The organism is Arthrobacter sp. 05T45, from assembly GCF_056395875.1.
On record NZ_JBFTKI010000002.1, the window covers coordinates 335064 to 391712 of the forward strand.

Sequence of the window (56649 nt, forward strand, 5' to 3'; positions counted from 1 at the left end):
CCAGATCTATCTCAACGCCACGCCGCAGCAAGGCGACGAGTCGCTGGCTAATTGGCCCGAATTCCGGCTGGCCCATCTCACGGGCGAGAACGCCGCATCCGCGAGCCGGCTGCAGTACCGCGCCGGAATGGGGTTCCGGGGAGGCAACGGTTCCTGCGTGGAAGACACCTATGTAACGCGGATCGGTGCCCACAAATACCGTGAAATAGCCTGCCTCGTTGCAGGAACCCGGGGAAGCAGCGTCCTGGTTGTGGCCACGCCGGCCGATTCCTGGGACCGCTTCAGCCCCGTGCTGCAGCAAGCGGTGGACGCGTATGCCCCCGAATAGGGGCACGGCCCCATCCCCATCGAGCAGGGTGGCCTGGACCGTCGAAGGAAGCCGGCTGGTCCTGGCCGGTTGGTTTAGTCACAACGAAGGCGGGAGACTGGATCAACTCGATCACGAAAGTGGGAACCACATGATCAATCTCAAGCAAGACGCCGAGGGGTTCATCCGCATGAACCGGCACTTCCCGGAAAAATCGCTCATCAGCATCACGTTCACCGATGGCTCAGAACACGTCTATTCCGGGCACCGGCTCAACGGCATCTACGACGAGGCCCTGGCAGAGTACCGGGCGCAGAACCACCTGGATGCCAAGGGGTTCTCGCGGGCGCCCAGGAAAACGGTCCAGCCCGCGAACAAGATCGAATTCGTTCCGGTGCACGCCGGAATGGACCCGTAGCGGCGCCCCTGGCCACCCAACGTCCGCCTTGGCCGTTTGCCGCGGCCGGGTCGCCGTGGGCCCGGCCGGATCAGCCGACGCCTACCGCGCCCGGCCCGTGCGCCGGGCGGCGGAGGGCGCGGGCGCGGATCCGGAGGTCGTTGTCGTGCACCCGCCGGTCGACGCCGGGCACCCGCGTCGGAGTGCTTCTCGGCCGCGGTGCCGCCGGACTTACCGGCGGCTCCGGGCACAGATCACTGATCAGCCCCATGCCGGCGTACTCGCGCACCGCGGTGATGCCGGCAACCGCTGCAGGCTTGTCCGCGAAGCCCTTTGACACGGCCAGTACTGCCCCGTCCGGTGCCCTGAGCCGAAACCTGAAGCAGGCATCGGCGTCAACGAAGAGTTCAAATGTGCCGGCCATGACGATCCTCCCGATGCGCGGGCTCCCCGTCCGGGCATCATTGCCACGGGGTGAAGAGGAAAGCGTCGCTGCTGCCCGCTGGTTTGGTTTGTCCCTGAGGGCTGAACGGATGATGTCAGCCCGTCATTAAAGTCTCGCTGCGTCCGTGGAACGCCCACAAGGCAAGTCACGTAAATCCCAGGTAAATAAAAGCCAACAGCCGTGCGCGGGCAGCCGCCGTCTGGGTCCGCCGCGGGCAGGAACACTGGCGCCTCCGCGGTACCCCTACAGGGGCGGCCAATGGTCGCGGCAGTAGTCACCGCGGCTGGCGCCGGGAGACCCTTGCGGGATGACGCGGTCCCAGGAGGGGGCGACGGCCTCGCTCCGCTCTGAAGGCTCGGCTGCCGCCGTGCGGCCTGCGTCGCCGGGAAACCAGGTCATGACTGAATCGTTGGACAACGTACCCCCCATTGTTCTTGGCTGGAGGCGCACCGGCTCGCATTACGGACCGCCATGCGCCTCACGCAAGACTAACCGGGAGCACTGACACCAAAACAGGGACTTTGGACCGTATCGGCGAAAGGCGGCGGGCGCCTACCCGTGACCGCCCGCAGGCCGCCGCCAACGGCTTCCCGGCGCCCAACAGCCCGGAGCGACGGGCAGAAGTGTTTCATCCATTGGAAATGGAAGTCGCAGCGGCGGAGAATCAGGGGCAGTCTTGGGGGCAGCCCGCGCTCCACAGACAGGAAAGAAGGATGCGATGTCCCTCAGCGTTGAGGAAATGAACAAAGAGCTCCCGTTGGCGAATGTGCTGCCGGGCGACGCCGTCCCGTACTACATGGCGTCGGGCGAAGGCGCCCGCTATGAGATCAACGGCCAGCTGGTCACGGTGATCGCCCGTGCGGCGGACACCGGCGGCATTTTCAGCGCCGCCTACATCTCCGGCGGCATGGGGGCCGAATCGCCGTTTGTGAGCCACGCGGTGGAACACAAAACGCTGTATGTCTTCGACGGCATCCTGCACGTCTGGCTGCCGGGCGAAAGCCGCATCCTGACTCCCGGGGATTCCGTGGTGATCCCGCCGGGAACCCCGCACGCGTACCGGATGGCAAGCCACTACACCCGGTTCCTGAACTGGATGACCCCGGGCGGCGCCGAGGCCTACTACGAACGCGTCGGCACACCCATCGATTCGCACGTCCCGCCTGTCACCCCGGGCCGGAAGCCCAGCCTGCAGGAGTGCGCGGCGGTGGGCGCCGAATTCGGCATGACGTTCCCCGACGTCGAACGCGTGGCACCGTCTTTCCGGCAGGACGCCGGGCTGCCGGCGGCCCAGAGCCCGTACTTCCTCAGTGCCGGCGAGGGCGAGCGGATGGTCAGCTACCAGACCATGTTCACTTACCTGTCCCGGCCGGCGAACACGGGATCGAACTACTTCGCCGTCCACACCAAGGGCGCCAAGTCCCCCTACATTCCGCTGCACTTCCACGAACAGCACACGGAAAACTTCCTCTGCACCGAGGGCCGGATGTGGATCTACGCCAACGGCCGCGAAGTGCTGCTCACCAAGGGCGACTTCCTCCACGCCCCGGCCGGGACCATCCACTCCTTCGCCTTCGATTCCCACAACACCCAGATGGTCGGGTTCCTGACGCCGTCGGTCTTCAACGGCTTCTTCGAGTACTTCAACAAGCCCACGGAGGACTACATGTACACCGAGGGCGGCGAGCCCTACATGGACATGGAGGGCTTCGGCCGGGCCCAGGCCGAGATGGACCTGACCGTGGTGGGTCCCCCGCCGCAGCGCAGGGCTGCGCTGGACATCTAGCCGGACCGGGGCATCTGACCCGGTTTTCCGGTCCGGCTGCAGGTCCCACGCGAATGGCCCGGAACCCCCCGCGGAGGGTTCCGGGCCATTCGCGTCTGTGGATGGCTTGTCAGCGGTTCATGATGCGTGCAGAGCCTGGCGCACCAGCTCGCGCCCGTAGTCGTTGCCGTTCGGGGTGCGCAGCACCGTGTGCATGTGGAACGGGGCCGGGGTGTCGTTGCTGAGGAAGACGCCTGTGTGGTGGTCCAGTTCCATGACCAGCACGGGGCTTTGCAGTCGGAAGTAGAAGGCGTCCTGCGCCTCCCATCCGCCGATCCAGCAGAACCAGGTTTCGTCCCAGTGGGCCGCGATCTCCCGCCGGCGGGCGGTCCGCGGCCCGTCGGGGAGGAACGCGATGAAGTCTGCCACGAGCTCGTCCAGGATCGCGCGTGCCGCGGCGGGCATCGCGTTGACCGGGATGCCCTCGTAGGGAATCACGCGGTTGTCCTGGAAGCAGCCGGCCAGGTGCCGTTCGTCCCCGGGGTGCAGCCTGCCCTCCGGCATGGCCGGGTCCTGCATGTCCGCGAAAAGCGTGGCCTCGTCCCGCAGCGGCCCGGGCAGGGATTGCATCAGGCGCCGCGCCAGGGCGATCCGCTCCTTGAAAACGGCCACGCCCTGGTGCGGGCCGGCGTCGATGACGTCCGGTTCGGCGCCGAGGAACACCGGCGAGACCACCAGCTGGGTCCCGGCCACCAGGACGTTGAGCGCCACGTGGTGGCCGAAGAGCTGCCAGCCCCACGGGGCCGTCTCCGACGGGTCACCGTAGAGGGCGAAGTTGTAGCTGAACTCGTTCATCAGCTCCGGCAGCTCCACCAGGCCGCCCAGGAATCCATTGATCCGCATCAGGTTCCGGACCAGCCCGTAGCCGGCCGGACTCAGGCTCTCTGCCAGGACGGCCAGGATCTGTTCGCGCACACCCTGGTCCAGCTCGTCCAGGCGCAGGCCCGTATCATGCTGCAGGAATTCCGGGTTGGCCCAGCTCTGCCATTCGTGCGCGTCCACCCCGTAGCGGAGCTGTTCGGCCTGGGCCGGCGTGAGTCGTGCCAGCAGGTCCCGGGCGGCGGCTGTCATGGCGGCCGCCGGCGCCTCCTCCCCCGCCGGCGCCGGCGCGAGGGGGTACAGCCCGGCTTGGTGGACACCGTCGCTGGTCACCCCGGTGAAAGGCTCGGGGTATTGGGCGGCCCAGCCCTGGATCATGGGACCCGCGAAGGGATCGGTCTTTGCCGCCTCGGCATAGCCGCGGGCATCCAGGCCACGGATCTGCGCCACCCGCGGGTGGTCGGGCGGGTAGAGATAGTCACGGAAGGACGGCACGGACACGTGTTCTCCTGTCGGGGTCTTCGGATGGTGTTGCCAGCGGCCAGCCGGCGGCCACGCCAATGGCCGCGGCGGCCCCCGCGGGGTCGGTCCCCCGCCAGGCGACGTGCTGGTCCGGGCGGACCAGCACCGCGGCGGCCTGCCAGTGCGTGGTCATCGGGGTTCCGTGCTGGTCGGGTCCGACGTCGACGACGGACAGCGGGATTTTGTGGATCGCGGCGGCGGCCAGGACCGCCGCGTAGGCCTGTCCGGCGGCCGCGCCGCCCAGGCTGTCGCGGTCCACCAGGAGGGTGAAGCCGGTGTCCAGCAGGTCATAGAGCGACGTTGTCGCGTCGAGCCAGGCGTGCGGCAGCAGCGATCCGGGGCTGGCGGAGGGGACGTAGCTGACGGGGTCCTCGGCGGGGACGGGCAGGCCGTCCGGGACCACCAGAGGCGAGGAGCCGTACGTGTAGCCCAGCACCAGTCCCAGCGAGTCGAACTCGCTTTGTTTGACGGCCAGCGCCTCCTTGGCGACCCGCCGGGCTGCCTCGCCGTCCGCATCCGCCCGGCCCAGGGCCGGGTCCGCGAAGTGGTAGGCCAGCGACTTCCCGTTGGCGGCGGCGTCGCGGATGGTCCGGGCCGCGACGGGCCGGCGCTCCAGCTCGTAGCTGCCGGGCAGGGCCGGGCCCGCCCAGCCCGCCAGGGCGGCGGCGATCTTCCAGGCCAGGTTGGCGGCGTCGCCGATGCACGTGTTGAACCCGTGCCCGCCCCAGGGCGGATTCAGGTGCGCCGCGTCCCCGACCAGGAACACGCCGTCGTGCCCGTATCCCGGGGCGAGCAGCATGCGGGCCGTCCAGGGGTCGGTGGCGATGACCTCGACGTCGACGTCGGCCCCGACGAGCGAACGGACCAGGCGTCCGGCGTCGGGTGATGCGCTGCCGTCCACGCCCTGGATGATGGCCCACCAGGTGCTGCCGAGGTCCAGCCGCCCCACCATGCCCGAAACCTCGGGTCCCAGGACCCAGTACTGGACGGCCGGGTCCAGGGTGATCGCGGCGGCGAGGGTGTCGGAACGTAACAGGACACTGATGTTGGAGAGCTCGGCGGAGCCCCCGGCGAGGCGGATGTTCAGCCGGCGGCGCACGGTGGAGGAACCGCCGTCGGCCGCGGCGACGAAGCTGCAGTCCACGGCCTTGCGCCGCCCGGTTGCGTCGGACACCGCCACGCGCGAGCCGAAGCGCGGCCGGCCCGGGCCCGGCGTGCCGCCGCCCTGGTTGATGTCCAGGTCTTCCACGCTCAGGCCGGTCAGCAGCGTGATGAGTGGGGATTCGGCGGCGGCCTCCCGCAGCACGGCCTCCATGACGGGCTGCGGGACCTGCTGCCCGCATTCCGGCTGGGGACCATACCGGCCAGGGACGAGCTGGAAGGCCTGGCGGAACCGGGTGACTTCGTGGCCGGTGAGGGCGGAGCAGAAGATGACGTCCTGGGCGTAGGAGACCGGCAGCGGCGCGGCGTCGCGGAGTTTGTCGGCAAGCCCGAGGCGGCGCAGGTGCGTCATGGTGCGGGCGTTCGTGGTCTTGGCGCGCGGCCGGTCCTGGTCAATGGTGGTCCTCGGCTCGATGACGAGGCTGTGGATGCCGCGGTGCGCCAGGTCCAGGGCCAGGAACAGCCCGCTGGGTCCTCCGCCGGCGATCAGCACCGGCACCCGCTCCGGCAGGTCGCCGAGGGCCGCGTTGTTGACGGCCGTCATCAGGCCCGTGCCCGCAGTGACGGGCCGCCCACGGGCGTGGTGAGCGTTCCCAGGGTGTCGATTTCCACTTCGACCGTGTCGCCGGGCTGCAGGAGCCACGGCGGGGTCCGGACGTAGCCGACCCCCTCCGGGGTTCCCGTGGCAATGACGTCACCGGGATGCAGGGTCATCGTCTGGCTGATCAGGGCGATGATGGCCGGGACGGAGAAGATCATGTCCCGGGTGTTGCCGTTCTGGACCTCGGTGCCGTTGACACGGGTCCGGACCTGCAATCCCTCGCGTAGGTCCCCGGCCTCGTCGCGGCTGACCAGCGGGCCGAGGGGGCCGCTGAAGTCGCCGTTCTTTCCCAGGGTCCATTGGGCGGTGAGCTTTTGGGCCCGCCGCGCGGTGAGGTCGTTGAAGGCGGAGTAGCCGAAGACGGCTTCCGCGGCGGTGGCCTCGTCCGCGGATTCGACCCGCCGGCCCACGTAGGCGGCGACTTCGCCTTCCCAGTCCAGCCCGGCCTCGCCCGCGGGCACCGGCGCGGGGACATTGCCGACCGAAAGGGACGCGGTCCACCGGCCGAACAGCGTGGGGTATTCGGGCACGGAGAAGGAACCCTCAGCGGCGTGGGCGCGGTAGTTCAATCCCACGCAGATCACGCGGGCGGTGGGCGGGACCAGCGGGACTTCGGTGGCGTCCGCCCGGTTCAGCGACGCGCCGCCGGCCGTCAGGGACAGGGACTTTTCCTGCCAGCCGGCGGCATCCGCCCAGAAATCCTGGACCGGAGCCAGCGGGTAGACCCGGCTGTCGGCCAGGGCCGCAACCCAGGCCGCGCCGTCGTGGGTGATGCCGATGTACTGCATGTGAAGGGCCTTTCAGGTTCCGCCCGGACGGGCGCGGTGAGGGAAGTGGTGATCGTGGAAAATTGGCACGGCAAAGCTGCCCTGGTCAGGCCGAGGCCTGCACTGGCTTCGCGGGGACGGGTCTGTCAGGGGAGGTGGGCCTGGCGGAGGAAGAAGTCGACGGTGGCATCCATGGCCTTCTCCGCGGCCGCCTGGCTGTGATCGGGCAGTACCCACATGTGGTCCGCGTCCTCGATCAGGAGCAGTTCGACGTCGGTACCGGCGGCTTCCAGCGCCGCCGCGAGGGACGTCGACTGGGCCGGCGGGACGAAGCGGTCGGCGGTCCCGTGGACCAGGAGGAAGGGCGGCGCCGCCGGGGTCACATGGCCCATGGGGCTGGCGGCAGCGGCCTTGCCGGGGGCCTCGGCCAGCACCGCTCCGATGAGCAGTTCTTCGCGTGAGGCGGGGTCGTCGGCACGGGCGACGGCGTTGGGCAGGCTTTGTTCGGCCATCGTGGCCAGGTCCGCGGGCGCGTACCAGGCTGCCACGGCAGCGACCGCGGCGTCGCCGGTGTCGCCAGGGGTGCCAGGGGTGAGCCCCACGAGGCTGGCGAGATGCCCGCCCGCGGAGTCGCCCCACGCGAAGATCCGGTCAGGATCCACGCGGAACTCCGCCGCATGGTTCCGAAGCCAATCCACGGCGGCCTTCGCGTCCTCCAGCTGCGCCGGGAACCGGGCGGCCGTACTGAGCCGGTAGTCCGCGGAGACCACTACGAAGCCTGCGTCCGTGAGCCGCCGGAACGGGCTGAAGCCGAAGCCGTCCAGGACCGGGCCGAGGGAGGATCGCTCCCCCGTCCGCCAGCCGCCGCCGTGGAAGTGCACGATGGCGGGGAACAGTTTCGGGGACGGCCCTTCGGCGGGGTGTTCTTCGGCGGCGGGGAGGTAGACGTCCAGCAGCAGGGGTTCGGCGCCCCCGGGGCAGGCGAACTCGATCCCTTCCAGGATCTGTTCTGCTGTCATCGTCGGCTCCATCTGCTGCTGGCCGGCCTCTCGAGGTGTTCCGGCGTCTGAATCAAGGGTGTCGGATACCGGGCCGTGCCGGCACCGGGCATTTCAATCATTGGAACGGCTTTGCCTCCACCAGGGCCCGGGCCAGGAAGGCGAGGCCGTCCTGCACGATCCTAAGCCCCGCGGAATGGTTGAGATAGCCGTGGACGGCACCGGCTTCGAGGCGGAAGTCGACGTCGGTTCCGGCACGCCGGAGTCCTGCCGCGAAAGCCTCTGCCGAGTGCCGCAGGTCGTCGTATTCGCATGCGATGATCGCCGCGGGGGGCAGGCCGGAGGGGTCCGCGTTGCCGGGCATGGCATAGGAGGACGCCATGGCGACAGGACCGCCGATGTAGTTCTCCACGAGGGCGCGGCAGTCATCGGCAGTGAAGCGCAGCAGCCGCGGAAGCCCCTCGAGCACGCCGGGTAAGGATCCCGGGACGGAACCGGGCCCGGAACCGGCGCCGGATCCGGATTCGGAACTGGAACCGGAACCGGCGCCGGATCCCGGACTGGAAGCGGTGCTGGAACCGGGGTTGGATCCGGTGCTGGGCGCTGGCAGGTCGGCGTGCAGGAACGGGTACGCGAGCAGCAGTTTGGCCGGCAGTGGCAGGCCGGCGTCCTTGAGGAAGAGCGCGGCCCCAACGGCGAGATTGCCGCCCGCGCTGGCGCCGCCCAGGCACACGCGGTCGGGGTCGGCGCCCAGCTCCGCGGCGTGCTCTACGGTCCAGAGCCAGGCGGCCAGGACGTCCTCGTGCGGGACGGGGAAGTGCACGCCGTCGCGGGCCAGCCGGTAGTCCACGGACACCACCACGCCGCCGCTGCGGGCGGCGACTTCCCGGGCCAGTTGGTCCGCTTCGCGCATCTCCGGCCCGCCGCCGGCAAATCCCCCGCCGTGCATCCACACGAGCGCGGGACCGTCATGGCCCGGGGCGCCGCCGTAGACCCTGACAGGGACGGTCCCGTTCGGACCGCGCGCCCCGGTTTCCCGGAAACGGACGGCTGGAGCCTGGTAGGGCACGGCACCGCCGCTGAAGGCCTCGAGCCGGTCCAGGCCGCCGGGCTGGCCCAGGAGGTCAGTGATCGAGCCCGCTCCGACCAGGTGGTGCAGGGCGCCGGCCAGGTCCGGGTCCAGGCTCATGGCCGGGACCCGGTCGCGGTCCGGGCCCAGGGCAGCGGCGCCCCCAAGTCGACACTGTCAACCGTGCCGGTAGCGGCCCCCGCAGCGGCCCCGGACGCGCCGGCGCGTCCGGACCGGGGCAGGGACAGTCCATGGCCAAAGCGGAAGACGGGGTCCTCGGTGTCGAACGGCATGTCTTCCCGGGAGGCTTCGACGGCGGCCATGGACCGCGGGAGGTCGAACGGCAGACGGCCCTCCGGCACGGCACGCCCGGTGAGGATGTCCGCCAGGGCATCGGAGTCGGATCCGTAGTTGGCCAGCAGGGCCGCGGCGTGGTCGGCGATTTCGGGCAGGACGGCGGGCCGTTCCAGGTTGATGTCGATCACCGTGGGGACGGCCCGGCAGATGGCGGTGACGCGTTCGATCTCCTCCGGCGCGAAGGCCAGGTTGCCGCAGTGGAAGAAGGATTCGAAGCCCTCGCCGCGGACTTCGAACGGGGTCCCCAGCCGGAGGATGGCGAGGTCCGCGGCCTCCGGCGTCGGAACCGGGATGAAGCCCGGCCCCAGGTCCGCGGCCGTAATGCCTTCGAGGTAGACCCTGGCGCCGGCGGCGAGCGGCAGGACGGGGCCGCCGTCGACGTCCTTGTTGGCCAGGAGCGTGTAGGAGCGGCGCTGCATGGCCCGGCCCGCGGCGCGGAACTGCGGGGTCCCCACTGCGGAGTCGGAGGCGGCGGCGTCCACGAGGGGGTTCTCGAAGAGCCCGAGGAGGAACTTCTCCTCCAGCAGTTTGCGGACGGAGACGTCGAGCCGGTCTTCGCTGAGCTTGCCCGCCCGGACGGCGCCGGTCAGGAGGTCGACGCAGCTTTCGCCGCCGATCTGGTCCACGCCGGCGTCCAGCGCCTTGAGCAGCCGTTCCTGCGGTGTCAGGTGTTCCACGCCCCAGGCCCTGGCCGGGAACACCCTGCCAAAGATGTCGCCGTCGGTGAGGATGCCCCAGTCCGAGCAGACGATCCCGCCGAAGCCGAGTTCTTCGCGCAGGAGTTCCGTGAGGATGCGCTTGTTGAAGGCGAAGCCCACTTCCTCGTATTCCGTGCCGACCGGCATGCCGTAGTACGGCATGATCTGCCGTGTGCCGGCGGCGACGGCGGACCGGAAGGGCAGCAGGTGATAGTCGAAGTTGCCGCCGGGATAGACCTGTTCGCGGCCGTAGCTGAAGTGCGGGTCCTCGCCGTCGAGCTGGGGGCCGCCGCCGGGGAAATGCTTGGTCATGGTGGACACGGACGCTGTCCCGAACGCGTCGCCCTGGAAGCCGCGGACGTAGGCGCCCACCAGCTCCGCCGCGAGCTCGGCGCTCTCACCGAACGTGGCCGCGCCGCGGGACCAGCGCGGTTCGGTGAAGACGTCCACCTGCGGGTGCAGGGCGGCCCGGATGCCGACGGCGAGGTACTCCTGCCGGGCGATATCGGCGAACTCTTCCACGGCGTCGGGGTCTCCGACGGCGGCGAAGCCGAGCGCCTCGGGCCACTGCGAGAACGGCCCGGCCAGGGCCCCGGTGCCGGGGTTGTCGGTGTAGGCGTGGCGCGGGTCCGTGGAGAGCGTGACCGGGATGCCCCAGCCGGTGTCCAGGGCGAGACGTTGGATGCTGTTGTGCCATTCGGCGAGTTCCCTGGCCTGGGTTGCGGCGCCGATGATGTTGAAGTGGTTCATCCGGCGCCCGCCGATCAGCTCCACGGCCGGGCCGGTGCCGAGCGCGAACGGCAGCGCGCCGTGGAACATCAGGCCCGCCTTGTCCTCGAGCGAGAGCCGGGAGAGCAGGTCCTGGACGCGTTGCCCGACCGGCAAAGTGGCGTCCTGGTAAGGGTACCGGGCGGTGGCGGGGGTCATGGCTGGCTCAATTCGTTGGAGAGGAAGGTGATGGCGGTATCCAGGATGCTGTCGATCCGGTCTTCTGCGCCGAAGAAGCAGTGGTCGGCGCCCTCGATGACGACGACGTCGTTGCGGACGCCGGCGGCGCTGAGGGCCTGCGCGAGGAGCTCGCTCTGGGACAGGGGCACGAGGGCGTCGCTGTCGCCGTGGATCAGCAGGAACGGCGGCGCCCCGGCGCTGACGTGGCCGAGCGGACTCGCGGCCGCCAGCCGGTCCGGGTCGCTGGAGCCGCCAACGAGCATGGGTCCCGGTTCCATGCTCATGCCTGCCGGAACGGCGGCCACCATGGGTCCGGTGAGGAGGCCGGCCGGGAGCTGCATCGGGGGCATGAGGGGCAGCGAGGACACGCCGTAGAAGTCCACGACGGCGCTGACGGCGCTGGAGTGTCCCTGCGCCCCGAGTCCGCCCTCGAGGTCTTCGCGGCTGCCGGTCAGACCCAGCAGCGCGGCCAGGTGGCCGCCGGCCGATTCGCCCCAGGCGCCAAAGCGTTCCGGATCGATCCGCAGCTCCTGTGCGTGCGCGCGGAGGTAGCGGACCGCCGCTTTCAGGTCATGCAGCTGGGCCGGGAAGGCGGCTTCGAGGGCCAGCCGGTAGTCGACGGTGGCGCAGGCGATCCCCGCCGCGTTGAGCCGGGAAAAGACGGAGTCCGCGGGGAACGTGGGCGGCAGCTCACGGCGGTCCCCCAGCTGGAAGGCGCCGCCGTGGACCCACAGCACCAGCGGAACCGGCCGCGGCACCGGACCCCCGGCCGTCCGCGGAAGCCAGATGTCCATGCTCAGCGGCCGGAACCCGACGGTCCGGGCGTAGCTGACTTCGCGGTGGACCGCGGAGACCTCGGATACCTGCACGGCCGTGCCCGGGCCGTCGAAGGCAGGGAACGCCGGTAACGCTGGACCAGAAGGCGGGCCGTCCTTCCCTGCGGCGGCGTCGGGGCTTGCCTCGGTGTCAGTCGTTGGGGATTCGATTAAGGTCATGGTGCGCTCCTGGTGAGGTGGGGCAGGGATGCCGGGACGGCCGGGCCGTACGGGACGGAGAAGGTGTGCGTTCCGGGCCCGACGACGGCTCCCGCCCGGCCGGGCAGGCGGACTTCGGCGCTGGTGCCGGCCGGGACGACGGCGTTCAGGGTCAGCCCGCCGTCGTCGATCCGCCAGCTGGCCGAAACCAGGCCCTGGGGGCCGCGGTGGGATGTGCTGGCGGATGAGAGGCCGGCGCCCGGGCGCGGTTCGATGATGATTTGTTCGTAGGCCGCGCTCCCCGGCGCCTGCCGGAGTCCGGCGGTGTAGCGGTGCAGGAAGGACACCACGGCGCCCTTGCTGTAGTGGTTCAGGGACTGCTGCGCTGTGCCGTCCGGGCCGATGCCGTTCCAGGCTTCCCACATGGTGGTCGCGCCGCGGTCCACCATCACCAGCCAGGACGGTTCGGTGTCCTGCATGAGCAGCTCATAGGCCAGGTCAAGGTGGCCGTTGTCGGCAAGGACCGGCAACAGGTCTGCGGTGGCGAGGAACCCGGTGCCCAGGTGGGTGCCGGCGTCCCGGATGAGGCCGGCCAGTTGCGCCGCGACCGCCGCCCGGTGCTCGTCGGCGACAAGGCCGAAGGCGAGTGCCCGGACACAGTTTGCCTGGCTGGGGTCGAACAGTTGCCCGGTGTCATTGACGTATTCGCGGGCCCAGGCGTCGCGGACATTGGCGGACAACTCTGCCAGGGCGGCGGCCTCCGTGTCCTTGCCCAGGACGGCGGCGATCCCGGCCATGATGGCGGCGGAGTGCCGGTAGTAGGCGGTGGCCACGATGCCGTGGTCGGCGGACCTGGCCGCGAACAGGTCCGGTTCCGGCCCGTCGGGTTCGAGCCATTCAGCCCAGTGGAAGCCGGTGTCCCAGAGGAACTGCTCGTGTGGTTCCGGCGTAGGTCGGGTGACGGCCCGGGCCGGGTGCCGGGCGCCTCCGGCCGCGCTGCTGATGAACCCGAGCCAGCGGTTCATGGCCTCCCAGTTCTGTTCCAGGATGGCCGTGTCACCCGTGGCCCGGTAGATCTCCCACGGCACCAGGACGATCGCGTCTCCCCAGCCGGCCGAGCCGTTGACAAAGGCCATGTGATCGGCCGCGGTGGCGTCCGGGCCCGGCGACGGCGAAATGTTAACGATCACTCCGTTGTCCCACTGATCAGCCCGGACATCGTTGAGCCACTTTCGGGAGAAGCCGGCAACGTCGAAGAGGTAGGCCGCGGTGGGCACGAACACCTGCCAGTCGCCGGTCCAGCCGGCTTTCTCCCGCTGCGGGCAGTCCGTGGGGACCTCGCAGGCGTTGCCGCGGAAGCTCCACTCGACGATCCCGTGCAGCGTGTTGAGCCGGTCATCGCTGCAGCTGAACGTGCCCACGCGTTCGAGGTCGGTCTGCACCATCCGGCCCACGAGATCCCCCGGTTCCAGCGGGTCCGCCAGCCCGCGGACCGAAACGTACCGGAAGCCGTGCGTCGTGTGGCGCGGCTCGAAAATTTCGCCGGGCGCCCCGGAGGACACCACGGAGTCGATCTGCCCGGCGGACAGGAACTGGCCCGGGTTGCGGAAATCGTGCGGCCGCAGGTGCTCCTGCGTGACCTCGCCCGCGTCGTCCAGGGCTTCGCCGTACACCAGCGTCACGGCGTGGCCCGGGGCGCCGAGCCGGGTCAGGCGCACCCAGCCGTTGATGTTCTGGCCCAGGTCCACCACCTGGTGGCCGCTGGCCAGCCGGGTGATGGACACCGGGGCGATGTCCTCCACGGCGCGGGTGGGCGGTGCGACGGGACCCGTCAGTGTTTCGAAGCTGCCGTCACGGAGCACAGCGTGCCCGCGACGGCTTCCGGAGCGAACGCCTGCGGCACGGAAGTCGACACGCTGCCCGGCCATGAGGTCCGCGCTGACAATTTCGGACGGCTCCACCAGCCAGGTGTCATCGGTCCCGACCACCGTCCGACCCGCCGCGGATGCCAGCTCGATCTGTACCAGCAGCGCCGTCGTGGTTCCGTACATGTCGGCGTCGCGCGTGTACCCGAACGTGCCGCGGTACCAGCCGTCGGTGAGGACGCCCGTGACGGTGTTGCTGCCGGTCTGCAGCAGCGTTCCGACGTCGAACGTCTGGACTTGCAGGGTGCTGTGGTAGCTCGTGGAGCCCGGGGTGAGCTCCTGGTCGCCTACCCGGTGGCCGTTGATGAAGAGCTCGTAGATCCCGTGGGCGGTGGCGTACGCCCGGGCCGAGTCCGGGACCGCGTCCAGCTCGAACGTGGTGGACAGTGCGTAGCCCGGGCGCTCGCCGGCCGCGGGGATGGCGGCCTCGCGCGGGCCGATCCACTGTGCGGCCCAGTCGGCGGGGTGCAGCAGGCCCAGTTCGACCGGCATCGGGTCCGCCCACCTTGAGGCTGACTCGCTGCCGTCCGCGGCAAGGTCCCAGGTCCGCACCGTCCATTCAAAGTGGTCCCGGGAGCCCAGCGCCGGGCCGCCGTAGGGCACCAGGCGGTGGGTTCCCGATTCCACCCGGCCGGTGTCCCAGCCGTTGCTGGCGGTGATCTGGTAGGCGCTCTGCCGCACCGTCCCCTCCGGCGGGGTCCAGCTGAGCCGGGGACGGGTGGTGGTGATGCCGAAGGCCTCGCTGAGGTGCTCAACGCGCAGGTGTGTGGGCTGGTTCACGGCTGCCTACCTCGTCCCGTCGAGGGCGGGGACTGACGCCGCCGGCCTGACGGAGGCCGCGAGGGGTCCGGCGAGCGCGTCGCGCGCGTCGCCGGCGTGCCCGGCGGGCGCGATCCTGAAGGTTGTCTCCTCCCCGCACCAGCCGCGCCCGGCGTCCCAGTGCTGGAAAGACCGCCCGGGCAGTGTGACCCGGATGTCGCGGCGTTCCCCGGCGGGGATGAGGGCCGTCGCGAAGCCTGTCAGCCAGAACCCGGGCCGGTCCACGTCCGTTTCCGGGGCGTCGGCGTAGATCTGCGCCAGGTATTTTCCGGCCCGGGCACCGGTGTTGCGGACCGTCAGGACGGTGTGCACGTCCTCCCCGGGTGCCGCTTCCTCCAGCTGCGCGAACCCCTCCACGGCGAAGGTGGTGTAGCCCAGTCCGTGGCCGAGCCAATACGCCGGAGCGGCAGCCTGCGTGGATTGCGCGGCTTGTCTTGCCCAGCCGCGGTAGCCGACATCCAGCCGTTCTGTGTACTCGAGCTGGCCGTTCCGGGGGTGCGTGTCGCGGACGGGAGCATCGGCCAGGGCGGCCGGCCAGGTGGTTGGCAGGTGGCCGCCGGGCTCGGCGTCGCCGAACAGCACATCGGCCAGGGCGTTTCCGAATTCCATGCCCGGGAACCAGACCAGGAGCACCGCCGCGGCGTCGTTCCGCCAGGGCATCTCCACCGGGGCGCCGGCGTTGACCACCACCACGGTGCGTGGGTTCGCTTCGATGACGGCGCGGACGAGGTCGTCCTGCCGGCCCGGCAGCGCCAGGGAGGTTCGGTCAAAGCCTTCGCTTTCGACGGCACCGGAGGTCCCGACCATCACGACGGCGACGTCGGCGGCGCCGGCCGCGGCAGCCGCCTTGGCGATCTCGCGGTCCGCCGATTCCCGGGGTTCGTCGATGGCCAGCCCTATGCGGAACAGAGTGGCCTCCGGATGCCAGGTGTAGCGCAAGGTCAGTCGCACCGGGGTTCCGGCGGTCAGGACGACGCCGGCTGATTCGTCCGGCGCGCCGATCAGCACGGCTCCAACGTCGGCGTAGCGGTCCCGCGAGTCGGCGGCCGCCACGGCGTCGCCGTCGACCTCCAGGCTGGCGCGGCCGATGCCCTTGAATCCCAGCTTCCAGGTGCCGGAGACGTCCGGCGTGAAGATTGTTTCGATGTCGACGGCGGTGGCGCCGGCGGGGATGGCGCCCGCGCCCCGGGTGAGCGTGGTCCGGGGACCGTATTCCTCCGCAACTGTGCCGGCGGGCCCCCGCCAGGTCAGCCGGACGCTTCCCTCCCCCTGGCCCGGGGCGTGGCATTCCGCGTTCCGGGGTTCGCGAAGGCCCCCGGAGAGCCAGGCACCCTGGACGGTGGTGAGCCGGACGCCGTCGCCGGCCCGCGCGCGCAGCCCCGCGGCGGGCGCCACCGTGTAGGCCGGGAACACCGAGGCGCTGCCGCCGCCCTGGGTCCGGGGATCCAGCGCCGCCGGTCCCACCACTGCGATGGAGGTGAGGTCCCCGGGCGAGAGGGGAAGGACGCCGGCCGGATTTTCCAGCAGCACGAATCCTGCCGCCGCGGCCTCCCGGGCCACGGCGGCGCCGGCTTCGGGTGCCGCGGGTTCGTTCCGGCGGCCCTCCTCGACCCGGCGGCCCAGGGTGACGAGCCGGCGCACTTTCTCGTCAATCACGGCCTCGGGGACCAGACCGGCGGAGATGGCTTCGACGAGCCCGTCGCCCCACAGCTTCTCCGGTCCCGGCATGGCGAGGTCCGTGGCCGAAAGGGCGGAGTCCACGGTGGAGTACACCGCGTGCCAGTCCGAGACCACGGCGCCTTCGAATCCCCATTCGGTCTTGAGCGGGTTCTCCGTGAGGGGATTTTCGGTCATGGCCTTGCCGTTCACGCCGTTGTAGGCCGCCATGATCATCCAGGGCCGGGCCTGCCTGACGACGCGTTCAAACGGTGCGAGGTACACCTCATGCAAAGTCCGTTCGTCGAGCACGTTGTTGACGGTGGTCCGCTCGGTCTCGGCCTCGTTGGCGACGAAGTGCTTGGGGCAGGCGCCGATGCCCTGGCCCTGGATGCCGTCCACGTACGCGGCCGCCAGTTCACCGGTGAGGAGCGGGTCCTCGGACAGGCACTCGAAGTTCCGGCCCGCCAGCGGTGAACGGTGCAGGTTCATGGTGGGGCCGAGCACCACGTCCACCTGCTGGCGGCGCGCCTCGGCCGCCAGCAGCTTCCCCACCCGCGCCATCAGCCGCCGGTCCCAGGAAGAGGCCAGGCACGTGGCGGACGGCAGGTTCACCGAGCCGGCTGCCTCGGTGTCGCGGTGGCCGCGGACGCCGACGGGCCCGTCGGAAACCGTGATCTTCGGCAGTCCCAGGCGCGGCTCGGCCTGGGTGTGCCACAGGCCGGAGCCGCTCAGGAGCCGGACTTTCTCTGCCACCGGCAGGGTGCGGATCGTTTCTTCGACGTCGGCGTCAAAGCTCGTGGAGGTCATTCGTTGGTGCTCCTGATCGTTGGTTTCGTCAGCTATCAGCATGGGTTTGCGGCGGCGCGCCCGGACAGCGCAGTTTCATTGGTTGACACGGCGCTGGGTGGAATTTAGGAGGCGACGGCCGCTGAGGTGGCGGCGGCGGTCAGGCGGTGCGTGCCCGCCCCCACGCTTCGGCCGTCCTGCCCCGGCAGCCTGATCTCCGCCTCCACGCCGTCGGGGATTGTTGCTTCGACTTCCAGCACCCCGTCGCCGGTGGTCCGCCACTCGACGGCGATGGTGCCGTGCGGGCTGCGCAGGCTGGTCTTGGCCCAATCGATGCCCTCGCCGGGCAGGGGCGCGATCAGCACCCTGGAGTAGCCCGGGGCGAGCGGCCGGATTCCACCGACGTACTTGTGCAGCCAATCAGCAATGGCGCCGAGCGCGTAGTGGTTGAAACTGGTCATTTCGCCGGGGTTGATGGTGCCGTCCGGGAGCATGGAGTCCCACCGTTCCCAGACGGTGGTGGCCCCCATGGTCACCGGGTACAGCCATGAGGGGCATTCCTGTTCGAGCAGGAGCCTGTACGCCGCGTCAGTGTGACCGGTATCGGCCAGGGCGCCGGTGATGAAGGGGGTCCCGGCGAACCCGGTGGAGACGCGGTAGTTGTTGTTCCGTACCAGTTCGGCGAGGCGGTTGCCGGCAAACTCCCGCTGCCGGCCGGTCTGCAGGATGTCGAAGGCGATGGCCAGCGCGTAGACCGTGGTGCAGTCGCTGTGCACGGTTCCGTCGGCGGCCACGTAGTGGGTGTTGAAGGCCGCTTTGACCCGTTCGGCGAGGCGGCCGAACGCGTCGGCGTCGGCGTCGTGTCCCAGGAGCGCAGCCGTCCGCGCGGTGATGGACGCCGTGCGGTACAGGCACGCTGTGGCGACGACGCCGGTGTCCGCCTTGGCCGCCCACGGCTGGTCCGGCGCGGCGTCCGGGTCCAGCCAGTCGCCGAACTGGAAGCCTTCATCCCAGAGCCCGGCGGGCGAGAGCAGTCCCTCTACCCGGCGGGTGTGGGAGGCCATCGAGTCGTACTGGTCCTTCAAGACGGTGTCGTCGCCGTAGGCCTCCCACAGCGCCCACGGAACCCACACGGATGCCTCGCTCCAGATGGCAGAGGATTCCGGTGCCGGGAATTCCGGCGGCTGGGGGCAGTACTTCAGTGCGTCCGGCACGGTGATGGGAACGAGTCCGCCGGCAGCCTTTTGTTCCGCGGCGAGGTCCAGGAGCCAGTCCTGCAGGAAGCCCTTGACGTCGTAGAGGAAGGCGGCCGTGGGGGCGAAAACGGCGATGTCCCCGGTCCAGCCGAGCCGCTCATCGCGCTGCGGGCAGTCGGTGGGGAGGTCCAGGAAATTGCCCTTGAGGCCCCAGACGATGTTGCGGTGCAGCTGGTTCACCAGCGGGTTGGAGCACTCGAAGCTGCCGGTGCGTTCAAGCCGGGAGTGCACCGCCACGGCTTCGAGGGATTCCGCCGTCAGCTCGCCGGGCCAGCCGGATACTTCCGCGTAGCGGAACCCGTGGAAGGTCTTGCTGGGTTCGAAGAAGTCCTTGGCGCCGGAGAGGATGAACGTGTCGGTGGCGGCGGCCGAGCGCAGCGGCCGGGTGCCCAGCTCACCGTCCTCGAGGACTTCGGCGTGGCGCACGGTGATGGTGGCGCCGGCGTCGCCCTGGACGGTGAAGCGCAGCCAGCCGACCAGGTTCTGGCCAAAATCCACCAGCGTCTTGCCGGCCGGTGAGGTGAAGACCTCCACCGGTTTGATGACCTCGTTGCGCACCACCGGCGGCCCGACGGGATCCGCCAGCCGGCCGGCGTCGAACTCCAGGGCATGGACCCCAGTCCAGGCGCCGGCCCCCACAGCGGCAGCGTAGGCCTCCGGACCGGCTGCGTCCGCGGCGAAGCCCGGCCGGGCCCAGCCTGCCGGTTCCCGCCGCGCGTCGATGCGCTGTCCGTCGTAAAGATCGTTGGCCGTGGTGCCCGAGGGCCCGGACTGCCAGGACGTGTCCGAGGCGACCGACTGGACGTGGCCGTCGGCGAATTCGATGTCCAGCTGCCCGAAGAACCCGAGCTCATCGCCGTACAGGCCCGACTTGCCGTGCCAGGCCAGGCGTCCGCGGTACCAGCCGTTGCCGAGCGCGACGCCGATCACCGTGGCCGGGCCCACGAGCGCGGTCACATCGTAACTGCGGTAGCGCAGGCGCCATTCGTACGAGCTCCAGCCCGGACTCAGCACGTCCTCACCAACGGGGACGCCGTTGATCTGCGCCTCGTAGATCCCGAACGCCGTGGCCCGCAGGAGCGCGCGCTTCACGGGTCCGTGGCCTTCGTCCAGCCGGAATTCCTTGCGCAGAAGCGGGGCGCCGTCGAAGTCTCGATCCGGCGCGATCATCGTGGCGGACCAGGGTGCGGGGGTCATGTGGTGTCGTCCATTCTTGTGGGGAGTTGCCATGCTGTGGGATTTGCTCGGTACCGCTGGTGCCGCGGGATCAGGCTCGGGACCGGTGCCGCTCAGGCGTAGTGGCAGGCGACGTCGGACGCGCCCACCTTCCGCAGGGCCGGCCGTTCGGTCCGGCACAAGTCCGTGGCCAGCGGGCAGCGCTGGCTGAAGGGGCAGCCGCCGGAAGCGGCAGCGGCGGCCGCCGCGGTCCGCACGCCCAGCGCTTCGCGTTTTTGCCGCCGCTCGGCCTGCTCCGCCGGGCGGGGCACGGGCGAGGCCGCCACGAGCGCCTGGGTGAAGGGGTGTTGGGGCGACTCCGTGACGGCTGCCGCCGGGCCGCTTTCCATGACCTGGCCGCGGTAGAGCACCACGACGCGCTGGGCGAGGAACTGGACCACGGAGATATCGTGGGCGATGAACAAATAGCTCAGCCCCCGCTCGTCCCGGAGGTCGGCCAGGAGGTTCAGGACCTGGGCCCGCGTTGAGAGGTCAAGGGCGCTGACCGCTTCGTCGCACACCACGAGTTTCGGCTCGCAGATCAGTGCCCGGGCGACGGCGATCCGCTGCCGCTGGCCGCCGGAAAACTGGCCGGGAAAGCGGTCCACGGCCTCGCGCGGGAGTCCCACCCTGGCCAGCATGTCCTCGGCGCGCTGCCGGGCCTCCCGGCCGGCCACGCCACGGATCCGCAGCGGTTCGGCCAGTGAGGCACCGATGCTCTGCCGGGGGTTGAGTGATGAGTTCGGGTCCTGGAACACGGCCCGGAGTTCGCCGCCCAGTTCACGCCGCCGTGCGGGGCTGGCATGGGTGATGTCCGTGCCGTTGTAGCTGACCGAACCCCCGCTGCTCTTTTCCAGGCCGAGGATGGCTTTGCCGATCGTGGACTTTCCGGAGCCGGACTCCCCCACCAGGCCCACGGTCTCCCCGTGCCGGATGCTGAAGCTCACGCCGTCCACCGCGGCCGGTCTGGCGGCGGCCTTCCGGCCCCGGCCGTAACGGACCACGAGGTCCACCACGTCCAGGAGCGGCTGCTCGGGAGCCTGCGCTGTTCCGCCCTGGCCTACCGCTGTTTCGATGCTCATGTCCTGTCCTTCTCAACTGTGCTGTCCATCTCAACTGTGCTGTCCATCTCAAGAATGTCGAGGACACGGTGGGCGGGTACTTCGGTGGCCACCCAGGCCAGGCCTTCCACGGCCAGTTCGTCGGCCTTGACGCAGCGCACCACGCCGTCGTCCGAGCCCGAGGGAACCAGCGGGACCGGCGCCACGCAGGCCGAGCCGGCGAACTGGCAACGCGCCATGAACCGGCACCCGCCCGGCCAGTCCTTGGGCTGCGGCACCTGGCCGTTGATGGTGGCGAGCCGCTCAGGCATGTCCTCGGCGGTGGTGGCGTGCGGGTCGGCGGCCAGCAACGCCAGGGTGTACGGGTGGCGGGGTTTGTCCAGGATGTTGGCGGTCCGGCCGCTTTCCACCACCTGGCCGGCGTACATCACGGCCACGGTGTCGCAGATGTCGGCCACTACGCCGAGGTCGTGTGTCACCATCACCACGGACATGCCGGTGTCCTTGACCAGTGCCCGCAGCAGCGAGAGGATCTCGGCCTGCACTGTCACGTCCAGCGCCGTGGTGGGTTCGTCGGCGACCAGCAGCCGGGGACGGCCGGCCAGGGCCAGGGCGATGGCCACGCGCTGGGCCATGCCGCCGGAGATCTGGTGCGGGTAGGTGGTGAGGATGCGCGCGGCGTCCACGATGCCCACCTTTTCGAGCAGGCTCAGGGCTTCGGTGCGTGCTTCGGCTTTGCCCATGCCCCGCAGGCGCCGGATGGCGGAGAGCAGCTGGTAGCCGACCGTGAACATGGGGTCGAGGGCACGCATGGGTTCCTGGGAGATCAGCGCGATCTCCCGTCCCCTGACGCCGGCCAGCTCATTTTCCGTGGCGGCCGCGAGGTTCCGGCCGTTCCACAGGATCTGGCCTCCGGTGACGGATACGCCCGAGGGCAACAGGCCCAGCAGGGACAACGCCGTCATGGTTTTGCCGCAGCCGGATTCGCCCACCAGCCCGAGCACGGTGCCCTGTTCGACGTCGAAGGAGACCTCCGTGACCAGGGGCGTGCCGGCGTCGACGCCCACCGAGAGCCCGCGGACACTCAGCCGGCCGGCCGCGTCCGGCGCGGCGGCATCGGTGGACGGCGCGGGGGCATCGGTGGACGGCGCAGCCGCGGACGCAGCGGCCCGGCGTCGGCGGTCAGCGGCGGAGGGCAGGTGGGAGGCGGCCGCGTTCGGGCTTTTCCCCAGGGCATTGCCGATGGCATTGGCCGCGAGGACCGTCAGCGCGAGGACCGCACCGGTGGGGACCATCAGCCAGGGGGCGTCGTAGACGTGCTGGGATGCGCCCTGGATCATGCCGCCCCAGCTGGGCTGCGGGATGGGCGGCCCAAATCCGATGAACGCCAGACCGGCCTGGATCAGCATGCCCACCGCGAAGATGAGGGCGGACTGCACCACGATCGTGGTGTTCAACCCGGGCAGCACGTGCCGCAGGCTGATGCCGAGCGTGCTCACGCCGTCCACCTTGGCGGCGTCGACATAGAGCTGTGACTGCAGCGCGGTGGCCTGGCCCAGCATCACGCGGTAGATGCCGGCCGAGATGAGGACGCCCAGAATCGCCATGACGACGGGAATGTTCGTGCCCACGGCACCGATGACCGCCAGGATGATCACCGTACCGGGCAAGGACATCATGACCTCGGTGACGCGGCTGATCGGCCCTTCGGTCCGTTGTTCAGCGGCGGCGACCATCGCCAGGACGGTGCCGAGCCCGACGCCGACAATCACCGTGATGAGCGATGTCCCCAGGGTGCCGGCGGCCGCGGCGAAGATGCGGCTGAGCAGGTCCCGCCCCAGTTCGTCGGTGCCCAGCCAGTGGGCGGCAGTGGGGCCGGACAGGATGGCGGCGAAGTCCTGGTCCTCGGTCTTGTACGGCAGCCACCACGGCGCCGTGAGGGAGGCAACCACCAGGACCGCCAGCCAGAGGACTCCGGCCACGGCACCGGGCGCCGCGAACAGGCGGTGGGCAGGCCTCCGGCCGACGCCAGTTTTGGGACCGGGGCCGGGACCGGGCCGGCCCGTGGCGGTGTTCGCGGGTGGGGCTCCGCCTGTGCCTGTATCTTCCGCATTCGCGGTGGCGGGGACGGGCGCGGGGGCAACGGAGGGGATCATGAGGCACGCAACTTCGGGTCGAGAAACTTGGTGGCGAGCTCCAGCACGAGGTTCACGGCCACCACCACAACGGTGGCGACCACCACGACGCCCTGCACGGACGGGGCGTCGTGGGTGCTGACGGAGGTCTGGACGGCCTGGCCAAGGCCCGGCATGGCGAAGAGCTGCTCCGCGATCACCGAACCGCCGAACAGCCCGATGAACTGCAGGGCGATCCCGGCCACGATCGGCAGGCTGGCATAGCGCAGGGCGTGGACGTACAGGATCTTCCAGGTGGGGGTGGCCGTTGCGCGCAGGGTCCGGATATGTTCCTGCTGCAGCGCCTCCAGCATGGATGCCCGGGTCTGGCGGGCGATGAACGCCGCACCGCCGACGGCGAGGGTGATCACCGGCAGGGCCAGGGACAGGGCCCAGTCCTGGGGTGAGACCTCGAAGGGGACGTAGCCGGTGGCCGGAAAGACCGAGGACTGGACGGCGAAGAGGTACACAAAGATGATGCCGATCCAGAAGGCCGGCAGCGCCACGGCGAGGCCGCAGACGGCTCCGACGATCCGGTCGACCACGCCGCCGCGGACGGCTGCCGTGACGCCAAGACCGATGCCGAGTACGGCGCTCAGGACCGTGGCCCCGGCCGCGAGGGCCGCCGTCACCGGCAGCCTGCTGGCCAGGTCGGCGCTCACGGACCGGCCGTCGATCAGGGACACCCCGAAGTCTCCCTGCGCGGCGCTGCCGAGCCAGCGGAAGAACTGGACGGGGAGCGGATCGGACCAGCCGAGCCGGCTGTTGACCTCGTCAATGGCTTGCTGGGTGGCGCCGGCGCCGAGGGACACGGCGCCGGGGCTGCCCGGCATTGCGTGCACCAAGAGGAACGCCAGCACCGCGACCACCAGTACGGTGGCCAGCGCCATGAGCAGGCGCTTTGCGACGTAAATCGCCATGATGACCTCCATTGGTCAGGTCCTGCCGGACGGCCTTCGCCTTAGGGGTGAAGGCCGCCCGGCAGGGTGGGGGTCAGTTGGCCGGGGCGTAGGACGAGAGCAGCGGGTACACGTTGCTGCCGGCGAACTCCACCGGCTTGACCTTCTTGGTGTTGTAGCCCTGGTTGGTGAGGGATTCGAAGAGCGGGATCATCCAGCCGGATTCGACGAGCCGGGTGTTGAGCTTGGTCAGCGCGGCTTTCCGGGCGGCATCGTCCTTGGCGGCGGCGACCTCGCCGGTGGCGGCGCTGAGCTGGTCGTCCGTGGCCTTCTGGACGTTGGTGAAGCCGTTGAGGATCGCGCCGTACATCAGGCCCACCGGGTTGTCCCAGCCCAGCGGCGCGTAGCCCAGCGGGGTGGTGGCGACGGCGGCGAACGCCTCATCTGTCGACGTCGCCATCTTGACCTGCATGGTGATGCCGACGGCGGCCAGGTCCTTCTGGACCGCCTGGAGGTCGGTCTGGGTGGTGGCGCTCGCGACGATGGTGAATTCAAAGCCGTTGGCGTAGCCGGCTTCCGCCAGCAGGCTCTTGGCCTTCGCGGGGTCGTAGGCGAACTGTGAGTTCAGTGTCTCCGTGAAGCCGGCCGAATCCTTGGGCAGGGCGTTCCACGCCGGGATGTCACCCTTGTGCAGGGCATCGACCAGGGCCTGCCGGTTGATGGCGTACTGGAACGCCTGGCGGACCTTTTCGCTGGCGAAGGCCGGCGACGTCTTGCCCGTCTTGTCGAAGGCGACCATGGTCTGGACCGTGCCGCCGATCTGGGAGACGCCGACACCCTTGGCCTTGACGAAGTCAACGGTCGGTGAGGTCAGCTGGGCGACGTCCACCTGGCCGGAAACGAGGGCGTTGGCCCGGGCCTGCGGATCCTGGATGACGCTGAAGACGATCTTGTTGTAGGGGTATTTCGCGGCGTCGGTGCTCTTGTCGTTCTTCTGCAGGACGTACTTGTTGCCCTTGACCGTGGTTCCGGAGTCCAGCGTGTACGGACCGGAGCCGTCCGGCTTGGCGGCCAGGCTTGCCGTGTCCGCGGCCCCCGCCTTGCCAACGATCATGCCGAGGGTGGAGGTCAGGTTCTTCTCGAAGCCCGGCTGCGCCTTGGCGAACTTCAGCGACACCTGGGTGGGGCTGATGACGTCCACGGATGTCAGTTCCTGGGCGCCGCCCTTGGCGATGGCTGAGTACGCCGAAAGGGCGGGATCCGTGCGGCGGTCAAAGTTGGCCTTCACCAGTGCCGCGTCCAGCGTGGACCCGTCCGTGAACGTCACGCCCTGCTTGAGCGTCAGGGTCAGCACCGTGTTATCGGCGTTGTAGCTGAAACCGGTGGCCAGGCCCGGCCCCACGGAGCCGTCCGCCTTCAGGGTCATGAGGTTCTCGTAGAGGCCTTCGAAGAACTGACGCTGCGCGTCGGAGACCCGCAGCGGGTCGAATCCGAAGGACGCGCTGTCACTCTCGACGCCGATTGTCAGGGTGGTCTTATCCACGGTGGATGCCGCCTGGCCGGAGCCGCCGCAGGCGGTCACGGAGCTGAGCATCAGGACGCCGGCCAGAACGGCCGCGCTCCGTCGGGCGGTGGGGTTCAGAAGTTTCATGTAGTGCGCCTTCGCATTCGTTCCAAAACAACGGGGGTTTTCGGCATCTGGTGGTGGTCGGGACTGGAGCGGACCGGCCGGACGGTGGCCGTCCGGCGCCGGTGCGTTCCGGGCCCTTCCGCCAGATGCGGTCGGGTGGACCGGCTCCATCAAGAGTCGTAGGCGGACGCAATGACGTCACACGAGAATTTCATTGGTTGGAACACTATTGTGGTGAACGTCACTGGCGACGAAGAAGGAACGATGACGAATGACAGCACCCGCGGAGACGCATTCCCCCGCTGAAAACCCGCCCGCCGCGCGCGGCAAGCGGCCCAAGCAGGGCGAACCGGTGATCGACCGGGCCCTGAGCCTCCTCGCTGTCTTCACGGACCGCCGCCGGGCGCTGACCCTGTCAGAGATGGCCCGTTATGCGCAGATGCCCGCCCCGACGGCGTTGCGCCTCATTGCCCGGCTGGTCGCCTGGGGCGCTCTGGAACGGCTCGACGACGGTCGCTACGTTGTGGGCGTCCGGCTGTGGGAGATAGCGTCCCTCTCCCCGAGGGGCCACGGGATCCGCGAAATCGCGTTGCCCTACCTTGAGGACCTCTTCGAGGTGACGCGCCATCACGTGTTGCTGGCCGTGCGGGATAGGGACCAGGCCGTCCTGATCGAACGGCTTTCCTCCAAGCAGGCCACGGAAGTCGCCTACCGGGTGGGTGGCCGGCTCCCCCTGCGCTCCACGGCCGTCGGCCTGGTCCTGATGGCCGGCGCGGACGCGGCATTCCAGGAAAAGATCCTCAAGGAACCCGCGGAATCTGAACCGGGCGTGGCTCCCATGCCGGAAGGCCAGCTGCGGCGCACCCTGTCCGACGTCCACCGGACGGGGATTGCCATGATCCGCCGGTCCGCGCCGTCGCTGACTGTTTCCGTGGCGGCGCCCGTCTTTGATGCCCAGGGCACGGTGGTGGCCGCACTGTCGATCGTTGTACCGGACGGGACCACCCCGCCCAATGTCCTGGCTCCGGCGGTGATGGCCACCGCGAGGGCAGTCTCACGAAACCTTGGCTACCGGACTGCCCTGGCCGAGGACGTCCGGACCCTGTCGGACGGCTGACCGCGGAGCTGCCCACCGCCGGCCCTTCCAACCAGTGGAAAGGCCGGCGCGGCGTCGGGATGAAGGGTCATAATGTTGAACCTGCGGGGCGCCCGGCTCCCCGGACCCCCGCCTGCTTCCGCGAGCCCTTGACACGCCCGGTGGCGGCGTCTAGGACTGGCCTTGTCCAGTCCAATCCACCAGCCTAGGAGTTGTTATGGCCACCACGCCCTACGGAATCGTGCACTTCTTCCCGGGAGGCACCAAGGAACAATACGAGGCGTCGCTTGCAGCCGTCCATCCAGGCGCGGGGCTCCTGCCCGAGGGGCAGATCTTCCACGCCGGCGGGGCATCCGAGGGGGGCTGGACGGTCTTGGCAGTCCACGAATCGAAAGAAAGCTGGGAAAAATTCCGGGACACGATCCTCCTGCCCCGGATGCAGGCGGGTATTGAGGGCGGCTTCGCCGCTCCGCCCGAAGAGACGGTGATCGACCTCTACAAGGTTCTGCCCTAGCAGCACGTAACCCACACAGCCACTTCAAACGGCGCGCCCGTACCAGTCGAGTACGCGCAACGCGCGAAGGGTGTTCCACCGGCTGGACCGGCCGTCACCGGCATCAACCGGGAAATGGACGATCCCGGGATGCGTGTTTTCGAGCAGCCAGGTCCCGTCCGGCTGCTCCTTTGACCGGAGCACCTCCACGGCTTCGGCCAGGCGCGGGTCCGGGGGCTCTCCGGTCGAACGGAAGTACTCCAGGGCACGGAGCACGTCGTAGTGCCAGCGGGTCGGAAAGGAGAACGTCAGCCAAGCCGGGTCTATGACCGCGCCGGTGCTCTTGCGTCGGAACAGGCCCCGCTCCAGCAGATACTCCTCGCCCCGGCGCCGCGCGTCCACGGACTGCGCCGAGCCGCCCGTGACCCGTTCGTGGGCCAGGAGGCCCTCGAGGACGTTGATCGTCGTGGCGGCCGAGGACACCACGGCGCCGGACTCCGCCCAACAGTTCCACCCGCCGTCGTCCAGTTGCCCGCTGACAAGCCGGGAGACGACGCCGTCGACGTCCTGATCGAAGTACGCGCCGAGCGCCACTGTCATTCCGTTGATGCACGGCTCCACCTCGCCTTGGAAATACGGCTGGCCGCCCTCCTCCCAGCGGCAGTTGTCCCTGACCAGCGCTATGGTCTGGCGCATCTGCTCACTTCGCGGGTCGATCCCGAAGTCACGCAGCAGGAGCAAGCTGTACGTTGTGGCGGTCCAGGGCTGGGGGACACGGTCCCAACCTGTGTCACCGCCGGCATCATCCGCACCGCCGCCCTCGGGACCGCCGCCCTCGGCACGGCCGCCGTCGGGGCGGTCGCCCCGGGCGGGGAAATATGCGCCATGCGCCCATTGGCCGTCCTCGTCCCGCAATGCCAGCAGGCGGGCACCCCAGCCTTCGGTCGCTACCCGCGCGCGCTCTGCGGTAACGACCTCGGGCGCGGCGTTGCTGAGATCCTGCAACACCTGCCATCGAAGGGAAGGATCTGAATCCATCAGCCAGTCCAGGACGGTCATACGCCGATGGTAGCGCTCACGGCTCGCTGGCATCGGGTGCTCCCAGTCGAGTGGGCACGCGGCATTGCCCCGGACGTCAGTGGCCAGCGGGCCGGACGCTCAGGAAGCCTTCGGCCGGATCACCAGGACAGGGCACGGGGAGTGGCTGGCCACCTGGGCGGAGACCGATCCGATGTGCAGCCCGGCGAAACCGCCGTGGCCGCGGGAGCCGACGATCACCAGGTCGGCTTCCCGTGCGGCCTCAAGTATTGCCGACGCCGCTGAGTCGTTTTTGATGGACCGGGTCACGACATTGACACCCACTGCGGATTTCGCCGCCTCGGCGCCCAGCGCTTCAGCCTGCTGCTCCGGGGAGTCCTCCGCCACGATTTCGCCTGCCGCGGTTTCCAGCATCGCCGGATACCACGCCATTGGCGCCTTGTTCCAGACAGTCAGGACCCGGAGCTCCGCACTGCGGTACCGGGCCTCTTCAACACCCCACGCCAGGGCCTCGTGGGATTGCTTCGAGCCGTCAAATCCGATCACGATCACAAAGGGATCAACTTTTTTCATGGTTCCAGACTTTCACTGCCGGTTTGCGGCGCCTAGGGGCCTCTGACCCCATCCGGGACCGGTGCCTCGCCGCGAAGGCCGTCAAGGCCGCCGCAGCGTTCAGACGATGCCACGCTTGGCGGCCGTCTTGAGCGCGTCGCGCCTGCTTACCGCCCCGAGTTTGCGGTAAATGGACCGTTCGTGGGTCTTGACCGTGTTCACGGAAATGTACAACGCCTCGGCGATTTCAGCAGCGGTCATGATGGAGCGCATGTAGGAAAGGACTTCGCGTTCGCGCTCGGTCAGGTTCCAGTAGGACTGTGCACGAAGGCGGGTCTCACCCTGTGCCTCGCGTGCCATCAGCGCTGCGATGAACGACTCGTGCGCGGTGCCCCACACAGCGTGCTCAACGAGCAGATCCGCCAATTCCTCTCTCCGTTCGGCGAAAGGACGCAGGACGGTTTCAGGCTCGGCACGAAGGACAGCATGTTCAATCCGCTCGTGTGCCGCCGCGGCATCTCCGGCTCCATGGGCCATGATCGCCTCGGTCAGGCTCAGGCAGGTGTCGATATATGAGCTGCCGCGGCGATCGGCCAGTGACTCGGCACAGCGTTGCGAAGCGGCGGTGTCACCTTCGCGGCGCAGCAACTCCGCCAGCAGCGTATCCGCCAATGCGCCGTGCCCCCCGGCACCGAGTGGTTGGACGGTCCGCAAAGCTCCGTCCCGGTCGCCCCTGGCTTCGGCAATTTTCGCCACCGCGATGGTCTCCAGGGCATTCCATGACACGGCGTACCGTCCCCGCCCGTGAAAGGACTCCAGCGCCGCACCGGAGTCGGCCAGGCGGACCAGGTCGCCGGCGGCGCAATCAACCAGGACCCGATAGATGGCGCTGAGCGGACCGGTCGGGAACAGCTCGCTGCCCAATCGCTGCGCTTTGGTGAGACAGGTCCGCGCAGCCTTCAGATCATCATTCCAGTAGCACGCGATGCCACGGGCCAGCCAGGCCGGAGCCATCCGCTGCCGCGAATTCCAACCCAGCGCCTCTCCCCGTGCCAACGCCGCCGTGCCAAGTTCGTCGGCGCTCACGAGGTCACCGGCGATGGCGTGAGCCAACGCGAGCTCGGCCTGGGCGCAGATTTCCACGGCTTCCAGCTGTTCCGGGTTGCCTGTGGCCGCCGTTGCCTGGAGCAGCGCCGTGCCAAGTTCGCCGGTGCGGTGCAGCCGGAACTCTGCCTGGGCCAGCAGGAAGAGTCCTGTCGAGAAGGAGCTGGAGCGGCCATCTCCTGAAATGTCCGTCGTCGACCGGCCGTCGTCCGTCTCGGTGTGCGGGTCCAGGCGGCCGTCGGCGGGCAGCGGCTCGTACAGCGCCCGGTAACTCTCCAGTCTCCGGCGTCGAATTGCGTCCAGCGCGAAGGTCCGCGACAGCGCCCGGTCGGTGAGCTCGGCCGCGGCGGTGCCGTCGCCGGAAAGGGCACGGCAGACCGATCGGATCATCAGGATCTCCGGATCCTCGCCCCACGGTGCGGGGAGGTCCAGGCACAGCCGTTCCAGGGTCTGCACGTCGTTTCCGAGCAGGAATTCGAGCCAATGGGCGCCGAGGGAAATCACGGCTTGCCGGGGTGCGCTTCCTTGCAGCGCCTGGGCGACGCCCTCGACGACGTCGACGTCCTGGTAGTACCTCGCCGCCACGCGGTGCAGACGCTCGGCGAGCAAAGGGTCGCGCCGCTGCAGGATGCGCCGGCACTGCGCCGCGAAGAGGGAATGCCACCGGAACATCGATTCGCCCGCACGGTATTCGTGCTCCTCGATGAAGAGCCCGTTACGGAGGCATTCCTCAAGCAGCACGCCGCCGCGGGGACGGCCTTCGAGTTCGACGGCGAGCCGGCGTCCGAGCCAGTCGCTGGTAGTGGCCCTGAGAATGAATTCGGCCAGCGACGGTTCGATCTGGTCGAGGATCTCTTCTGCGACGTAGTCGGCGAGCGGGACGTGCGTGGGCGCGGAGCCTGGCGTTGCAAGCGGCACGTTGCGGGCCTGCGCCAAGGAGACCAGGCTGGCGTGGACTGCCACAGGCCAGCCGGCAGTCATCTTCCAGAGCGACCCGGCGTCGAACGTTTGATCTTGTCCCAGCGCACTGGCGAACTGGGCAACTTCCTCCCGCGTGAAGGCCAGTTCGGCGGCGCGAAGTTCACCCAGTCCCTCGCCGTACCGGAATCGTTCGAGCTGAATGGACGTATGGCCGCGTCCCGAGAGGACCAGCCGAAGTGAGGGGGGTGCCGATGCGGCGAGCACCCCGACGATTCCGTTCGCCAGCCCCGGCCCGGCCAAATGGACGTCATCGATCACCAGGACAATCGGTTCGGTGAGGTGCTCGAGTGCCCCGAGGAGAAGGTCGTAGGAGGCCGCCCTGTCGTGGGCAAGGCTCGGGTCAAGGGCGAGGAGGGCGTCGGTTCCGGGTAACGGCAGTTTGCCCGCCGCGGACTGGATCGCCCCAACAACACCGTGAAACAGCCGCGCGGGCTGCGTGTCGAACCGGTCCAGCGACAGCCATGCGCACGGCAGAGCGCACTTGCGGACCCAATCACCCAGGAACGTGGACTTGCCGTAGCCGGCCGGGGCCGCGACGAGGGTCAGGCGGTGCGAATCTGCGGCCGCGGACAGGGCGCTTTCCAGACGTGGACGCTCCAACGCTCCGAGACCGCGCACAGGCGGGCGGATCTTGAACTGTGGGCCCGGTACCCATTCGGCTTCTAGCCTATCTCTCACATTCCACATGCTAGGTGGGGGCAAAAGGGCACCAACAGGGCGCAAAGACCCCTTGTGCGCCGCTCCTTAGTGCGAAAATACGGCGATTAGGGCGACCCGATTGCGGCACGGCACGAATTGGGTGCCCGGCTGTATCATCAGTCATGCCTATGAAGCACGGCAGCCCGACAGACCCGATTTTCCTTCATGACCTCGACAAGGCCGACCGCAGGCGGGTCATTATTTTCGCGATTGCACGTCTCATCGCATTTTCGGTTGTGGTCCTCGCCCTGTATTTCTTTATTCCCGTTGGGGGATTCAATGACGCCGATCCCGCGGCCGCCTGGATCCGCCTGGCGGGTGTCGTGCTGGTCTTTTTCGCAGTCCTGGCAATTCAATTGCGGCTGATACTCGTGGCGCATATCCCGAGGGTTCGGGCGGCCGCGGCTGTCGCCGAAACCCTGTTGATGTTTTTGTGTCTCTTCGCGCTGCTTTACACATCAATGTCGATCACATCTGCGGCGGCGTTTAGCGAGCCCCTGAGCCGAACCGATGCCCTTTACTTCACCACTTCCACGTTTGCCACCGTCGGGTTCGGGGATATTACGCCGGTAAGCCAGCTGGCGAGGGGTGTCGTGTCCGTCCAAATGATTGCCGATTTAGGTGCACTCCTATTGATCGCAAAAGTTGCGTTCTTCGCGGCCGGGCGGCGTCTGGGCGGCGAATCCTGAATCCGCCGCCGTCATCACCCAAAACGGATGACAGCGGGCCGGCCGGCTGAAATTTCGCGGGCAGGGCCGGGATTCGGTGCGCCACTTTGCACGTCCGACGCGCGGCGTCCAGCCCGTAGGGACGGCCGCGGCGGGCCCTTCCCCGGCGTGACAGATCACCCTGTGTGGGTGGGGCTGGACCGGCACGCCGAGTGAACAATGAAAATAGCCGTGAAATGCCCAGCCGCGGAACACAAGCTAAGGCGGATCCCCTCATGTCGCTGAACGATCAGCCCGCTGGCCCCGCTAGCCCGGAACAGGAAGAAATTCTGCGGTTACGGGCCGAAGTCGCCCGTCTCCAGCAGGAACGGGACACTGCCCGCAAGGCCCCGCCGAGGCCGGCCGCGCGGCATCCGGGGCTGGCCCGGCGCATTGTGGCAATCGTGCTGGTGGTTATCACCGGCCTGTTGGCCTTCGCGACAGTTCCGGCCCTTTACCTGCGCAGCGAAGTCATCGACACCGATCGCTACGTCGCCACCGTCGCACCGTTGGCCTCGGACCCTGCGATCCAGGCCGAAATCGCCGACAAGGTCACTCAACAGATCACCGACGCCGTGGATTTTCAGACCATCACGCGCGATGCCCTGAACGAGCTCGCTAAAACGGCGCCCCGCGTGGCGGCCGTGCTTACCGGGCTGGCCCCGATGCTTGCGGAGCAGACCAAAACGCTCATCCATACCGCCGTTGCCAGATTCGTGGCGACACCGCAGTTCCAGGACCTTTGGATCCAGGTGAACCGGGTGGCGCACCAGGGGCTGGTCAACCTTGCCACGGGAAGCACGGGAGGCACGGTCAGTATTGATGAGAATGGCACGGTGTCGATTTCCACGAAAGAGATCATCGCCCGGGTCAAGACTCTCCTTGTCCAGCAAGGGGTGGATATCGCCTCGAGGATCCCGGAAGTTGACGCGCAGATCGCCCTGTTCCAGTCTCCTGAACTGGTCCGTGCCACGGAAACCATCCGGACCCTGGACCGGCTCGGCCCAATACTGGCGTGGCTGACGGTGCTCAGCGCCGTGGGAGCCATTGCCGTTGCCCCCCGGGGCCGGAGACGGAGCACGACGAGCGGCGTGGGGTTGGCCGTGGCGGTGTCGATGGCGGTGCTGGCGCTGTCCCTTGTGATCGGGCGAAGTTACGTCCTGAACTCGATTCCATCGAGTGCTGTCTCCCCTGCGGCGGCCGAAAGCCTGGTCGAGGCACTCCTGGTACCGCTGCGCACCAGCCTGCGCCTTGTCTTCGTCGTCGGACTGCTGATCGCCCTGGCAGCTTTTCTGGGCGGCCACTCGCGTCCCGCGGAGTATGTCCGGCACGGGCTGGCGACGGCGGGCGACTACATCACCGGCAAGATCGGCGGTGGCCAGGCCAAGCCATGGCAGCTCTGGTTGGCCCGGTACCGGCGGATCATCGAAGCCACCGTCGTCGGCATCGCTGTGCTGGTGCTGATCTTTTGGCAGGACCCGACGGCGGCCGTCGCCATCTGGACGGCCGTCCTGGCCGTGCTGGTCATTCTCGTGGTCGAACTGCTGTGCCGGCCGGCCGTAGCCGGCGGGCTGGGCGCCGAACCCGGCGGCGGGCCGGGCGCCGAACCCGGCGGCGAGCCGGGCGTCGAGCCCGGCGGTGAGTCCAGTGTCGAGTCCGGCGGCGTGCCAGGCGGTGAGTCGGTCACGGCGGGCGGCCCTCCCGATGACACGTATCCCACGATTCCCATCCCCCGGGCGCCCGACGCCGGAGGAACCGGCGTGTGAAGGACCGGCGGGACCGGACCACCAGTTAGCGCCGCGCCAGCTGGTGCTGCGCGGCAGCGGCACTAGCCGCAGACGCTAGCCGCAGACACTAAGGGGGTCGCAGCCGCCGACGCTAGGGGGCGGTCGGCGAGAACGGGAACAGGTCCTCGCCGGCGCCGTGCACCACCACGCAGGTAGCCTCGGGTACTTCCCGCCACGCCCCGCGGAGATCCCCCAGCGGTTCGGAGACGACCAGGCGCGCGTTGTCCGCCAGGTCATGAAGCAACGGGTTGTCCGGGTACTGGACGCGAAGGGTCGCGACGTCGGTGCTGTGGAACAGCGACCGGGACTGCCGTTCACTCGAGTAGCGGAACGCCCAGGTGGTGTCGCCGTCGGTCGTGGCTACTGTCATCTGGATTGGCTGCTCGATCCCGTGGCGCCGGCCGACGTCTTCAATCAGTCCAACCGCGGCAGCTACGGCCGCCCTCGGGTCCTGCTCCAGCCCGAAGGTCAGGGCGAGGAAGAAGAAGAGCTCTGAGTCCGTGGCTCCCTCGATCAGCGGAAAGAGCGATGGCTCAACGGCTATGGCCAAGTCGCGCTTCACAGTCGGGAACTCCCGGATGAGTCCGTTGTGCATCCATAGCCAGCTGCCGTGGCGGAATGGATGGCAGTTGGTCTGTTGGACTGCCGATCCGGTCGAAGCCCGAATATGCGCGAAGACCCGGCCGGCCGACGCCTGGGCCGACAACTCGCGGAGGTTGCGGTCATTCCAGGCCGGCTCCGTGCTGTGGAACAACCCGGGATACGGTGCGGATCCGTACCAGCCCACGCCGAAGCCGTCCCCGTTGGTGGTTTCAACGCCCATTCGAGCGTGCTTGCTCTGCATCACGAGCGAGTTGGTCGGTTTGTACAACAGCTCCTCCAGTTGCACCGGCGAACCCGAATACGCTAGCCAACGACACATGGCATCCTCCCTCAGTTGTGGACAGCAGTCCATCACGGCGACGGAGCGGGCACATCATCACCCCGGGGTGATTCGGGCCGCGGGGTGGGAGGTAATGGGGTCCCACCCGTGTTCGATAGTTCCGGCGTCGCGTCCCCGCTGGTCAGCGGCGCGCCCGGCATGGAGAGCCGCGCGAAAGGATCACCCGCGGCGGGTGACGCGCAAGCGGGCCCCTCACCCAACACTGGTGGTACCTGCCAGTGATTGGGCTGCCAGGCGAAAGCCCATGGAGAGGTGAGTCCAATGTCGAATCCAAGACCAGTCCTCGCGCGAATGTCTGCGCTCGGGGCGGCGGTTGCGCTGCTCGCCGGCTGCGCCACCTCGGGACCCAGCAGCAGCCCCAGCGCGAGCCCGACGGCGAGCGTTTCACCGGTTTGCGCTGCCGCCACTGGCTTTTCAACAGCCCTGACGAATTTCAAGGACTCCCTCAAGCCAGGCGCCACGATAGGCCAGATCCAGGCGGCCCGGGATCAGGTTCGGAAGAGCTACGACGATCTGGTCAACGCGGCCAGCGACGCGGCCAAAGATCGGGTGGATGCCGTCAAAGCAGCCCAACAGAAGTTCACCTCCGCTGTGAACTCCGTTCCCGACGACGCCACCCTGACGCAGGCGGCCAACTCGCTCAAGGACGAAGCCGCGAACGTGCAGGCCGCCATCAGCGATCTCTCGAATGACGCCAAGTGCTAGCCCGGGCCTCCTGGAATGCCCGCGGTGAAACCCATTCCCATCCAAGGCTGCGTTCGTAGGCGACGCCGCACCAAGCGAAAGTAGGGAAGCCAAAATGAATTTCTTCGAGAACTTTTGGGATATTCTCTGGTGGCTGTTTATCTTCTATGCAATTATCGCCTTCCTGTATGCAGTGTTCATGGTGATCGGCGACCTCTTCCGCGACGACGAGCTCAGCGGCTGGTGGAAAGCCGTCTGGATCGTTCTTCTGGTCTTCATTCCGTTCCTGACCGTGCTGGCATACATGATTGCCCGGGGCAAGGGCATGGCGGAGCGGTCAATGGCGCGGGCCCGCAAGTCCCAGCAGGAAACCGATGCCTACATCCGCAGTGTCGCCACGGCCAGCCCCACCGAGGAGATCGCCAAAGCCAAAGCACTCATGGACGCGGGAACCATCAGTGCGGAGGAGTTTGCCCAGATCAAGAGCAAGATCGTCGTCTGACTCCGGGTTGAGGCGCGAGGAGCAGGCCTGGCCAACTCGCTATTCATGAGGCCATGAGGCTTCTAAGATATGGCTAGGCTGAACCAAGGAGGGCTCATGGAGCCGGAACCATCGGAATCCAATCGTTCGGCCCTCCCCCGCACCGTAATAATCCTGCTCGCCCTGGCCAGCGCGACGATTGCAGCGTTCGGCCTCGGCGCGATCCAGGGAATAGTCACCCCCGTCTTTTTTGCCTTCGTGCTGACGCTTTGTGTCCATCCGCTGCGCCGCTGGATGCAGGCACGGGGAATTTCCCGGGGCATCGCCACCGGGACCACTATCGCGGCTGTCTTCGGGTTGCTGACCGCCTTCGCCGCAGTCCTGATTGCCTCGCTCGCCCAGTTCTCCGCGCTGCTGCCGCAATACGCCCCCCAAATGGCCGAGTTCGGCGCCAGGGTCTCCGCGATGCTGGAATCTGTTGGATTTGGCCCGGAGCAAGCCCAGGCAGTCCTGAACGGGTTTACGCCGGGCCGCATCGTCGGGTTCCTCGGCGGCCTCCTGGGAAACGTCGCGAGCCTGGTGACCAGCCTCGTGATCATCCTGACGATGCTCATTCTTATGGCGATTGACGGTTCGCGCGTGCCGGCGCTCTTGATTCATCTGAACTATCACCGGCCGGCACTGGTTTCAGCGCTCAACGGCTTCGGAACCGGTGTGCGCCGCTACATGGTCGCCACCACGGTCCTCGGAATCGCGCAGGGGTTGTTCAACTGGCTGGTTCTGGTCATCCTGCAGATCCCCGGCGCCCTGCTCTGGGGGCTGCTGTCTTTCATCTGCAGCTTCATCCCCAACATCGGGTATTTCATCGCCATCATCCCACCGTTGTTCTTCGGCTACCTCACCGGGGGCTGGCCGACCGTCGTGGCAGTCATCATCATCTATGGCGGAATCAACAGCATCATCCAGTCGATCATCCAGCCGAAATATGTGGGCAACGCGGTGTCGCTGAGTGAGACGTTGACCTTCTTCTCCGTCCTCTTCTGGGCAGTGGTCCTGGGTCCTGTCGGCGCCGTCCTCGCCGTTCCCCTGACGCTCTTGTTCCGGACCATCCTGCTCGATTCCGACCCGACACTTTCATGGTGGCGGCCGTTGACGGGCGACAAGAAGGACCTCGAACTGCTCATCAAGGAAGAAGACAAGGCGATCCGGGCCCGCCGCGGACGACTGAAGACGGGCCGCCCGGACACCGGAAGCGGGCCGAAGGCATGACATGCCGTCGGGGTGCTGCCGGGGGAAGGTGAGGGGGGCATGCTGAGCACTCTCAGCAGCCTGGCTCTCTTCGCCCTGGCAGGGGCTCTCAGCACAGTGCCTGTCAGCGTGACGATCATGATTCTGCTCTCGCCAAGTCCGCGCCGCGGCGCCCTTCCCTTCCTGATCGGCAGCCTCGCGGGTTCGATCGTGGTCGTGGGCCTGGCGGCGGTCGGGCTGCAATTCCTGCCCGTCAAGCCGCCGCGCCTGCGTAAGGACGAATGGGTGGCACAGTTTGCCATTGTGATCGGTGCGCTTCTGGTTGCGTACGCCGTGTACCTCCTCGTGAGCAAGGGCGGCCGGGACAACGCCATGCTTGGCAAGATGAAGTCGCGGTTCCGCTCGGCCCGGCCCTGGGAATTCGTCGTCCTGGGCCTGGGCTTTAACCTTCGTCCGAAGGCGCTCCTGCTGGCCGTCACCGCCGGTGCCGTGATCGGTGTCCAGGAACTGCCGCCGCTGCCAAGCAGCCTGCTTGTCCTCGCCTACGCCGCCGTGGTCCAGTCAGCCGTCATCATTCCGGTCGCTGTGTGGCTGCGCTCCCCCGAACGGGCCCAAGTGCCGTTGACCGCCCTATACAACTGGCTGCAGCGCAATGGCCGCAGGATTGCGGCGATCGCGACGCTGACGATCGGGATCTTCCTCGTCGGCTACAGCCTTCTCCAGCTCTGATCGGGCTGCCCCGAAACCACGCACCCCGCCGGATCCCGGGGAACTCCGCTGTCAGGGGGTGCAGCCTGGACGCTCGCCGCTGTGAACTTCAGCCCAGGACGCTCCCCTCGCCGGTGCCGGCGGGCTTGGGGTCAGGGATCCGAATCATGCGGAACGAGGTGCCGAGCCCGGCGAGGCCGGCAAGGATCGGGACGAACAGTGCAATCTGGAGGGCCAGGGGCCGTGCCTCCGTGTTGATGCGGATGATTTCGTTCTGGATGTCCTCCGGCTGGCCGGCGATCTGTTCCTGGAGTTGCGCGTCGCTCATCACCTGGGCGTCGTCTTCCAGTACCGTCGCGACCTGCTGCTTGTCGTCGGGCGGGAGGACCGTGCTGGCATCCGACAAGCCGATGAAGATGGTCGAGAGCGATGCCAGCATGATGCCGCCGGCGAACGCGAGTCCGAAGGACAAGCCGAACGATCCCGCGGCCGAGTTCACGCTGGCGGCCTCGCTGACCCGCTCGTCCGAAATCGGGGACAAGGTGTAGTTGTTGAGCTGGGATACCAGCAGCCCCAGGCCAAAGCCTGAAATGATCAGCGGGATCAGCAGCCACCAGCCGGAGTCAGCTCGCGGCACGATGGGGACCAGCACCACCAAACCCGCGATCAGAAACAGAAAGCCCCAACGTATGAGGCTGGCCGGGCGCCGCCTCCCGGACCTCTTCCCGACGATCATGGCGACAGCGAACATGGTCAGCGAGAGCGGGGCGATGGACAGGCCTGACTGCATCGCGTTGTATCCGAGCACCATCTGAAGGTAGATGGGCAGCACGATCATGGTGCCGCCCAGAGCGATCTGCTGGAGCATTTGTCCCGTGGCACCAAAGCGGAAGGCTTTTGCCTGGAACAGGTCCGGATCCAGCAGTGTCGGCTTGTTGCGGCGTTTGCGCTGAAGGAGCCAGTAGACCAGGCCGCCCAGTCCGACGGCGCCCACAGCCAGGAGTGCGCCCACTGCCTCGCCGCCTTCCTGCCAGACCAGGATTCCGAGCACGACGCCGCCCATGCCGACGATGGACAGAAGTGATCCGAAGAGATCCAGTTCCCGGGGCCCGGTGTACGGCACGTCTTTGACGAGCTTGATTCCGGACAGGACGACCGCGATGATGAGGGCCTCGAGCAGGAAGGCGACGCGCCAGGACAGGAACGTGGTGAGGAAGCCGCCGAGCAGAGGCCCGACGGCGGCGGCGATCGCGGCCGACGCACCGACGAGGGCGTAGACCCGGTGCTGGGCATCTCCCTCGAAATTTCCGTGGATGAGGGACTGCATGGCGGGAAGGAGCAGCGAGGCGCCAAGGCCGCCGATCAGGGCCCAGCAGATGATCACCGGGAGGAGAGTCTGGGCCAGGGTCATCGCCACGGCGCCGACGGCGTAGCAGGAAAGCCCAATGACGTAGGCGCGCTTGCGCCCGATCAGGTCGCCGATCTTGCCGCCGATCAGGATAAAGGCCGCGGATACCAGCGCCTCGAGGGCGATTGTCGACTGGAGTCCGCTGACGGTCGCGCCTATGTCGTCCACCACCGCGGAGATCGAGACGTTCATGATCGATGTGTCGACAACCAGCACGAACATCGCCATCGCCAGCAGCAGCGCCAGCCTTTGGTTGAACTGCACCGGCGGGGTCGCGGCGTCCTTTGGAGAGTTCATCGCGGTCCGCCTCCCACACTCGATGGCTCGCTCGGGTCCACCACACAACCGGACATGTCGCCTCCTCTGGAGCAGACCGGGCAGTTCACGCATGAGCATGGTCCTGCAGGCACATCCCACCAGCGCCCACCGCAATGCGATGCTGATGCAAAGCTAGCGGTCCGGCCTCCTGACCGAATCATGCCCAGCGGGTGAGGTTGCTGCCACCTTCCGCCGGCAACGAGGCGGGGCTGCGCTCCGGTGGTGCCCGCGATGGCCTAACGTAGAAGGCTGCCCGGGTTTCGTTCCCGGGCGAAATTCACCACCCACCGCTACAGACTGACGCCCGGAGGAAATCCCAGATGCTGGAACAACTGGCAGCCTTCGTGCTGACCTGCCTGGTCGTAGTGGTGGTGCCCGGACCCGACTTTGCGCTTGTCCTCAGGAATGCCCCCCGCGGCACACGGGCGGCAACCACAGCCGCCGCCGGCATCATGGTTGGCAACACGATCCTTGCCGTACTGGCGGTGCTCGGTGTCACGGCGCTGCTGGGGGCCTCGGAAGTTGTCGGGACCGGGATCAGAATTGCCGGGGCCGCCTACCTGCTCTACCTGGGCCTGCGCGCCTTCGCTGAGGCGTTCGCCAGAAAACCCAAACCCAGCCAACCCCCGTCACCGGCAGCAGAACGCCAACGCGGCGGCAGCTCACCTTTCGTGCAAGGAATGGTAAGCAACTTGCTCAACCCTAAAGTCGCCGTCTTCTACTTGTCGCTGTTCCCGCAGTTCACTGTCGCCCCGTTGCCGCCCCTCGCCCAGCACGCGTTGATGGCGGGCATCTTCCTGCTTATCGCGTTGGCCTGGTACGTGCTGCTGCTCAGCGCGCTCAAGAAAGTGACCGGAGTCCTCGCCCGGCCCCGGACCAGCCGGGTCGTCGTCGGGAGTTCAGGCGCCGTCCTGGTCGGGGTTGGCGGCACCATCCTGACTCAGACGCTGGCCTCCGCCTAGCCGCCCGGGCACGCTCCCGCGCAGCGTTCCCGGGTGTCTAAACTCCGGATCAACCCCGGGGGCGTTGATAAGCGCCCCACACGGCGGGATGATCAGCACATGCCCGGCAACCGTCACCGAAGGAGCCCGACCGTGAGCGCCGCCATCAAGACAACCGAGAAGCTGATCATCATCGGGTCCGGTCCCGCGGGCTACACCGCGGCGATCTACGCCGCCCGGGCCGGGCTCAAGCCTCTCGTCATCGCCGGTGCGGTCACTGCCGGGGGCGCCCTCATGAACACCACGGAGGTGGAAAACTTCCCCGGTTTCCCGGGCGGCATCCAGGGCCCCGAACTGATGGACGGCCTGCAGCAGCAGGCCGAAAAGTTTGGCGCGCAGGTGGTGTTCGACGACGTCACCGAGGTCCGGCTCGCCGGGCACCTGAAGCGTGTGGTCACCGGCGCCGGGGAGAGACATGAAGCGCCCGCGGTCATCCTCGCCACGGGCTCGGCGTATAAGGAACTGGGCCTGCCGGAGGAGAAGAAGTTCAGCGGCCACGGGCTCTCCTGGTGCGCCACTTGCGACGGCTTCTTCTTCCGCGACCAGGACATCATCGTGGTCGGCGGCGGCGACTCGGCGATGGAGGAGGCCACGTTCCTGACCCGCTTCGGCAAATCGGTGACCGTGGTGGTCCGCAAGGGCGAACTGCGCGCCTCCCGGATCATGGCCCAGCGGGCCAAGGACAACCCGAAGATCAGGTTCGCCTGGAACTCCGCCGTCACCGCGATCCACGGCAACGGCAAGGTCACCGGAGTGACCCTGACCGACACCCGCACCGGCGACACCCGGCAGCAGGCCGCCACGGGCATCTTCGTCGCGATCGGGCACGTGCCCCGGACCGAGCTTTTGGCTGGCCAGATAGACCTCGATGCGGACGGCTACATCCAGGTCGGCTCCCCCACGACGGTCACCAACCTGACCGGGGTCTTCGCCTGCGGCGACGCCGTGGACCACCGCTACCGCCAGGCCATCACCGCCGCCGGCACCGGCTGCGCCGCGGCCCTGGACGCCGAACGCTTCCTGTCCGCGCTCGAGGACGCCGACAGCATCGCCACCGCGCTGGTCGAAGAACCCACGCACTCCTAGGCGAGCCTTGAAGCGGCCCATCCCGACGGCACTCTCCGGCGTCGGCACTTCCGTCGTCGGCAGACCCCGCGGTACTTACGGGTCGGTCGCCGCGCTGTCTGTTGCGGAAACTGGCCGGTCCGCAGGCTCAGCCGGCGCTGACAGCGGGGGGACAAGCAGATTAGCCTCAAGCTGGTCGGCATCGACGGCTGCGAGGTTACGGATCAGGATGATGAGCCAGGCGAAGATCAGCGACGCGGCGATCAGCTCCACTGCGGTCAGGTTGTAGTAGCCGACCGGGAACCACAGCACCGCGGCGGCCACGATGACCGCCAGGAAGAGCCACCCCAGCGCAGCGAAGGTGGCCGAGACGGACGGAACCAGCGTGCGGATGCGGACAATGAGGGACGCGAAGACCACCACCATGCCGGACGCGACCAGGGTGTGGAGCCCGAAGCGCTCATCGACGGGGAACAATCCCACGCAGGCGAGGAAGACGCCGATCAGGGCGATCCCGCCTTCGAGCAGCCTCACCCGATGCAGCGCGGACGGGGACTTAGCGGTCACCGCGAGGGTCGCCGTCGCATATCCCGCCAGCGTGGAAATGACGACGCCGGCGACGATCAGGGTGAAGTTGAACGCCACTCCGGAGACGTCGGAGCTCATGCCGAGGGCACTGAGGTTCTCCTGCCACCACAGTGGATTCTGTGCGGTGAGCATGCTCGTGAGCAGGCCGGTGACCAGGAAGCCGGCGAGGAGGGCGGCGAGCCGGTAGGCGGTCATGCTGAGCGCGGACAGGTAGGCGATATAGGCGCTGATGGCTCCCGTGGTCCCGACCAGGACAGCGGCCGCGAACGGGTAGACGACCGCACCGATGAACGCCTGCTGAAACAGCGAAAAGAGCGCCAGCCAGCCGAGCAGGAAGATGCATGCGTGCGCCAGCGCGAGTGCGGCGATATCGATGGACGTGCGGATCCGGCCTCCCCCGCGGGCCTCCGGTGCCACAGCCGGACGACGTTGCAGGCAACCGGCCACCACCGCCCCGGCGCCCACCACTGCCGTGCCGATCGAGGCAATGTCACCGACTGAACCCCGTCCGGACAACGGGACCGGTTCCCGCCCGATCAGCAGAATAGCGATGCCGCCCAGGACGAGGAAGGCGGCGCTGCCGACGAAGAGCGCCCGGGCCTCTGACGTGACGGCTGCTGGCTTGTTCGGGTTTACCATCACTCACTTCGATTCGCTGGCGTTGACGGCTCGTGCAGTTCCGCCGTCAGCGTCAGCCCCTCGTGCTCCAGCAATCTTTCGCATCCCGGGCGCTCGCACACCGGCGGTACTCCAACGCTATGGCCGCGGCGGCCCGGGGCCGTCACCCGGAACGGATGAACCCGCGCCGCCGGCCTTCGGTTTGTTGGCGCGCTGCTGGCCCGCTGCTGGCCCGCTGTTGGCCCGCCTTCGGTGGACGGAACGCACGGCCGGCGCGTGCGTCACTGACCCGCGTGCGGAACGACCAGTACGGGCCTGCCCTGCAGACGGGTCAGGGAAACGCTGACCGAGCCCTCCAGGAGCCGGCCCATCTGGGCAATCCGCCCAGGCCGCTGCCCGCCGACAATCAGCGCAGCCGCGTCCGCGCTCTGCGCCAGCCGGTCCAGGGCGTGGGCAACTTCGCCGTTCAGCACCCGGAAGGACCATGCCCCGCCGGGAGGACCGAGAATGCCCTCAAGGCAGCTGAGCAGCTGTGAGGCCGGGTATTCGGCTTCGACATTCGGGGCGGGATCCAGTGAGGTGCCATCCAGGACTCCGGCGGGCTCCCACTCCGTGAGGTAGCTCGCCGGGTCCACGAACGCGCAAATCAGGTGCACTCCCATGATCGCGGCGAGCCCGGCGGCGGCCCGTACCAGGCGCCCGTCGAATTCCCACGGCACACCGACAACCAGCGGGCCGTCCGACCATTCACCGGCCCCGGCCTGCTGAAAATCACCGGGAGTTTCCATGGGTCCTGTCAGTCGAGGCGCGCACCCGCAGGATGTCTATGCCCTGCGGGCGCAGCGGGAATCCACGCCTTCATTATGCCCACTCCCGGCCTCCCGGTCTCGCGGCCTCTCTGGGGAGTGCGGATTAGCTCGCGGCGGCGGACGTCAGAGCCTGCAACAGCGGCGTCGTCGGCCGACCGATCAGCCGGGACAGCTCGCCAGTGACGGTGGCCAGCAGGCCCGCCTCGGTGTCCGCGTCCAGGGCGGCGAGGAATCCCGCGGTGCCCGCGTCGAGGCCGGCCGCGGTCAGGACCTCAACCAGTTCCGGGGCGGAGACGGGCTGGTAGACAACTTCCCGGCCCGTGATCCGGGTGATCGCCGTCGCCAGTTCCTTGAAGTCCCAGGCGTAGTCGCCGGAGAGTTCGTACGTGCGGCCCTCGTGCCCGGTGGAGCTGAGCACCGCCGCGGCCGCGGCCGCGTAGTCAGCCCGCGTCGCGCTGGCCACCCGGCCGTCACCGGCAGCGGCCACGACGGCGCCCGTCTGCTTGGCCGTCGCCACGGTCTGGGCGTAGTTCTCGGTGTACCAGCCGTTGCGCAGGATGGTGTTGTCGAGTCCCGACGCGCGGATGAGCTCCTCTGTTGCCTTGTGCTCGGGCGCCAGGATCAGTTCGGTGGTGTCCGCGGCCAGGACGGATGTGTAGGCGATGAACCCGACGCCGGCGGCCCTGGCCGCGTCGATGACGTTGCCGTGCTGCGCCACCCGGGAGCCCACCTCGCTTCCGGAAACCAGCAGGAGCCTGTCAACGCCCGTGAGCGCAGCCTCGAGAGCCGCGGGATCGGAATAGTCCGCGACGCGCACCTGGACGCCACGTGCAACCAGCTCCCGGGCTTTCGCGGCGTCGCGCACGATGGCCACCAGCGAATCCGGTTCCTGGCTGGTGAGCAGTTCATCGAGGACCAGCCTGCCCAGCTGTCCTGTCGCACCCGTTACTGCAATCGTCATGTTGTGCTCCTCATCAGTGGTCAAGCCACGTCACGTTATGGTTGGCCGGCGATCCGGCACTGGCGGGCATAACCGGACCCCGGTCCGGTTCATTCCCCTTGTTACGTTGTGCGACCGCTACGTCAGGGTCCACGACCGCTTGGACAACCCGAACCAGAACCCGTCGATTGCTGTCCTGGCCTGGATGTCTCCCGAGCCGTACGCAGCCCCGAGGGCAACATAGAGCGGAGCCCAATGCTCGCTGCGGGGGTGCGCTTCCCGGGCGGCGGGTGCCTTGTTCAGGAAGTCGAGGATGGAGTCGACATCGCCGCGGGCCATGGCCTCCTCCGCCCAGTGGTCGAATTCGCTGGAGGCCGCGGGAGGGGCGGAGTCCGGTCCCCCGGCGGGATTGAACCAGCGCAGGTTGTGCGTCGTGAATCCCGATCCGACAATCAGCGTGCCCCGCTCCCGCAAGGGCCCCAGCGACATGCCGAGGTCGAACAACCCCTGAGGATCAAGCGTCGGCATGGACATCTGCAGGACCGGCACGTCGGCGTCGGGGTACATCTCCTTCAGCGGAACGTAGGCGCCATGGTCGAGCCCGCGGCTTTCATCGCGCTCCACGTGGTGGCCGTGGCCGGCGACGAGCTTCTCGACTTCGGCAGCCAGCTCGGGCGCCTGCGGGGCGTCATAGGCCACCTCGTAGTACTTTTGCGGGAAGCCGCCGAAGTCGTAGACCAGGCCCGGATCCCGCCCGGTTGCACTGAGCGTCACGGGGGCGTTTTCCCAGTGGGCGGAGACCATGAGGATGTCCCGGGGCTTGCCGAAGGTGCCGGACCAGTCGTGGAGTTCGCGGGTCCACGTGGAGTCGTCGGCCAGCGGCGGTGCGCCATGGCTGAGGAAGAGAACCGGGGGGCGGTCAGTGGTCTGAGTCATGGGATCATCCTAATCCATTTTGATTGAAGCTTCAAGCTTTCGGTCAGAACGAGGGCACACTGAACCCCAGACCCAGAAGGCCCCGGCCCGCCTGCTCGAGAACCGGATCCCGCGTCAGCGCCGCATGGTTCATCAGGACATTGACGTCGCGCTGGATCCGCTGGAGCGGATGCGACAGCCGGTGCACGCCCCCGCCGGATCCCAGCATGATCACCCGAACCGCCTCGGCCGACGCCTCGCCGCTCAGGGCGAGGGACAGCCGGTACTGCCCGCGGTCCGGCTCCGTCATGGTCGAAGGCCCGCGCGCATGGGCGGCAGAGACCACCCGGACCGCCTCCTGCCAGTGCAGCCGCGCGGTGGCCACCAGCCCGAAGGCGTGCGCATACCGGACTTGCGCGAGCGGGGAGTCCGCCTGGCGGCTCTCCACGGTGTGCTTGACCTTCCGGACCAGAACCAGCTCGCGGAACAGGTCGAGCGCGTATTCGGCAGACCCCAGGGCAGCGGCCGGGGCCACCATGTTCAGCAGCGCGCCCATGGGGGTATGGATCAGCGGATCCGCGTGGAGCAGGCTCCCCGGATTGGTTTCCGCGCCCAGGAGTTCCCAGTCCAGAGTTCGATGCTCCGGGACGAACAGGTTCCCTGCCCGAATGTCGTTGCTCCCGGTACCCCTCAGGCCGGCCGTCTGCCACACGTCGAGGAGCTCGACGTCGGCCAGCGGCACCAGGCACTGGAGGCGCACGTCGCCGTGCTGCGCGGCGAGCAGCGCCCACTGGGCATGCATGACCCCGGAGGCAAAGGTCCACCGGCCCGAGATGGAATAGCCTCCCGGCACTTTCCTGGCCACTCCAGCCGGCGCCCCGGTAGCGGCCGCCAAGGGAGCCGGTCCGTTCGCAAAGACCTCGTCCTGCGCCTCCCGCGGCCACCGCGCGAGCATCCAGACATGTTCGATCAGATGGCCGGCACTCCACGCCGTGGAGGCGCACCCCCGGGCAAGCCGGCGCACCACCTCCACATAGGTTTCCAGGCCCATGCCGAATCCGCCGACCCCCTTCGGGGAAAGCATGTGGAAGATTTCGGCCGCGTGCAGCTCCTCCATGGTGGCGTCCGGAATGCGCCGGAGCTCCTCGGTTTCCGCGGCCCGCTCGCGCAGGCCGGGCACGAGCCCCTGGACCCGGGCGAGCATGTCGTCATGGGTCGGGACGGCCGCCGCCGCCCGGGCACCGGCCCGGGACGCAGCCCCGACGTCGCCAGGGGCACCGCCGGGCGCACCGGCGACGGGTCCGGCGTCGGACGGGAGCACGAGCGTGTGGCCGGTATGGTCGCGTTTTGCGGCCAGGTACCGAAGATTGGCCGCCGAGGCATGGACGCCGGTGGCGACCTGCCCGGACACTTCGAGGCCGAGGCCGGTCAGCTGGGCTGCCTTGTCCGGGTTGTTGCTGAGCAGCCGCAGCGTGCCGGTACCCATTGCCCCCAGCATCTGGGCCGCCGCCGTGTAGTCCCGCTCGTCTTCGCCGTGGCCCAGGGCCAGATTCGCGGCGTAGGTGTCCAGGCCGCCATCCTGCAGTGCGTAGGCGTCAAGCTTCGAATACAGGCCGATGCCGCGGCCTTCCTGGCGGAGGTAGAGCAGGAAGCCCCCCTCGGCGGCAATCCGCTCCACGGCCTCCCGCAGCTGCGGGCCACAATCGCACCGCTGGCTCCCGAATACGTCGCCGGTGAGGCACTCGCTGTGCAGCCGCACCAGCGGTCCGGCACCGCCTCGCGCCGCGCCCTGCAGCGCCTCCTCCCACTCGCCGAGGGCCAGCAGCAGGTGCTCCTTGCCGTCGGTGAGCCCGCTGAAGGTCAGCACTTCGGCAACGGCTTCGAACCCGTCCGGGAAGCGCAGTGGCACGAAGACGCGGCTGCGCACGGCGGCCGAAGGTGCTGCGGCCTTCGGCGTTGCAGTGGTTTCTGGCGCAAGGGTCATCTCGGGTCCTCAGGTATGGGGCAACAGGTGCTGATGTTGGCGGGGCGGAGCCGTCATGCCAGTCGGCTTCGAGCGACACGGTCCTTCCGGCCACATTTACTTGAACCTTAAAGTTATAGGACCGGGTGGCAGGTGATGCAAGCGATGACCCCGCATGACGGCCGGGCGGGCGCGTCGGCGCGCACCGGCCCGGATTGGCAACCAGCCGGTGCCATCATGAGGGCGTGACTATCCCGAAAACCATCCTGTTGTTCGTCCTCGCCGCCGTTGCCGAAATAGGTGGGGCCTGGCTCGTCTGGCAGTCCGTCCGCGAGGGCCGGGCCTGGTGGTGGGCCGGGCTGGGTGTCGTGGCGCTGGGCATCTACGGCTTTGCCGCGACTTTGCAGCCGGACGCACACTTCGGGCGTATTCTCGCCGCGTACGGCGGCGTGTTCGTGGCCGGTTCACTGGCCTGGGGCATGATCTTCGACGGCTTCCGGCCCGACCGGTGGGACGTCCTGGGTTCGGTGATCTGCCTGTTCGGGGTCGCCGTTATCATGTTCGCGCCCCGCGAGGCCGGATGACCGCCGCTGTCCCTAGGAAAGGATCCAGTAACCATGACCCGATTCGTGATTGGCCCGGACGTTGCCCTTCATCTTGCCCTCGAAAGGTCGGCGGTTTCAGACGATCACCAGCTGCTGGCACCGACGCTCCTCCGCTCGCAGGTGCTCTCGCTCCTGTACCAGTCAGTCCGGCGCGGCGACGTGACGCGGGCCGATGCCAATCGTCAGCTCGACTACATCCGGGGCCTTCGCATCCGGCTCCTCGGCGACCGCGTCCTGCAACGCACCGCGTGGAGCCTCGCCGAGGAACTTGGCTGGGATGACACCCTCGACGCCGAATACGTGGCCCTGGCCCGGCTTCAGGCAGACGCCTTTGTGACGCTCGACGCCGGGCTCGCCCGCTCCGTGCAGGGCCTCGTGACGCTCGCGGCACCTGAGGCGCTGCTCACTCCGCCATAGGGCGGCGGCGGCCGACTACCGCCCGGCGGTGCGTTCGAGCACCTGGCCGAGGATCCGCGCGCCTTCCCTGAAAGCACCCGGATTGGGTCCGGCGAAGTTCAGCCGGATGAACGGTCCGGCCGGTTCGGCCGGGAACCACTCGGTACCGGCCGCGATGATGACCCCCGCGGCCTCGCAGTCCCCGACGAACTGGTCGACGTCGGTCCCGTCGGGAAGGCGGGCCCAGAGATTGAGTCCGCCCGTGGGCACGTGCTCCACGTGGGCCAGCGGGGCAAGTTCCCGCAGGCTGCTGAGCATGAGATCACGGCGGGACTGGAGCTGCAGCCGCAGTCCGCGCAGGTGCGTCTGCCATCCCGGCTGCGTCACGACGTCGAGGGCGGCCGCCTGGAGAACACCGCTGACATACATCGATTCGGCTCCCCGGTCGGCCAAAATGCGCTCACGCGCCGGGCCGCGGGCGATCACCGCGGCAATGCGTATGGCCGGGGACACGCTCTTGGTCAGCGAGCGGAGGTAGACGACGTGGCCGGAATCGTCGAGGCTGGCAACGGGCACGGAATCGGTGGTGATGCCGAAATCATGTGCCCAGTCATCCTCCACCAGGAATGCACCGTGTTCGCGCACCACGTCGAGCACCTGCTCGCGCAGACGGGCCGGCCATTGCGCGCCAGTGGGATTGGCATAGTTCGGCTGTGCGTAGAACAGCCGCGCGCCGGTCTCGCCAAAGGCGCGGGCCAGGTCCTCGGGGTCCGGGCCTTCGGGACCGCTGGGTACCGGAACAACCCGGACACCGGACTGCGCCGCAGCCCGGAGCGCCCCCCAGTAGGTCGGGGATTCCACCAGCAGCGGCTGCCCGCTGCCGACCAGCGCCCGGAACACGGAACTGAGCCCGCCCTGGCTCCCCGGGAGTACGATCACGTCGCGCGGCGTTGGCGGGGCGACGCCGGCCCCAGTGGCAGCCCGGAGCTCGTGCGCGAACCAGGATTGCAGCTCGGGCAGGCCCGCTGCAGGCGGACGTGACAGGGCAGCCTCACCCCGGGCAGCCCGGGTCAGGGCCGCCCTGACCAGCCGCTCGGGCAGCAGTTCCCGGTCCGGATAGCCTGAATGGAAGGCGATGACATCATTTGGGGCGCTGCGCATCGCAGTGGAGACGGGGCGGAGCGGCGCCCGGGGCGATCCCAGCGCCGTCGTCTGCCAGCCGTAGTCCGCGGGCCGGGCTGTTCGAACGGCCCGCACGAACGTCCCGACGCCGGGGCGGCTCTCGATCAGGCCCTGCGCGGAGAGGGTCCGCAGGACCTTTTGCACGGTCACGGGGCTGGCCTGGTACTCGGCGACCAGGGAACGCGTGGAAGGCAGCCGCGCGCCCGGCGCGGCGGCCGCAATCCATTCCCGGAGCCGCGCCGCCATCTGCGAAGTGCTATCGTAAGACATGAAAGACAATAGTAGCGCTACTCAGGGAATCGATCAACCGTTATCGTCCCGGCCGGCAGCCGGACTGTGGTGGGGATTCGTCGGCGTCGCCGCATTCTCCTTCACTCTGCCGTTCACCCGGGTGGCGGTTGCGGGGTTGTCTCCGTTGTTCATCGGATCGGGCCGGGCTGTTGTTGCGACCGTTCTCGCCGCGTTCGCCCTCACTTTGACCCGGCAGCGCCTGCCCCGGGGCGCCCAGTGGGCGCGTATTGCGGTGGTCGCCGGCGGGGTGGTGGTCGGATTCCCGCTGCTGACCTCCTTCGCCCTCACCTCGGTTCCCGCCAGCCACGGCGCGGTTGTTATTGCGCTGCTCCCCGCGGCGACCGCAACGATGGCGGTCATCCGCGGCCATGAACGGCCGCCCAGGCCTTTCTGGGTGATCACCGGCGCGGGCGCAGTGGCGGCGATTGGTTTCGCCTCTGCGCAGTCCGGCGGCATCGGGCAACTGCAATTGGCCGACCTGCTGCTGTTCGGCGCCGTCCTCTCGGCGGCAATCGGCTACGCCGAAGGCGGCCTGCTGGCCCGCGAACTCGGGTCGTGGCAGACCGTCTCCTGGGCCCTCGTTCTGTCCTCGCCGCTCATGGCCGGCATCGCGGCGTTCTCTATGGCCAGCCAGCCTCCCTCTGCTACTCCGGTGCAGTGGGCGGCCTTCGCATACTTGGGCGTCGTGAGCATGTTTTTCGGCTTCTTCGCCTGGTACCGCGGCCTGGCCATCGGACCCATGGCGCAGGTCAGCCAGATCCAACTCGTCCAGCCGGTCTTGAGCATCTGCTGGGCCGGGCTCATACTGGGCGAAGACTTGACCTGGGCGACCATCATCGGCGGCACGGCGGTCATCCTCTGTGCCGGCCTGGCCGTCCGCTCCCGGCCAAGTGCGGCGAGGGCGGCGGGAAGCAATCCGTTCGTGCTGGACAGCCCGAAGGACAACGCGAGGGCACTGTGACAGTGAAACAATCCGGCTGATCTGATCACCTGCCCCGCCCCCGAAGCCTCCCAGCCCCAGACCGATCCGCGATCCGAATGGAAGTTCCGTGTACATCCCCGCACATTTCGCCGCCGGCCCCGATGCAGTCCGTCATCTGCTCACGCGCCCGTCCGCGGCCAACCTGGTCACCGCCACCGCGAAGGGCATGCTTGCCACGCTGTTGCCCTTCGTCTTCGACCCCTCGGCCGGTGAGCACGGCGCCCTGCACGCGCATCTGGCCCGCAACAACCCCCAATGGTCTGAACCCGCCCTCGGCGAATCGCTCGCCATTATCCAGGGCGCGGACGCCTACATCTCGCCGCGGTGGTACGCGTCCAAGGCGGAGCACGGACGCGTGGTTCCCACCTGGAACTACTCCACGGCCCACGTGTACGGCACCCTGGTCATCCACGACGATCCCGCCTGGCTCGCCAGCCATGTGAGGCGGCTGAGCAACCACAACGAGGCCGGCTCCGAGCTGCCCTGGACTGTCGAGGATGCCCCGGAGCGCTACATTGCCGGCCAGCTGCGCGCGATCGTCGGCGTCGAGCTTCTCATCACGCGGATCGAGGCGAAGCAGAAACTCAGCCAGAACCGGCCCGACGCCGATGTTGACGGTGTGGTGGCCGGGCTGCGGGCCCGCGGTGACCTGGCAAGCGCCGCGGACGTCGAGAACGCACGTGAGGGCCGCGAGCAGATTCACTGCCCGCACTCCGACTCCCCGGCCGGTCCTGCTTCCTGATCCTGGCACCGGCTGCGCCTGCATCCTGATGGCCGACCCGGCACCTGGGCCCGGCCCGGCCGTTTCGCTAGGTTTTCGCTACGAATTCGGGCCGGCGCCGCGGAAAAGGTCAGGCGCTAGGGGGATCCCCGTAGCGCCTGACCTGTGGCGTGTCACGTGTCCGTTTCCGTAGCGGAATCCTGTGCCATCTCGTGGCCGAGGTTCATCACCCGGCGCGCCAACTCCCCCGGGTCCGGTTCCCCGGCGCCCAGCGCCCCCGTGCCCAGTTCACCCGCTCCCACTTCACCCGTGCCCAGTTCACCCGCTCCCAGGTTCCCGGCGGCACGCAGGTCCTGCCGCTGCGGCCCCGGCCCGCCCAGCAGGACAGCGGACCACAGCGCCTGCACGGTTGATACGGCCACTGTGGCTCCCGTCGGTCCCGCGACCAGCCAGCCGCCGCTGGTCGCGGCCACTTTCGGGGCTCCCGGCCAGGATTTGCTGGCACCATTGATCGTTTGGGCGACGATCAGGTGCTGCCGCAGCGTTCTGGCCGGGCCCAGGACGGGATCGCTCACCACATTTCGTCCGCACGCACCGCACATGTGAGCGTCCCTCCTAGGGCATGACGTCGCCGGAATTGGGCCCGAGTGTCTGCCCCACGTACAGGTTGCCGCCGGGATCGCTGGCCAGGAGCAGCGCCGTCGGGGCAACTTCGGCCGCCAGCCCGAAGCGCAGCAGCGGCAGCCCGGCACGCTTCGCCGCTTTCCACTCCTCCGAGATGCCGTCAACCAGGGGCGTTTCGATGGGTCCCGGGGCAATGTTGTTGACCAGCACGTTGTCGGCGGCCGTTTCCAGGGCCAGGGCCTTGGTCAGCCCCACGACTCCGGCTTTGGCGGCACTGTAGTGGCTGAGCCCGGTGCCGCCCTTGATGGCCAGCTGGGAGGCGATGTTGATGATCCGGCCCCACTTCTGCTGCCGCATCTCCCCCACCACCTCCCGGCAGCAGAGGAAGACACCGGTCAGGTCAACGGCAATCGTCTCGTTCCACATGGCAAGTGTCATGTCTTCCAGCGGCGATTCCGTCAGCAGGCCGGCACTGTTCACAAGAATGTCGATGCTGCCGAGCCGGGACCGTGCTGCGGCAAAGGCCGCCTTCACGCTCGCCTCGTCTGAGACGTCGACGGCGATGCTTCCCGCCGCGCCCGACCGGTCCAGGATGGCGACTCTGTCGCCGTTGGCGGTGAAGGCCTCGGCGATGGCCTTGCCGATGCCGCTGGCTCCGCCCGTGACCACAACGGCGCGGCCCTCCGTGTTTCGGGAGGCGTCAGGGTTGTTCATGTTTGTCCTTCCGAGGCTTTTCAGGCACGCATCTTGATGGTGAGGCCGCCGTCAACAATCAGGGACTGGCCCGTGACGTAGACAGCGTCATCGGAGGTCAGGAAGCCGATCACGCTGGCAACTTCCTGGGGCCGTCCGACGCGGCCCCAGGGGATTTCCAGACCGGCGCGCTGCAGGCCCTCGGGCCCGAGGGAATTCACCGGATCCAGGGACTGGGGAGTTTCGATCAGTCCGGGGATAACGGCGTTGGCGCGGATGCCGCGCGGCCCCAACTCGGCGGCCACACTGCGGATCAGGCCGAGCACGCCGGCCTTGGCGGCTGCGTAGTGGGCATGTTCCTCCCAGCCGTAGACGCCGCCGGCAATGGAGGATACGGCAACCAGCGATCCGCCGTCGGTCATCTTCGCGGAACCGGCGCGCAGGGTCCGCATCACGCCGGTGAGGTCGACGTCGAGCATGTCGTGCCAGCGCTGGTCGGTCATCTCCGCCAGCGGCGAGTTGCGCAGGATTCCGGCGTTGGCCACCGCGTAGTCCAGGCGGCCGTATTCCTGTATGGCGCGGTCGGCGAAGGCATCGACTGACGCGGTACTGCGGACGTCCACTTCGTGGATGACCCCCTGGCCGCCCGCGTCCTTCACGAGGCGAAGGGTTTCCTCCGGGTCGTGCGGGTCGCCGGGAAAGGTTCCGATGACAGAATGCACGCCGCGGTGGGCGTAGTGGACCGCGAGGGCCCGTCCAATGCCGCTGGCCGCTCCGGTGATCACGGCCACCCTGTTCTCAGGCGTCATGGGGGTGGTCCTCGAGCAGGGCTTCGACCGGCGGCTTCGCGGCGATCATCAGCAGGCCGGAGAAAAGGGTTCCGGCCGCGCCGACCCACAAGGCTGCAGCACCGGTTCCTACGCTGGCGGCCGCTAGCGTGAACAGGAAACCACCGAGAATGGTGCCGGGCTGGCTCATTGCGCCGATAAAGGCTGTGCCGGTGGCACGGCAGCTGACAGGGTAGCACTCCGCCATGAAGTACTGGATCGCGGCGTACGGTCCGACCAGGAAGAACAGTCCGGCGCCGTAGGTGACGATGATCATGAAGGGGTCCGTGGCAAGGGGGCTGAGCATGATGGCGAAGGAGATGCCGGAGATAATCCAGCCTCCGATGATGGTCCGCTTGCGGCCGATCTTGTCACCGAGCCACCCATGGAAGACATAGCCGAAGTACGCCAGCCCGTTGATGACGATCAGCATCCAGAAGGCGTCAGAAAGTTCCACACCCTTGGCGTTCTTCAGGACAGAACTGCCGAGAATGCTGAAAATAAGGATGCCGAAGAAGTTGAAGATCCAGGCCAGCGACAAGACGATCGTATTCCGGCGCAGGTGCGGCTCCCAGATGCGCTTGAGCGGGGCCGCGGAGGAGTGCTCGACGCCGAAGGCGTGGGCCAGGGAATGGGCTTCCTCGGTCTTGCCGCTCTTCTCGAGTTGGGTCAGCTTGTGGTGCAGTTCGAACTGCGGCGTCTCCTTCAGTTTCTTTGCGATGACCCACACGATGATCGCGGCCGGAACGGTCGCCATCAGGTACAGGGCGCGCCAGCCGAGGGACGGGAGGAAGACGAGGGCGAGGGCGCTCGCAAGCAGGAAGCCCAGCGGCCAGCCACCCTGGATGAAGGAGTAGTGGAAGCCGGGGCGCTTGCGCTTATCCGCGACTTCGGTGACCTGGTAGACCTCGTTCATGTAGGTGGCGTTGACGGCCTGCTCCGAGAACCCGAGCCCGCCGAAGGAACGGACCAGCACCAGCATGCCGTTGCTGAGGAACGGGATCCCGGTCGGAATCAGGGCCGTCAGGCCCGAGACAATGGCGGTCCCGCCGATAGTGGTCATCATGCCCTTGCGGCGGCCGAGCCGGTCAATGACCGGGCCGATTCCGAAGCAGACGATCGCGGTGCCGACGGCGATCCAGGTGTTGATTGCGTACGCTTCGGTCGCGGTCCAGCCGAACTCCTGCTGCATGGCCGGCAGGAGGGTGCCGAAAAGTCCGAAGTCGAACACGGCGACCGTCCAGGCACAGAGCGCCAGGACGGTGGCGACGGTTGTGTGGTGCTTGGAGAATACCGGGAAGCGGCGTTTTTCGTCCGGTCCGGGTTGCGTCAGATCGACGGCGGGCTGCTGGATGGTCATTACTGGTTTTCCTTTCGGGGGCTGCGGGCGAGGAAGGAGTCCGCGATCTGGTCGAACTTCAGCCAGCTGACGCCTTCGTGGGAATTGATGTGTTCGATGAGGCGCTCGAGCATGAGCAGCACTTGGGGGCGGCCCGAGACATCCGGATGGATGGTCATGGTGAAGACGGCCTGATCCATTTCCCGGTACACCCAGTCGAACTGGTCGCGCCACATTTGTTCGACGTCCCGGGGACTGACGAATCCGTGGGAGTTCGGGGCCGCCTTGATGAACATCATGGGAGGCAGGTCGTCCAGGTACCAGTTGGCCGGGATCTCGACGAGGTCGGTTTCGGTGCCCCTGACCAGCGGCTCCATCCAGGTTTCCGCGGCCTTGGTGTAGTCGATCTTCTTCCAGCTGTCGCCGACCCGGACGTAGTAGGGCTCGAAGTCCTTGTGCATCAGGGAGTGGTCGTATTTGATCCCGCGTTCGAGCAGGATCTCGTTGGTGACCGGGGAAAATTCCCACCAGGGAGCAACGTAGCCCGTGGGCCGACGGCCGGAGACTTTCTCGATGAGTTCGATCGACCGGTCCAGGATGGCGGTCTCCTGCTCGCGGGTCATGGCGATGGGGTTTTCATGCGAGTACCCGTGCACGCCGATTTCGTGCCCGGCGTCGACGATCATCCGCGTCAGGTCCGGGAAGGTCTCGATCGAGTGGCCCGGCACGAACCAGGTGGCGGGCAGGCTGTACTTCTCGAAAAGCCGGATGAGCCGAGGGCCGCCGACCTCGCCGCTGAACAAGCCGCGGGAGATATCGCAGGGCGAGTCCTCGCCCCCGTAGGAGCCGAGCATTCCGGCAACTGCGTCCACGTCCACGCCGAACGCGACTTGGATGTCCTTAGTCATGAGATCAACCTTTCACTGCGCTTTTGTTGAGGTTTGGCTTCTTGTTGAGGTTTGTCTTTGGGCTGTGGATTGTTGGTGACGCTTGGCTTTGGGCGGGATGAACTAGTCAGGGAGCGTGCCCCTCCGGGCGAAGGCCTCCGCGATCCCGGCGGCGGGACTGCCGAGCCTGAGCAGAAGGCTCAGCAGGACAAGCGATTGGGATGGCTTGAGCAGCCCGGCGGGGATGGCACCGGCAGCGCGCAGGTCCTCGCCGCCGCCGTCGCCGTAGCGGGGCACTACGGCACCGGCTTCCACCCGGGTGCTCGTCACCACCACGACGCCGGCAGCGGTGGCGCGCGCGACTTCCTGGCACAGCACGCGGTTAGCGTTGCCCGTTCCCGTCCCCTGGAGCACGATCCCTGCCGCCCCGGCCTGGAGGGCAGCCCGCAGGAGGGTGGCGTCGGCTCCGGGGTAGGCAGCAATGAGGTCCACGCGCGGCGAACCGGCGTCCGCGCCCGGCAGGGGCAACGGGGGAAGGCCTGGTCGTACCGGCTGGATCTCGACCTCGCCGGAGTCGGACACCGATCCCACGGTTCCGAAGTCCGGGTTGGCGAAGGCGTCGAGGCTGGTTGTGTGGCGCTTGC

At 68.3% G+C, this 56649-nt stretch carries 50 protein-coding genes (2 of these 50 running past the window's edge); 17 read left to right on the forward strand and 33 right to left on the reverse strand.

Features of this window, described 5'->3' with window-relative positions:
* Together AC1DGD_RS04185 and AC1DGD_RS04190 are read left to right on the forward strand one after the other, a co-directional pair.
* Positions 1 to 328: the 3' end of a hypothetical protein gene (locus AC1DGD_RS04185; protein ID WP_476849558.1), read on the forward strand. The gene continues 344 nt to the left of window position 1, outside the view; the window shows 328 of its 672 coding nt (coding positions 345-672); its start codon lies off the left edge, out of view; its stop codon occupies positions 326 to 328.
* A gap of 130 nt (positions 329 to 458) precedes the next feature.
* Positions 459 to 725: a hypothetical protein gene (locus AC1DGD_RS04190; RefSeq protein ID WP_476849557.1), complete on the forward strand. Its 267-nt coding sequence runs from the start codon at positions 459 to 461 to the stop codon at positions 723 to 725.
* Between the two features lie 70 nt (positions 726 to 795).
* On the opposite strand, the gene AC1DGD_RS04195 is transcribed toward AC1DGD_RS04190, so the two are convergent.
* Together AC1DGD_RS04195 and AC1DGD_RS04200 are read right to left on the reverse strand one after the other, a co-directional pair.
* On the reverse strand, positions 796 to 1128 hold the full coding sequence (locus AC1DGD_RS04195; protein WP_476855988.1) for a YegP family protein: 333 nt from the start codon (positions 1126 to 1128) through the stop codon (positions 796 to 798).
* Positions 1129 to 1392: 264 nt separating this feature from the next.
* Positions 1393 to 1548, reverse strand: coding sequence for a hypothetical protein (locus tag AC1DGD_RS04200; RefSeq protein ID WP_476849555.1), 156 nt, complete (start codon positions 1546 to 1548; stop codon positions 1393 to 1395).
* Between the two features lie 319 nt (positions 1549 to 1867).
* Between AC1DGD_RS04200 and AC1DGD_RS04205 the strand changes: the two genes are divergently transcribed.
* Positions 1868 to 2935 carry a quercetin 2,3-dioxygenase gene (locus AC1DGD_RS04205; protein WP_476849554.1) on the forward strand — a complete coding sequence of 356 codons (1068 nt, stop codon included), beginning with the start codon at positions 1868 to 1870 and terminating at the stop codon, positions 2933 to 2935.
* A 117-nt stretch (positions 2936 to 3052) separates the two neighbouring features.
* Here AC1DGD_RS04205 and AC1DGD_RS04210 read toward each other — a convergent pair whose 3' ends face one another.
* The 14 genes from AC1DGD_RS04210 to AC1DGD_RS04275 form a co-directional block, all read right to left on the reverse strand.
* On the reverse strand, positions 3053 to 4294 hold the full coding sequence (locus AC1DGD_RS04210; RefSeq protein ID WP_476855989.1) for a DUF3500 domain-containing protein: 1242 nt from the start codon (positions 4292 to 4294) through the stop codon (positions 3053 to 3055).
* Positions 4272 to 6020, reverse strand: coding sequence for an FAD-dependent monooxygenase (locus tag AC1DGD_RS04215; protein WP_476855990.1), 1749 nt, complete (start codon positions 6018 to 6020; stop codon positions 4272 to 4274). Before AC1DGD_RS04215 ends, AC1DGD_RS04210 begins: the two co-directional genes overlap by 23 nt.
* Positions 6020 to 6865 (reverse strand): fumarylacetoacetate hydrolase family protein, encoded by an 846-nt coding sequence (locus AC1DGD_RS04220; protein WP_476855991.1) that lies wholly within the window; start codon positions 6863 to 6865, stop codon positions 6020 to 6022. Before AC1DGD_RS04220 ends, AC1DGD_RS04215 begins: the two co-directional genes overlap by 1 nt.
* 125 nt (positions 6866 to 6990) lie before the next feature.
* The gene (locus AC1DGD_RS04225) at positions 6991 to 7863 is read right to left on the reverse strand and encodes an alpha/beta hydrolase fold domain-containing protein (RefSeq protein WP_476855992.1); all 873 of its coding nucleotides are present in this window, start codon (positions 7861 to 7863) and stop codon (positions 6991 to 6993) included.
* A gap of 97 nt (positions 7864 to 7960) precedes the next feature.
* Positions 7961 to 9031: an alpha/beta hydrolase fold domain-containing protein gene (locus tag AC1DGD_RS04230; RefSeq protein WP_476855993.1), complete on the reverse strand. Its 1071-nt coding sequence runs from the start codon at positions 9029 to 9031 to the stop codon at positions 7961 to 7963.
* Positions 9028 to 10893 (reverse strand): glycoside hydrolase family 3 protein, encoded by a 1866-nt coding sequence (locus AC1DGD_RS04235; RefSeq protein ID WP_476855994.1) that lies wholly within the window; start codon positions 10891 to 10893, stop codon positions 9028 to 9030. Before AC1DGD_RS04235 ends, AC1DGD_RS04230 begins: the two co-directional genes overlap by 4 nt.
* A complete protein-coding gene (locus tag AC1DGD_RS04240) occupies positions 10890 to 11909 on the reverse strand; it encodes an alpha/beta hydrolase fold domain-containing protein (RefSeq protein WP_476855995.1) in 1020 nt (339 codons plus the stop codon). Before AC1DGD_RS04240 ends, AC1DGD_RS04235 begins: the two co-directional genes overlap by 4 nt.
* Positions 11906 to 14593, reverse strand: coding sequence for a family 78 glycoside hydrolase catalytic domain (locus AC1DGD_RS04245; RefSeq protein WP_476855996.1), 2688 nt, complete (start codon positions 14591 to 14593; stop codon positions 11906 to 11908). The genes AC1DGD_RS04240 and AC1DGD_RS04245 overlap by 4 nt, the downstream gene beginning before the upstream one ends.
* Before the next feature lie 6 nt (positions 14594 to 14599).
* Positions 14600 to 17098 carry a beta-glucosidase gene (locus AC1DGD_RS04250; protein WP_476855997.1) on the reverse strand — a complete coding sequence of 833 codons (2499 nt, stop codon included), beginning with the start codon at positions 17096 to 17098 and terminating at the stop codon, positions 14600 to 14602.
* A 104-nt stretch (positions 17099 to 17202) separates the two neighbouring features.
* Positions 17203 to 19530, reverse strand: a complete 2328-nt coding sequence (locus AC1DGD_RS04255) for an alpha-L-rhamnosidase (protein ID WP_476855998.1) — start codon at positions 19528 to 19530, stop codon at positions 17203 to 17205.
* A 92-nt stretch (positions 19531 to 19622) separates the two neighbouring features.
* Positions 19623 to 20630, reverse strand: coding sequence for an oligopeptide/dipeptide ABC transporter ATP-binding protein (locus tag AC1DGD_RS04260; RefSeq protein WP_476855999.1), 1008 nt, complete (start codon positions 20628 to 20630; stop codon positions 19623 to 19625).
* Positions 20627 to 22765 carry a dipeptide/oligopeptide/nickel ABC transporter permease/ATP-binding protein gene (locus AC1DGD_RS04265; protein ID WP_476856000.1) on the reverse strand — a complete coding sequence of 713 codons (2139 nt, stop codon included), beginning with the start codon at positions 22763 to 22765 and terminating at the stop codon, positions 20627 to 20629. Before AC1DGD_RS04265 ends, AC1DGD_RS04260 begins: the two co-directional genes overlap by 4 nt.
* Positions 22762 to 23715 (reverse strand): ABC transporter permease, encoded by a 954-nt coding sequence (locus tag AC1DGD_RS04270; protein WP_476849541.1) that lies wholly within the window; start codon positions 23713 to 23715, stop codon positions 22762 to 22764. Before AC1DGD_RS04270 ends, AC1DGD_RS04265 begins: the two co-directional genes overlap by 4 nt.
* 61 nt (positions 23716 to 23776) lie before the next feature.
* Positions 23777 to 25333 carry an ABC transporter substrate-binding protein gene (locus tag AC1DGD_RS04275; RefSeq protein WP_476856001.1) on the reverse strand — a complete coding sequence of 519 codons (1557 nt, stop codon included), beginning with the start codon at positions 25331 to 25333 and terminating at the stop codon, positions 23777 to 23779.
* Between the two features lie 250 nt (positions 25334 to 25583).
* Here AC1DGD_RS04275 and AC1DGD_RS04280 point away from each other — a divergent pair, with 250 nt between their 5' ends.
* Positions 25584 to 26429 carry an IclR family transcriptional regulator gene (locus AC1DGD_RS04280; RefSeq protein ID WP_476856002.1) on the forward strand — a complete coding sequence of 282 codons (846 nt, stop codon included), beginning with the start codon at positions 25584 to 25586 and terminating at the stop codon, positions 26427 to 26429.
* A 196-nt stretch (positions 26430 to 26625) separates the two neighbouring features.
* Entirely contained in the window at positions 26626 to 26922 is a 297-nt protein-coding gene (locus tag AC1DGD_RS04285) for a hypothetical protein (protein WP_223916956.1), read from the forward strand.
* 24 nt (positions 26923 to 26946) lie between these two features.
* Here the strand turns inward: AC1DGD_RS04285 and AC1DGD_RS04290 are convergent, their stop codons facing one another.
* From AC1DGD_RS04290 to AC1DGD_RS04300, 3 genes are all read right to left on the reverse strand, one after another.
* Positions 26947 to 27960 carry a hypothetical protein gene (locus tag AC1DGD_RS04290; protein ID WP_476856003.1) on the reverse strand — a complete coding sequence of 338 codons (1014 nt, stop codon included), beginning with the start codon at positions 27958 to 27960 and terminating at the stop codon, positions 26947 to 26949.
* 99 nt (positions 27961 to 28059) lie between these two features.
* The gene (locus AC1DGD_RS04295; protein WP_476849536.1) at positions 28060 to 28512 is read right to left on the reverse strand and encodes a universal stress protein; all 453 of its coding nucleotides are present in this window, start codon (positions 28510 to 28512) and stop codon (positions 28060 to 28062) included.
* A 99-nt stretch (positions 28513 to 28611) separates the two neighbouring features.
* Positions 28612 to 31254 carry a helix-turn-helix transcriptional regulator gene (locus AC1DGD_RS04300; RefSeq protein WP_476856004.1) on the reverse strand — a complete coding sequence of 881 codons (2643 nt, stop codon included), beginning with the start codon at positions 31252 to 31254 and terminating at the stop codon, positions 28612 to 28614.
* A 149-nt stretch (positions 31255 to 31403) separates the two neighbouring features.
* Between AC1DGD_RS04300 and AC1DGD_RS04305 the strand changes: the two genes are divergently transcribed.
* Positions 31404 to 31964, forward strand: coding sequence for a potassium channel family protein (locus tag AC1DGD_RS04305; protein ID WP_243177831.1), 561 nt, complete (start codon positions 31404 to 31406; stop codon positions 31962 to 31964).
* Positions 31965 to 32218: 254 nt separating this feature from the next.
* Positions 32219 to 33748: a hypothetical protein gene (locus tag AC1DGD_RS04310; RefSeq protein ID WP_476856005.1), complete on the forward strand. Its 1530-nt coding sequence runs from the start codon at positions 32219 to 32221 to the stop codon at positions 33746 to 33748.
* A gap of 112 nt (positions 33749 to 33860) precedes the next feature.
* On the opposite strand, the gene AC1DGD_RS04315 is transcribed toward AC1DGD_RS04310, so the two are convergent.
* Positions 33861 to 34691, reverse strand: a complete 831-nt coding sequence (locus AC1DGD_RS04315) for a class II glutamine amidotransferase (RefSeq protein ID WP_476856006.1) — start codon at positions 34689 to 34691, stop codon at positions 33861 to 33863.
* Positions 34692 to 35003: 312 nt separating this feature from the next.
* Between AC1DGD_RS04315 and AC1DGD_RS04320 the strand changes: the two genes are divergently transcribed.
* The 4 genes from AC1DGD_RS04320 (at position 35004) to AC1DGD_RS04335 (ending at position 37854) form a co-directional block, all read left to right on the forward strand.
* Positions 35004 to 35417, forward strand: a complete 414-nt coding sequence (locus tag AC1DGD_RS04320) for a hypothetical protein (protein ID WP_028276752.1) — start codon at positions 35004 to 35006, stop codon at positions 35415 to 35417.
* Between the two features lie 94 nt (positions 35418 to 35511).
* Positions 35512 to 35898: an SHOCT domain-containing protein gene (locus AC1DGD_RS04325; RefSeq protein WP_230010772.1), complete on the forward strand. Its 387-nt coding sequence runs from the start codon at positions 35512 to 35514 to the stop codon at positions 35896 to 35898.
* A gap of 96 nt (positions 35899 to 35994) precedes the next feature.
* Complete coding sequence (locus AC1DGD_RS04330; protein WP_476856007.1) at positions 35995 to 37146, forward strand: AI-2E family transporter; 1152 nt, start codon at positions 35995 to 35997, stop codon at positions 37144 to 37146.
* A 39-nt stretch (positions 37147 to 37185) separates the two neighbouring features.
* The gene (locus tag AC1DGD_RS04335) at positions 37186 to 37854 is read left to right on the forward strand and encodes a GAP family protein (protein WP_476856008.1); all 669 of its coding nucleotides are present in this window, start codon (positions 37186 to 37188) and stop codon (positions 37852 to 37854) included.
* Between the two features lie 88 nt (positions 37855 to 37942).
* On the opposite strand, the gene AC1DGD_RS04340 is transcribed toward AC1DGD_RS04335, so the two are convergent.
* Positions 37943 to 39538: an MFS transporter gene (locus AC1DGD_RS04340; protein WP_476856009.1), complete on the reverse strand. Its 1596-nt coding sequence runs from the start codon at positions 39536 to 39538 to the stop codon at positions 37943 to 37945.
* Positions 39539 to 39879: 341 nt separating this feature from the next.
* Between AC1DGD_RS04340 and AC1DGD_RS04345 the strand changes: the two genes are divergently transcribed.
* Both AC1DGD_RS04345 and trxB read left to right on the forward strand, forming a co-directional pair.
* Positions 39880 to 40521 (forward strand): LysE family translocator, encoded by a 642-nt coding sequence (locus AC1DGD_RS04345; RefSeq protein WP_476856010.1) that lies wholly within the window; start codon positions 39880 to 39882, stop codon positions 40519 to 40521.
* 99 nt (positions 40522 to 40620) lie between these two features.
* Positions 40621 to 41646, forward strand: coding sequence for a thioredoxin-disulfide reductase (gene trxB, locus AC1DGD_RS04350; protein ID WP_476856011.1), 1026 nt, complete (start codon positions 40621 to 40623; stop codon positions 41644 to 41646).
* Between the two features lie 75 nt (positions 41647 to 41721).
* Here trxB and AC1DGD_RS04355 read toward each other — a convergent pair whose 3' ends face one another.
* The 5 genes from AC1DGD_RS04355 to ribA form a co-directional block, all read right to left on the reverse strand.
* Positions 41722 to 42855, reverse strand: a complete 1134-nt coding sequence (locus AC1DGD_RS04355) for a hypothetical protein (protein ID WP_476856012.1) — start codon at positions 42853 to 42855, stop codon at positions 41722 to 41724.
* A 257-nt stretch (positions 42856 to 43112) separates the two neighbouring features.
* Complete coding sequence (locus AC1DGD_RS04360) at positions 43113 to 43619, reverse strand: universal stress protein (protein ID WP_223916985.1); 507 nt, start codon at positions 43617 to 43619, stop codon at positions 43113 to 43115.
* A 124-nt stretch (positions 43620 to 43743) separates the two neighbouring features.
* On the reverse strand, positions 43744 to 44601 hold the full coding sequence (locus tag AC1DGD_RS04365) for an SDR family oxidoreductase (RefSeq protein WP_476849526.1): 858 nt from the start codon (positions 44599 to 44601) through the stop codon (positions 43744 to 43746).
* A 117-nt stretch (positions 44602 to 44718) separates the two neighbouring features.
* Positions 44719 to 45516 (reverse strand): dioxygenase family protein, encoded by a 798-nt coding sequence (locus tag AC1DGD_RS04370; protein WP_476856013.1) that lies wholly within the window; start codon positions 45514 to 45516, stop codon positions 44719 to 44721.
* Between the two features lie 43 nt (positions 45517 to 45559).
* Positions 45560 to 47479, reverse strand: a complete 1920-nt coding sequence (gene ribA, locus AC1DGD_RS04375; RefSeq protein ID WP_476856014.1) for a GTP cyclohydrolase II RibA — start codon at positions 47477 to 47479, stop codon at positions 45560 to 45562.
* Positions 47480 to 47703: 224 nt separating this feature from the next.
* Here ribA and AC1DGD_RS04380 point away from each other — a divergent pair, with 224 nt between their 5' ends.
* Positions 47704 to 48042 carry a YnfA family protein gene (locus AC1DGD_RS04380; protein WP_028276742.1) on the forward strand — a complete coding sequence of 113 codons (339 nt, stop codon included), beginning with the start codon at positions 47704 to 47706 and terminating at the stop codon, positions 48040 to 48042.
* 33 nt (positions 48043 to 48075) lie between these two features.
* The gene (locus AC1DGD_RS04385; protein WP_476856015.1) at positions 48076 to 48480 is read left to right on the forward strand and encodes a type II toxin-antitoxin system VapC family toxin; all 405 of its coding nucleotides are present in this window, start codon (positions 48076 to 48078) and stop codon (positions 48478 to 48480) included.
* A 15-nt stretch (positions 48481 to 48495) separates the two neighbouring features.
* On the opposite strand, the gene AC1DGD_RS04390 is transcribed toward AC1DGD_RS04385, so the two are convergent.
* Entirely contained in the window at positions 48496 to 49911 is a 1416-nt protein-coding gene (locus AC1DGD_RS04390; RefSeq protein ID WP_476856016.1) for an aminotransferase-like domain-containing protein, read from the reverse strand.
* Here AC1DGD_RS04390 and AC1DGD_RS04395 point away from each other — a divergent pair.
* The gene (locus AC1DGD_RS04395; RefSeq protein ID WP_476849523.1) at positions 49910 to 50893 is read left to right on the forward strand and encodes a DMT family transporter; all 984 of its coding nucleotides are present in this window, start codon (positions 49910 to 49912) and stop codon (positions 50891 to 50893) included. The two genes, AC1DGD_RS04390 and AC1DGD_RS04395, sit on opposite strands and share 2 nt — an antisense overlap.
* An 88-nt stretch (positions 50894 to 50981) precedes the next feature.
* The gene (locus AC1DGD_RS04400) at positions 50982 to 51656 is read left to right on the forward strand and encodes an FMN-binding negative transcriptional regulator (protein ID WP_476856017.1); all 675 of its coding nucleotides are present in this window, start codon (positions 50982 to 50984) and stop codon (positions 51654 to 51656) included.
* 152 nt (positions 51657 to 51808) lie between these two features.
* Here AC1DGD_RS04400 and AC1DGD_RS04405 read toward each other — a convergent pair whose 3' ends face one another.
* The 6 genes from AC1DGD_RS04405 to AC1DGD_RS04430 form a co-directional block, all read right to left on the reverse strand.
* Entirely contained in the window at positions 51809 to 52210 is a 402-nt protein-coding gene (locus tag AC1DGD_RS04405; RefSeq protein WP_476856018.1) for a hypothetical protein, read from the reverse strand.
* Between the two features lie 40 nt (positions 52211 to 52250).
* Positions 52251 to 52973, reverse strand: a complete 723-nt coding sequence (locus AC1DGD_RS04410) for an SDR family NAD(P)-dependent oxidoreductase (RefSeq protein ID WP_476849520.1) — start codon at positions 52971 to 52973, stop codon at positions 52251 to 52253.
* Positions 52974 to 52993: 20 nt separating this feature from the next.
* Positions 52994 to 53761, reverse strand: a complete 768-nt coding sequence (locus AC1DGD_RS04415; RefSeq protein WP_476856019.1) for an SDR family NAD(P)-dependent oxidoreductase — start codon at positions 53759 to 53761, stop codon at positions 52994 to 52996.
* Entirely contained in the window at positions 53751 to 55139 is a 1389-nt protein-coding gene (locus AC1DGD_RS04420; protein WP_476856020.1) for an MFS transporter, read from the reverse strand. Before AC1DGD_RS04420 ends, AC1DGD_RS04415 begins: the two co-directional genes overlap by 11 nt.
* Complete coding sequence (locus tag AC1DGD_RS04425; RefSeq protein ID WP_476849518.1) at positions 55139 to 56026, reverse strand: polysaccharide deacetylase family protein; 888 nt, start codon at positions 56024 to 56026, stop codon at positions 55139 to 55141. Before AC1DGD_RS04425 ends, AC1DGD_RS04420 begins: the two co-directional genes overlap by 1 nt.
* Positions 56027 to 56128: 102 nt before the next feature.
* Positions 56129 to 56649, reverse strand: the 3' portion of a protein-coding gene (locus tag AC1DGD_RS04430; RefSeq protein ID WP_476856021.1) for an asparaginase. Its footprint extends 499 nt past the window's final position; 521 of the gene's 1020 nt are visible here — the last part of the coding sequence; the start codon falls outside the window, past its right edge; its stop codon occupies positions 56129 to 56131.

Coding starts and splice junctions, on each gene's coding strand:
- AC1DGD_RS04290 (WP_476856003.1), bottom strand. CDS start 27,960: ATGACCGTCCTGGACTGGCTGATGGATTCAGATCCTTCCCTTCGATGG.
- AC1DGD_RS04345 (WP_476856010.1), top strand. CDS start 39,880: ATGCTGGAACAACTGGCAGCCTTCGTGCTGACCTGCCTGGTCGTAGTG.
- AC1DGD_RS04265 (WP_476856000.1), bottom strand. CDS start 22,765: ATGATCCCCTCCGTTGCCCCCGCGCCCGTCCCCGCCACCGCGAATGCG.
- trxB (WP_476856011.1), top strand. CDS start 40,621: ATGCCCGGCAACCGTCACCGAAGGAGCCCGACCGTGAGCGCCGCCATC.
- AC1DGD_RS04425 (WP_476849518.1), bottom strand. CDS start 56,026: ATGACTAAGGACATCCAAGTCGCGTTCGGCGTGGACGTGGACGCAGTT.
- AC1DGD_RS04295 (WP_476849536.1), bottom strand. CDS start 28,512: ATGAAAAAAGTTGATCCCTTTGTGATCGTGATCGGATTTGACGGCTCG.
- AC1DGD_RS04340 (WP_476856009.1), bottom strand. CDS start 39,538: ATGAACTCTCCAAAGGACGCCGCGACCCCGCCGGTGCAGTTCAACCAA.
- AC1DGD_RS04235 (WP_476855994.1), bottom strand. CDS start 10,893: ATGACCCCCGCCACCGCCCGGTACCCTTACCAGGACGCCACTTTGCCG.
- AC1DGD_RS04205 (WP_476849554.1), top strand. CDS start 1,868: ATGTCCCTCAGCGTTGAGGAAATGAACAAAGAGCTCCCGTTGGCGAAT.
- AC1DGD_RS04395 (WP_476849523.1), top strand. CDS start 49,910: ATGAAAGACAATAGTAGCGCTACTCAGGGAATCGATCAACCGTTATCG.
- AC1DGD_RS04420 (WP_476856020.1), bottom strand. CDS start 55,139: ATGACCATCCAGCAGCCCGCCGTCGATCTGACGCAACCCGGACCGGAC.
- AC1DGD_RS04225 (WP_476855992.1), bottom strand. CDS start 7,863: ATGACAGCAGAACAGATCCTGGAAGGGATCGAGTTCGCCTGCCCCGGG.
- AC1DGD_RS04240 (WP_476855995.1), bottom strand. CDS start 11,909: ATGACCTTAATCGAATCCCCAACGACTGACACCGAGGCAAGCCCCGAC.
- AC1DGD_RS04260 (WP_476855999.1), bottom strand. CDS start 20,630: ATGAGCATCGAAACAGCGGTAGGCCAGGGCGGAACAGCGCAGGCTCCC.
- AC1DGD_RS04310 (WP_476856005.1), top strand. CDS start 32,219: ATGTCGCTGAACGATCAGCCCGCTGGCCCCGCTAGCCCGGAACAGGAA.
- AC1DGD_RS04275 (WP_476856001.1), bottom strand. CDS start 25,333: ATGAAACTTCTGAACCCCACCGCCCGACGGAGCGCGGCCGTTCTGGCC.
- AC1DGD_RS04270 (WP_476849541.1), bottom strand. CDS start 23,715: ATGGAGGTCATCATGGCGATTTACGTCGCAAAGCGCCTGCTCATGGCG.
- AC1DGD_RS04280 (WP_476856002.1), top strand. CDS start 25,584: ATGACAGCACCCGCGGAGACGCATTCCCCCGCTGAAAACCCGCCCGCC.
- AC1DGD_RS04220 (WP_476855991.1), bottom strand. CDS start 6,865: ATGCAGTACATCGGCATCACCCACGACGGCGCGGCCTGGGTTGCGGCC.
- AC1DGD_RS04285 (WP_223916956.1), top strand. CDS start 26,626: ATGGCCACCACGCCCTACGGAATCGTGCACTTCTTCCCGGGAGGCACC.
- AC1DGD_RS04215 (WP_476855990.1), bottom strand. CDS start 6,020: ATGACGGCCGTCAACAACGCGGCCCTCGGCGACCTGCCGGAGCGGGTG.
- ribA (WP_476856014.1), bottom strand. CDS start 47,479: ATGACCCTTGCGCCAGAAACCACTGCAACGCCGAAGGCCGCAGCACCT.
- AC1DGD_RS04255 (WP_476855998.1), bottom strand. CDS start 19,530: ATGACCCCCGCACCCTGGTCCGCCACGATGATCGCGCCGGATCGAGAC.
- AC1DGD_RS04325 (WP_230010772.1), top strand. CDS start 35,512: ATGAATTTCTTCGAGAACTTTTGGGATATTCTCTGGTGGCTGTTTATC.
- AC1DGD_RS04330 (WP_476856007.1), top strand. CDS start 35,995: ATGGAGCCGGAACCATCGGAATCCAATCGTTCGGCCCTCCCCCGCACC.
- AC1DGD_RS04200 (WP_476849555.1), bottom strand. CDS start 1,548: ATGACCTGGTTTCCCGGCGACGCAGGCCGCACGGCGGCAGCCGAGCCT.
- AC1DGD_RS04370 (WP_476856013.1), bottom strand. CDS start 45,516: ATGACTCAGACCACTGACCGCCCCCCGGTTCTCTTCCTCAGCCATGGC.
- AC1DGD_RS04250 (WP_476855997.1), bottom strand. CDS start 17,098: ATGACCTCCACGAGCTTTGACGCCGACGTCGAAGAAACGATCCGCACC.
- AC1DGD_RS04230 (WP_476855993.1), bottom strand. CDS start 9,031: ATGAGCCTGGACCCGGACCTGGCCGGCGCCCTGCACCACCTGGTCGGA.
- AC1DGD_RS04320 (WP_028276752.1), top strand. CDS start 35,004: ATGTCTGCGCTCGGGGCGGCGGTTGCGCTGCTCGCCGGCTGCGCCACC.
- AC1DGD_RS04190 (WP_476849557.1), top strand. CDS start 459: ATGATCAATCTCAAGCAAGACGCCGAGGGGTTCATCCGCATGAACCGG.
- AC1DGD_RS04390 (WP_476856016.1), bottom strand. CDS start 49,911: ATGTCTTACGATAGCACTTCGCAGATGGCGGCGCGGCTCCGGGAATGG.
- AC1DGD_RS04195 (WP_476855988.1), bottom strand. CDS start 1,128: ATGGCCGGCACATTTGAACTCTTCGTTGACGCCGATGCCTGCTTCAGG.
- AC1DGD_RS04385 (WP_476856015.1), top strand. CDS start 48,076: ATGACCCGATTCGTGATTGGCCCGGACGTTGCCCTTCATCTTGCCCTC.
- AC1DGD_RS04335 (WP_476856008.1), top strand. CDS start 37,186: ATGCTGAGCACTCTCAGCAGCCTGGCTCTCTTCGCCCTGGCAGGGGCT.
- AC1DGD_RS04410 (WP_476849520.1), bottom strand. CDS start 52,973: ATGAACAACCCTGACGCCTCCCGAAACACGGAGGGCCGCGCCGTTGTG.
- AC1DGD_RS04360 (WP_223916985.1), bottom strand. CDS start 43,619: ATGGAAACTCCCGGTGATTTTCAGCAGGCCGGGGCCGGTGAATGGTCG.
- AC1DGD_RS04305 (WP_243177831.1), top strand. CDS start 31,404: ATGAAGCACGGCAGCCCGACAGACCCGATTTTCCTTCATGACCTCGAC.
- AC1DGD_RS04315 (WP_476856006.1), bottom strand. CDS start 34,691: ATGTGTCGTTGGCTAGCGTATTCGGGTTCGCCGGTGCAACTGGAGGAG.
- AC1DGD_RS04365 (WP_476849526.1), bottom strand. CDS start 44,601: ATGACGATTGCAGTAACGGGTGCGACAGGACAGCTGGGCAGGCTGGTC.
- AC1DGD_RS04415 (WP_476856019.1), bottom strand. CDS start 53,761: ATGACGCCTGAGAACAGGGTGGCCGTGATCACCGGAGCGGCCAGCGGC.